Raw genomic sequence first — 57671 nt, 5'->3', positions numbered from 1 at the left:
ATCCGGCTGCACTTTACTTCCGCCATCCATAAAAAAATCTTCCTCTTTGTCCAAGGCTGCATAACCGGTATTGTATGTCAGCACAGAAAAAGAATTTCCTTCAGACAATGACTTCGTACCATTACCAGTCTCCAACAATTCAATGGATTTTGGACGATATTCCCGCACTGTATAAAAAATTAGCACTGCTGCCACAAATAATCCTATACTTAGTAGTATAATCCCAATTCCTTTTAAAATCTTTTTTCCTCTCATAATAATTCTTTTTCCTTTTTAGACTAAACTTTTTCTTTTGACAAAACAAGAAAGTGTGCTACCACACACTTACGCGAATAAAATTATCAATAGCACAGTTTTCTTGCCCGCGCCGAGCACGCCTGCGAAGCAATAATTTCTTCTCGTGCGAGTGCGCATCGTTTGCACGAAGTTCTTTCATTTGATAGGAAATTCATCGTAATTTCCTATCAAAAGAAAAAGGCATCCTTAAAAACGGATGCCTTTTCTTGCTTTATCACCTTGGTTTTATTTCCTATTTTGCTACGATATTGATAATTCTGCCCGGAACATAAATCTCTTTGATCACATTTCCTGTCAGCTTATCACCAAGTGCTGTCTTACCTGCTGCGATGGCATCTTCTTTGCTGACATCAGCCGGAAGTGTAACAACGCATTTTGTCTTTCCATTGATCTGAACGGCAAGTTCTTTCTCGTCATCTTTCATAGCATTCTCATCGTAAGTCGGCCATGTCTCATGGAATACAGAATCCTCGTGACCAAGCTGGTTCCACAGTTCCTCGCTGATATGTGGTGCAAACGGTGCCATCAGAACAACAAATGTCTCTAATGTCTTTTTATCTACGCCGCCTTTTTTCGCCATATCGATGAGTTTGTTATTGTACTCCATGAATCCGGAGATAACGGTATTCAGACTGAAGCTCTCCAGACGTGTGGTAATGTCGTAAACCAGTTTATTGCGAACTTTTGCCAGTTCTTTTGTCTCTTTGACATCAGCATCTTTGTTATCCAGTACAAGCTTCCAGAAACGTGTAATGAAGCGGTATACACCGTCGATTCCTCTATCATCCCACTCAGAATCCAGTTCTGGCGGTCCAACGAACAGTTCGTAAAGTCTCAGAGAATCACAGCCGTAATCACGTACAAGATCATCCGGTGAGATTACGTTTCCTTTGGATTTACTCATCTTGATACCGTTTTTACCGGTGATCATACCCTGATTAAACAGTTTGTGGAACGGCTCGTCAAAGTCGATCACACCGATATCACACAGGAATTTTGTATAGAATCTGGAGTAAAGCAGATGCAGTACTGCATGCTCTACACCACCGATGTACATATCAACCGGCAGATATTTGTCTGCTTTTTCTCTGGAAACCAGTTCTTTATCATTTTTGTTATCTACATAACGAAGGAAATACCAGGAAGATCCTGCCCACTGCGGCATCGTATTTGTCTCACGTTTTGCAGGTTTTCCACAGCATGGGCAGGTTGTGTTTACCCAGTCTGTAATATCTGCCAGCGGAGATTCACCGGTACCTGTCGGCTGATAGGACTCAACCTCCGGTAATAACAGCGGAAGTTCTTCTTCCGGAACCGGAACAGGTCCACAATCCGGGCAATGAACGATCGGAATCGGCTCACCCCAGTAACGCTGACGTGAGAATACCCAGTCTCTCAGTTTGTAGTTTGTGGTAGCTTTACCAATGCCTCTCTCCTCGATGATGTGCGGAGCTTCTTTCTTCAGTACTGAAGATTCCATTCCGTTCCACTCGCCGGAGTTGATCATGGTTCCTTTTGCTTCGGTATAGGCCTCTGTCATATGCTCGATTTCTTTACCATCTTTTGCGATAACCTGAATGATCGGGATATTGAATTTGGTTGCGAACTCAAAGTCACGATCATCATGAGCCGGTACACACATGATCGCACCTGTACCGTAGTCAGCTAATACATAATCAGACAGCCAGATTGGTACTTTTGCACCGTTGATCGGGTTGATCGCATAACTTCCGGTAAATACACCTGTTTTCTCTTTATCCTGCAGACGGTCCACAGAAGATTTCAATGAAGACTGGTAAATATAGTCTTCTACCTCTGTTCTTGTATCATCGTTTGCAAGTTCTTTCGCCATTGCATGCTCCGGAGCCAGAACAAGGAATGTTGCACCATGTAAAGTATCCGGTCTTGTAGTGTATACAGTGATCTCTTTGTCTGTATCCTCAACCTTAAAGTTAACTTCTGCGCCGTGGCTCTTTCCGATCCAATCAGTCTGCATCTTTTTAACTTTCTCCGGCCAGTCAAGTTTGTCAAGATCATCTAACAGACGGTCAGCGTATGCTGTGATCTTTAACATCCACTGATTCAGGTTTTTCTTGGTAACATCAGCGCCACAACGTTCACATTTACCATTTACAACTTCCTCGTTTGCAAGACCTGTCTTACAGGACGGACACCAGTTAATTGGCATCTCTTTCTGATAAGCAAGACCTGCTTTGAACATTTTTACAAAAATCCACTGAGTCCATTTATAGAAGTTCGGATCGGTTGTGTTTACTTCCATATCCCAGTCATAAACAGCCGCGATTTCTTTGATCTGACGTTTGATATTTGCAATATTCTCTGCTGTGGATTTCTCCGGATGTACGCCCATCTTGATCGCGTAGTTCTCAGCCGGAAGTCCGAATGCATCCCATCCCATCGGATGAATCAGATAATATCCATTCAGCATTTTATATCTGCTCCATACATCGGAGATAACGTATCCTCTCCAGTGTCCTACATGCAGACCATTACCTGACGGATATGGAAACATATCCAGACAGTAATATTTCGGTTTCTTACCATCATTTACATTAACCGGGTGCTCTTCCCAGATTTTGCGCCATTTCTGTTCAATCTCTCTGTGATTGTACGGTACAGCCATTTTCATTCCTCCTAACAGATTGTCCCTCTTTCTCATTCGTGGACATAGTCTGTAGAAATTTTAACACAACCACTGCATTTGTCAAGGTTTCGAATACCTTTTTCACTACCGAATTAGAGAAATCGGAAGAGTTTTCCACGACAAGCGATTGTTAGCTGCGTCCGTATAATTTACATTACTGAAATGAAAAAAGGAAACATTCTACTTGGCAGCGATTGTCAGCTGCGTCCCGTAAAATTTACATTACTGGAATGGAAAATCGGAAGATTTTTCCTCGGCAAGCTGCAGAGGCAAAATCTTCCGATTTCCCTTCAAACATTAAATTTTACTCCGCTCTCGCAGCCACCTCTTTCTCCTGCACATCAGACGGAGCCTGCTCATAACGTGCGAACTCATACTCATAAGTTCCGCTGCCGCCGGTCATAGAACGAAGATCGGTATTGTAACCAAACAGTGAGGACATCGGCACATCTGCGATGATCTCCTGTTTGCCACCATCTACCGGATTCATTCCAAGTACACGGCCACGGCGTTTATTTAAATCTCCCATAATATCACCGGTATATTTGTCCGGTACCAATACTTTTACTGAAGCGATTGGCTCTAAAAGAATCGGTGAAGCATCCATAAATCCTTTTTTGAATGCCTGGATTGCTGCTGTCTTGAACGCCATTTCAGAGGAATCTACCGGATGATAAGATCCATCGTATAATACGGCTTTTACCCCCACTACCGGATAACCTGCCAACGGTCCCCGCTCTACGGATTCCTGAATACCTTTTTCTACTGCCGGGAAGTAGTTTTTCGGAACAGCACCGCCAACCACGATCTGATCAAATTCATATGCTTCTTCCAGATTGCCGGATGGTTCAAATGTCATCTTAACGTGACCATACTGTCCATGTCCGCCGGACTGTTTTTTGTATTTGTACTCGACATCTGCTTTCTTGCGGATGGTCTCACGGAATGCAACCTTCGGCTGTTCTAATGTAATCTCTACTTTGTATTTCTCTTTTAATTTGCTTACCACTACATCCAACTGCTGATCACCGATAGCATACAGCAGAGACTGATGATTTTCACTGTCGTTGACAGCTTTCAGTGTCAGGTCTTCCTGCATCATTTTCTGTAATGCCTGAGAAACTTTATCCACATCGGCTTTGTTTACCGGTTTGTAGCTCATATATGTATATGGTTTGGATACTGCTGTCTTGATAAAGGTAAGCGGTGTTGCCTTTGTGGACAGGGTATCAGTTGTCACAACTTTATTTAATTTTGCAAGTGCTCCGATGTCGCCGGCGTGCAGCTCCGGTACTTCTTCCGGTTTGTTTCCGCGCAGTACATATAATTTACCGATTTTGTCATCCATACCGTGCTCTTCGTTGTACATCACATCGTCTGTCTTGATAACACCGGATGTAACCTTGATCAGAGAATATTTTCCAATAAATGGATCTACGATGGTTTTGAAAATATATGCACTCTTTGCTTTTGCGAAGTTAAAGTCTGCATCATATACTTCATTTGTCTTAACATTGATGGCTTTGCACTGTTTTTTCTCCGGGCTTGGTAAATATTTTACAATATCATCCAGTAAGGTGTAGATACCTTTTGCCATTGTGCCGGAAGCCATGGAAATCGGAACCATACTGCCATCGCATACGTTTGTATGTAATACCTGACGAATCTCATTCTCGGAGAAGGTGTCACCGGAGAAATAACGATCCATATATTCTTCGCTTGTCTCCGCAACAGACTCTAATAATGCTTCACGGCAGATCTCAAGGTTTTCAAAAGAATAATCCGGAACATCTGTCTTATCAACAGTTCCATCCTCTTTCCAACGTTTTGCTTTCATCTGAATGACATTGACATAGCCAACAAACTGTCCGTTTTCACGGATTGGTAAATGTAACGGAGCTATCTTCTTTCCGTATAATTCCTGCAGGTCTACGACTACCTGACGGAAACTTGCGTTATCATCGTCCATATTTGTAACCCAGATCATACGTGGAAGATTATATTTCTCACAGATCTCCCATGCTTTCTGTGTACCGACTTCTACACCGGCTTTGCCATTTACCACAATAATTGCCGCATCAGCTGCTGCAGCAGCTTCTTCTACTTCACCGACAAAATCGAAAAATCCCGGAGTATCCAACAGGTTGATCTTTGTTTCTCTCCACTCGATCGGGACTACAGAAGTGCTGATGGAAAAACCACGTTTGATTTCTTCTTTATCGTAATCACTGATGGTATTGCCATCTGCGACATTACCCATACGATTGGTAATTCCGGACAGATAAGCCATTGCTTCAACCATTGTCGTTTTTCCGGAACCCCCGTGTCCCAGTAAAACCACGTTGCGGATCTTGTCAGTAGTATAAACGTTCATGTCATTTCCTCCAATACATAAAAAAATCATGGTTATATTTTACTAAACTTTTCTCTTTTTTGCAACCTTTTTATAAAAAATGCACAAGTTTTATCATAATTATCTCACAATTACTTTCTACGCGAAGAAATTCTCTGAACAGGAGCAGTACTCAGCCAAACTTCCTGCATGACACACTTCCATAAAACAATTCCATCCAGTATTCTGCCATCTTGCATTTCGCTTTTACGCTTTAAAGTGTTGACTTTTTCATGTAAATGCGTTATCATGGCAAAAGATGTCACCATACAAAGTTCCAATTATCTTTCAAAAGGTTCTTTTCCTGTGACATGCGAATCATAAAAATATAAAATAACATTATGAAGGAGGTACATTATGATTCCAGAAAAAATCGGCTTTATCGGCCTTGGACATATCGGCGGTTCTGTAGCAAAGACGGTGCATCGCATCTATCCGGATATTCAGATCGTCGCTTATGATACCTGTCGTGCCACTCTTGATGCCGCATTATCCGAAGGCATTATCTCAGAAGCACTGGATCAGGTTGGCAAAGGATTTTCCGATTGTAATTATATCTATCTGTGTGCCCCTGTTCTCAACAATGCAGACTATGTCCGGGAATTATCCGGCATCCTGCATGATGATATGCTGTTAACGGATGTGGGAAGTGTCAAAACCGGCATCCATGAGCAGATTCAGAAATACCCGGATCTGGAACGACATTTTATCGGTGGTCATCCTATGTGCGGAACGGAACACGTAGGCTACGAATATTCCACTGCTTACATGCTTGAAAATGCGTACTATATTCTTACCCCGACCCATACGGTTTCGCCCAAAAAAATAGAAGAATTCGAACAGTTTGTGGCATCCATCGGTGCAGTTCCACTGATTCTTGATTATAAAAAACATGATTTTTCCGTAGGTTCCATCAGCCATCTGCCGACAGTCATTGCAGCCACACTGGTCAATTTAGTGAAAAATCTGGATGACTCTGACGAAACACTGCGCACGATCGCTGCCGGCGGTTTCAAAGACATCACCCGTGTCGCATCCTCAGATCCTACCATGTGGGAAAATATCTGTGTGGCAAACCGAAGCCAGATTTTAGAACTGATCGATACTTACGTCAGTGCATTGCAGCAGACACGAAATACCATTGCGGAAAGCCATCCGGCGGAAATCAAAGAATTTTTCAGTTCTGCCAAGGAATATCGTGATTCCTTCAACATCTCCTACCGCGGTCCGATCCGTCCGGTTTACCAGCTGTTCTGCGACCTGATCGATGAGGCCGGAGGAATCGCTACCATTGCTACGATCCTGGCTTCCAACAACATCAGCATCAAAAACATCGGCATCATCCACAACCGCGAATTCCAACAGGGTGTTTTACAGGTGGAGTTTTATGAAGCAGATGCTTATGATCATGCAGTAGAACTGTTACGAAAATATCATTACACCGTATATGAGAAATAAAAAGGTGATATCTATTATTTTAGTTTGTCTAATAGTAACATTTGAATAATACAAGAAAGTGTGCTATCACACACTTACGCGTTTAAAATTATCAATAGCACATCTTTCTTGCCCGCGCCGAGCACGCTTGTGAAGCAAGAATTTCTTCTCGTGCGAGTGCGCATCGTTTGCACGAAGTGCTTTTGTTTGATAGGAAATTCATCGTAATTTCCTATCAAAACAAAAAAAGATGAAACAGTCATTTGAATAATCTTTTCAAATAATTGTTCCATCTTTTTCTATTTACTCTGTGGCCTGAATAGAAGCAATGACATTTTCACATTCACTCTGTCCCGTATCGGAAGGTCCTGTGATGATCATAGTGATCATGCATCCGCCGTTTTCCGCAATCGCATAACACTGGTAAATGTTATTGGACTGATAATCCGCAATTCCGTCAAAGGATACGAACTCTGTCTTTCCAATTGTCTTTGTGCTGATTGGATTCAGACTGTATGTGATGCCCTGATCCTGATAGCTCAACAGCTGCTCTGAAAGTGTCTCAGCATACTGCTGCGCTGTCACATCTCCAAATACAGCCAGATTTTCTGTCATCATTGCAATTGCTGATCCGGTATTCGGATTGTAAATATAAAGTTCATAGTTACTTACATCACTGGAAGAATCCGTGTTGCCAGTCACCTGCTGACCCGCATTTTCTACTGCGTCAATCTCTTCCTGCGTACCGATCTGCCATCCTTCCGGCAATGTCAGGCTCATTCCAAGAGATGTGTTTGTGTATACTTCGCCGTTCCACTGTCCCGGCACATAAGCTGCTTCTTCTTTCTCTGCATCTGCTGAAGTACTTCCTGTCTCCTGCAGAGCGGATGCCTCGCCTGCAGCAGATGCATCTGTATTAGCCCCCGTCTGATTCTTTCCTCCACAGGCTGCCAGAGAACAGATCATCGCTGTCATTAATAACCCCACAATAATTTTTTTCATTTTTATTAGTCTGCCTTTCTTTTAAAGTAATCTTTCTACGTTGATCAAAATTTCCACTACATTTTAATGGTAAAAAGAAAAAAAGTCAAGAAATGCTGTTTTCCTGACTTTTTATGCACATTTTTTGTTTCTATCTCAATAATATCTGATGTTATTTGCCCGCGTCTTCCATCTTTGTGATCAGTGCACGCACTTCATCACGCTCTTCCTTGGAAGATCCGCGAATTTCCAGATAATTCTTCATCATTTCAGCCGGTGTCATGCCCCAGAATTCTACGAAATTCTGCACGTCATACTTCATATACTCTGATGCTTCTACGATTGGATGATAGCTGTAAATCTTACCATTACGATCCATCCGTAAAAACTCCTTCTGAACCAGATGGCTCAGATAAGTACTTACTGTCTGAGGTTTCCAGTTTTTGCCATACACTGCATTGCAGGCTTTTACTACTTCACTTAAAACCATATCGTGATCTGCGAGCCAGATAGCACGCATCACGAGCATTTCCGCTGTTGTCAAATAATATCTGTTAGTTCTGTCAATCATGCTTTCGCCCCCTTGCGTTCGATGCCTTTCTTTAAGTTCCTAGTTCCTCTATAATATAAATTTCCTTATCAAAAATGCCATTACATTTTTTTTAATATCGGATGTTTTATATTCTCCGTTAATATTTTCTCTGCATTTTTAAAAAACAGGAAAGTATACACCTTCCTGTTTTCTAATCAAAATGCCGCTGGCCGGACTCGAACCGGCACGGAGTTACCCGCTTGATTTTGAGTCAAGTGCGTCTGCCAATTCCGCCACAGCGGCAAGGTGTTCGGTTTTTACCGAACACGCTTATCATATCATACAGGTATACAAAATGCAAGAAAAAATTTATATTTTACTCCATTTTACACCAGACCTTTGATAATATCAAAACAGTCAAAGGTTGCAAAGTAATCCTTCGGTGTCTCTGCACGACGGATCAGCTGTGCGCTTCCATCCTCTTTCAGCAGTACTTCTGCAGAACGGAGACGTCCATTATAGTTGTATCCCATGGAAAATCCATGTGCACCTGTATCATGGATCACCAAATAATCACCCATGTCAATCTTCGGAAGCATGCGGTCTACGGCAAATTTATCGCAGTTCTCGCAAAGGGAACCAACCACATCATATTTATGATCACAAGGTGCATCCTCTTTGCCGGCAACCGTAATGTGATGATATGCGCCATAGATAGCCGGACGCATCAGGTTCGCTGCGCACGCATCCACGCCGATATACTCTTTGTAAGTGTGTTTCTCATGAATTGCTTTTGTAACGAGGCAGCCATACGGTCCCATCATAAATCTTCCCATCTCAGTATAGATGGCAACATCACCCATATCAGCCGGAACAAGTACTTCCTCGTATACTTTCCGAACGCCCGCACCAATCGCGCGGATATCATTCGGAACCTGATCCGGTTTGTAAGCAATTCCAACACCGCCGGACAAGTTGATAAAGCTGATCTTGATACCAAGTTTTTCTTTGATTTCCACACATAACTCAAATAAAGTACGAGCCAGTGTCGGATAATAATCGTTTGTAACGGTATTACTTACTAAGAATGCATGGATACCGAAACGTTCTACACCTTTTTCTTTCAGAAGTTTGTATCCTTCAAACAGCTGCTCTTTGGTAAAGCCGTATTTTGCATCGCCAGGGTTATCCATGATACCGTTGCTCAGTGTATACACTCCGCCCGGATTGTAACGAAGACTCATTGTTTTCGGGAACTTGCCGATCGCTTTCTCCAGGAAATCAATGTGTGTAAAATCATCCAGGTTGATGGTTGCACCAATCTCATTTGCGTACACAAACTCTTCTACCGGTGTATCGTTAGAGGAAAACATTATCTCCTCGCCGGACATTCCAATCTCATGAGACAGCATCAGCTCTGTCATGGAAGAACAGTCAGCTCCGCATCCATATTCTCTTAAGATATTTAATAAGAACGGGTTCGGCGTAGCTTTTACTGCAAAATACTCGCGGAATCCCGGATTCCATGCAAATGCTTCTTTCACCGCTTTTGCATTTTCGCGGATTCCTTTTTCATCATATAAATGGAAAGGAGTCGGATAGGATTTCACAATCTCCTCAATCTGCTCTTTGGTAACAAATGGTTCTTTTTTCATTTTGTTTTCTCCTTGTCGTATCACTTTTTCTCTCGTTTTCCATCATACACAAAAGGACTAAAAAAAACAACCCATCGTCAGGATTTTTTCCTGACAATGGGTTGTTTTAGCGTCTATTCTCTTTTCGTCACCAAGGAATGCTGACCAGGCAGTATTTCTTAGTTGTCAGCTGCTCCGGTTCTCTTTAATACATAGAAACCATCATCGAAGCAGGTTACATAGATATATCCTCTGTCATCTACGCAGCAATCTTCTGTCATTGCGTTACGTGGACCCGGTAATCCCGGGAAGAAGGAATCTTCCGGTTTTTTATTCGGATTTGGCGGGATAAAGTATGCGAGCTCTTTGATGTAGTAAGGATCAGATACATCATAGATACGCAGACCTGCCGCGAAATAACAGCAGTATACTCTGTCGCCTCTCTGCTCCAGCCATGGCTTGTTGCTCATCGGCTCATGCAGGTTGTGCGGTCCGAACGGTCCCTGGCATCCAAGGTTCATTACATTGAAGTTTGGATACGGGAAGTCTTCCGGTACTTCCGGATATGGGAACTCTGCAACCAGAGTCGGATGTGTCGGATCGCTGACATCAACCATATGAAGATTATTCATAGCCTGTGCCTCTTTGATAGATCCTTCCGGGAAGAACTGGAATCTCTCGCCCTCATTTGTAACTACGCAGAAATCGCGGCCCGGCAGCGGTAATGCTGTATGAGTACGTGCTCCTGCCAGATGGCTTGAGAATGCCGGCATGAATTTCAGCTGTCCTAACAGATGCGGACGTGTCACGTCTTTTGCATCCAGAACATACAGACCATCTCCGCCGTAACCACAGAACATAATTCCATCATCACGTCTGAATGGCGGTCCATGCATCCATCCTTTGTCCATGAAGGACGGAACATGTCCTGCATGATGATCAACAGTTCTGCAAGGATATCCGTCTACAAACTGATGAGGAGCCCACCAGTTACCAACCTCATGCGGATTTGTCGGATCAGAGATATCTACGATACGCATGATCATACCTTCGAAACGCTCGGATTCGCAGGAAAGATATACGTAAGGACCTCCGTTATACATGAAACGATGAACGCCAATGGAGTGCGGTACTCCGCAATCCCAGTATCCTAAATATTTCGGATTCTCCGGATCTTCTTTCAGGCTCCAGATCTGGATACCAGCCTGACATTTCATATTCATAAGTTCGCTCTGCTCTACTAATGCACCCGGTCCTGAACCAGCGGTCATTGCACAGATCAGAAGATCGTCTGCTACCTGAATCTTTGGTGTAGAGGTAGTCGGATATTCTTCCGGATCTAACAACTGCAGATGCTTTACAAATCTGGTATGTTCCGGATCTGTAATGTCAGCAATCAGTACTCCGTTCTGTGAGCCGCCAAAACAGGAACCATACAGATAATATTTACCTTCTGCAGTTTTGTAAACCTGCATCTGGAAAACGCCACTTTTACCATTCCAAGGGTTGAAATCAAGGACTTCCAGGTTTTTGATATAACCGTTGTTTCCCGGTCCCTTGGCATAAAATTTGTCTGCCATAATTCTGCCTCCTTTTTTCTTGATATTTTTATTCTAATCCAATCTTTTTCATACGTCAAATAGAAAAAACAGGCGTCTGGTATAACCATTTTGTTATATCACCAGGTCAGTTATGCATACAGATCACTTTTTTCAGCAGCGATACAAATCGATCAATGGCTGGATCCTGATTTTCATTGATCCATACAACACTAAGCGGATGGGTGGATTCCAGATGCAGATATGCAAATCCAGGATTATCCAATGCACGGCTCCAACTATCTGTAACTGCTACGCCTAGTCCACATTGCACGCCCATGATCATTGCATCTGTACTGTGGACTGGCTGGATCTTCGGCGTGAAACCGTATGGTTTGCATACGCTTCGAATCAAATCCGTCACATAATCATTGTCTTCTCCGGCAACTGCCAGAAATTCTTCCTCACGAAAATCGTAGGGAGTAAGCACACTCTCATATTTGGGTGTATTGGCAGTACTGTAAATCAAAACTCTCGGCAAGTCTGCCACTTTTGCATGCATGATTCCCTGGATATTTAAAATTTTTGGTTCAATAGTAATAATCACATCCTCTTTTCCGCTTTGCAAAGCTTCCTGAGAACTGCGGGGCTCGTAGCTGTTTACTTCAACCTTTACATTTGGATACTCTTTGGAAAAATCTTGTAATACCGGCAAAAGAATTTCAGAAATATCCCAGTTATTTAAAACACCAAAATGCAATACCTGTTTTTTATTTTCCAGAAATAATTTTGCTCTCAGTTTCAGGTCAAATAATTCGCCGCGATACCGTTCAAAAAAATCATAAAACATTTCACCATTTGCCGTCAGTACTATACCTCTGTTTAATCGTTCAAACAATGGGCAGCCAAGTTCCTGTTCCAGTGCCAATATCTGCCGGCTGATGGCAGGCTGTGACACAAACAGCTCCTGGGCCGCCTTTGAAAAACTCATATTCCTGGCCGCAGCCAGAAAATATTCTATCTGCAGATCATTCATGGCTTATCTCAAACGGGTTATATATAAAGCAACAATGATCACAAGAGCTATGCCTGCCGCAATACGTGGAAGAAGCATTTTACTTCCTTTTCCTGCCGTCTCTGTCTGCGGATCTGCCGCTGCTTTTTCCCTCTCCTCTTTTTTATCATTTCTCCACTGCTCGATCACAGCACGAGCTGCTTCCTCATCCTCCGGATTTACATAAATTTCTTCCCCAAAATTATTCATTGCCAGCAAAAAATTACCATGCTTTCCAGAACCGATTTTCTTTCTGGCACACATAATTTTTTGCATACGAAAACGTACTTCTATTTCATCTGCTTCTTCCGTGCTATAAACTACCAGTACTTTCGCCATCTCATCAATATTTACTGCCATTATTTCTCTCTCCTCATCCTATCCTACATTAAGATTCAAGTCGAACGCACGTGAGACTTGGTGCGTGATTCTGGTCAGCGAAAGCTGACATATTCTTCTCAGAATCACTGCACATCCTCGCGGAGCGTTTATCTCAGTCGGAGATTATACTCCCACTGAGAAAGGCTTGTTATTACTCATCACTTTCAGAAGCGGGAGTCTTCCCGACTGAGATAAAAAATGCCGGAAACTGATGAACTCCAGTTTCCGGCTTAAAGCTACCGACGGGAATCGAACCCGTGACCTCCTCACTACCAATGAGGTGCGCTACCTACTGTGCCACGGCAGCCTGCTCAGCAATCGCTGACTTGTATACTATACAATATTTCCTAAATCATGTCAATACTTTTTCTAATGTGTCTTTTTTACCAAAAAACATGAATTATCTGATTATTCAAACATTTTTGTTGTTTTTTTATTTTTTTCAAAAAAGCTATTGACATTTTTGCCATTTATTTTTATACTCAGCCTTGTAATCACATATGGGGAGCTTATGTACTAGGCTGAGAGGAAGTTAAGAACTTCGACCCACGAACCTGATTTGGATAATGCCAACGTAGGAATGTATAAGAAATGAACGATTTGAGAGATACATTACCACGTATCTCTTTTTTGTTTGATAGGAAATTACGATGAATTTCCTATCAAACAAAAGCACTTCGTGCAAACGATGCGCACTCGCACGAAAAGAAATTATTGCTTCGCAAGCGTGCTCGGCGCGGGCAAGAAAGCTGTGCCATTGATGATTTTATTCGCGTAAGTGTGTGATAGCACACTTTCTTGCGTGATAGCACACTTTCTGATTTTTCCAAATTAAGGGACAAAACTAAATAAAGTAAAGTTGAGAGTGAACACACAAGAGTTCATGAAGGGGTGCACCACCACGGGTGTATTTTTTTCATGAACTCTTTTTTTGGCAATATGCGTTTCGCAGAAAATGTGTATTTCACACTTCTCAAACTTGGAAAGGAGCATCTATGACAATCACTGCAAATGGAAAGAAAGTCATTCTGACCACCGAAACAACGATCAGCAGCTATCTGGAAGCAAACCAGTATCGGGAAAACCGCATTGTGGTGGAATTAAACGAAGAAATATTACCAAGAGACCGATATTCCACCACCTGTCTGAAAGATGGCGACTGTATGGAAATTGTTACTTTTATGGGAGGAGGCTGATCATCCATGGAAACAACACACACACTGACGAAAGCACAGATCATGAATGCCTTAGAAGAACGTCACTCCCCGGAAACGCAGGCACTGCTCTCCGCCGGTTCTGTGGCAATCGCCGGACTTGGCGGTCTTGGTTCCAATGTTGCCTGTGCGCTTGCTCGCATCGGGGTAGGGCATCTCCATCTCATTGATTTTGATGTCGTTGATATCTCTAATCTGAATCGTCAGCAATATTTTATCGAACATCTTGGCATGAAGAAAACCGATGCCATGCAGTCTCTTCTGAAAAAGATTAATCCTTATCTGGATATCCGAACTGACTGTGTCAGGGTAACAAAAGATAACCTGACGGAACTTTTTACAGATGATTCTATTATCTGTGAAGCCTTTGACGACCCGCTTGCAAAAGCCATACTTGTCAATGGAATTCTGCAATTATTTCCGGAAAAGAAGCTTGTGTCTGCCTCCGGAATGGCTGGTTTTGGCAGCAGCAATACGATTCTGACCAAACACCCGATGAAAAATTTTTATCTGTGCGGAGATGACGTATCGGAACCGACTTACGGCAACGGTCTGATGGCTCCCAGAGTTGCCATCTGCGCTGCCCATGAAGCAAATATGATCACCCGGCTGATCCTGGGTGAAGAAGATATATGAAAGGATGGTAATTACAATGAATACAACTGAAGATAAATTAATACTGGGAGGACATGAATTTACATCCCGTTTTATTCTCGGATCTGGGAAATTCTCACTGGAACTGGTAAAAGCCTGTGTAGAAAAAGCAGGTGCACAGATCATCACTCTGGCTCTGCGCCGTGCCAATGAAGGCGGTCTGGCAAATATTCTGGACTACATTCCGGAAAATGTCACACTGCTGCCAAATACTTCCGGTGCCAGAAATGCAGAAGAGGCAGTCCGCATCGCCCGCCTTTCCAGAGCTCTTGGCTGCGGTGATTTTGTCAAAATTGAAGTTGTTCATGATTCTAAATATCTGCTTCCAGATAATTACGAAACCATAAAAGCAACAGAAATACTTGCAAAAGAAGGCTTCGTCGTTATGCCTTACATGTATCCGGATCTGAATGCTGCCAGAGCTCTTGCAGATGCAGGTGCTTCCTGTATCATGCCGCTTGGTTCTCCGATTGGTTCAAACAAAGGGCTTTCTACCAGAGATTTCATTCAGATCCTGATTGACGAGATTGATCTCCCAATCATTGTAGATGCAGGTATCGGTCGTCCATCCCAAGCCTGCGATGCCATGGAAATGGGTGCTGCCGCTGTCATGGCAAACACAGCCGTAGCTACTGCCGGAAATGTACCGCTGATGGCAGAAGCTTTTAAAAAAGCAATCGAAGCTGGACGAAGTGCTTATCTGTCCGGTCTTGGCCGCACTATCGAGCGGGGTGCAAGTGCTTCTTCCCCACTGACTGGATTTTTACAGGATTAGGAGGCATTCAGACATGGAAAGTAAACATATCAACGAAAGTATTTTAAGTGAAGAAATTCTGGAAGATCAGAAAAAGAACCGAATTGACCACATGACCTATCTGCCAGATATGCAAAATATCGGCTCCGATATCATGGATCAGGTCATCAATGCTATGGAATCTTATGACTATACAAAATATACCGCAGAAGATGTAAAACGTGCGCTGGCACATTCTGAACGTACCCCGGAGGATTTTCAGGCACTGCTCTCTCCGGCTGCACTGCCATTTCTGGAAGAAATTGCACAGGCAGCTCAGATTGAGACAAAAAAGCATTTCGGCAACAGTGTCTATATGTTCACTCCTATCTACATTGCTAACTATTGTGAGAACTACTGCATTTACTGCGGTTTCAATTGCCACAATAAGATTCACCGTGCCCGCCTGACACCGGAAGAAATAGAAAAAGAAATGGCAGCCATCGCTGCTACCGGTCTCCAGGAAATCCTGATTCTGACCGGTGAAAGTCCGACTATGTCCACAGTGGAATATATCGGAGAAGCATGCAAGATTGCTCAAAAATATTTTAAAGTAATCGGTCTGGAAATTTATCCGGTCAATTCCGATCAATATGCTTACCTGCATGCCTGTGGTGCTGATTATGTCACCGTTTTCCAGGAAACTTACAACTCTGACAAATACGAAACACTGCATCTGGCAGGTCACAAACGCATATTCCCGTACCGCATCAACGCACAAGAACGCGCTTTAATGGGCGGTATGCGCGGGGTTGGCTTTGCCGCACTGCTCGGTCTTGACGATTTTCGTAAAGATGCCTTTGCCACCGGTTATCATGCCTATCTGCTGCAGCGCAAATATCCGCATGCTGAGATTGCATTCTCCTGCCCGCGGCTTCGCCCAATTATCAATAATGACCGTATTAACCCGATGGATGTCCACGAACGCCAGCTTCTTCAGGTAGTCTGTGCTTACCGACTGTTTATGCCATTTGCAAGCATTACCGTTTCCACCAGAGAATGTGAACGCGTCCGTGATCACCTGGTAGATATTGCTGCGACAAAAATCTCTGCCGGTGTAAGCACCGGCATCGGAAGTCACGTAGAAGACATTGAAGATAAGGGAGACGATCAGTTCGAGATTGCAGACGGCCGTTCGGTAGATGAGATTTATGACGCTTTATTACAGCATAAGTTACAACCAGTTATGAGTGATTATATTTATGTGTAAATATTATACTTCTCATTTACATACAGTATTTACCTATCATCAAGGAGAAACAATATGAGCGCTGGAATAAACTTTCCGAATCTGACAAAACAAAATCTGACATTCCCGCTTCTGGCTGTCAGCAACCGGCATCTGGCCGCACATCCCTTCATGGATCAGATTGAGCGGGTGTGCCAGGCTCACCCCGCAGCTCTGATCCTGCGGGAAAAAGATCTGCCGGCAGAGGAATACAAAGCCCTTGCCACAAGAGTTTTGCCTCTCTGCCAGCGTTACAATGTTCCTTGCATCCTTCATACATTCTGGCAGGAAGCACTTGATATTGGATGTTCTTCTGTCCACCTTCCTCTTTTGCAGCTTCGCGATCTTGCAGGTAATGATGGAACAGCCGCAGAAAAACTATCCGGCTTTTCCGTCATTGGCACTTCTGTTCACTCTGTGGATGAGGCACTGGAAGCCGAAAGGCTCGGCGCAACGTATCTTACCTCCGGTCACATTTATGTGACCGACTGCAAAAAAGGACTTGCACCCCGTGGTCTGAAATTTCTTCAGGCGGTATGCAAGTCCGTATCTGTTCCGGTCTATGGAATCGGCGGTATTAAATTTGACCCTTTACAGTGGCAGGAATTAGAGGCCGCTGGTGCAGCGGGCGGATGTATTATGTCCGGCATGATGGAATTATAATCCATCTGCCGGATTTTTCTTGCGTCCATTTTACAACATAGAAATAACAAACAGACCGACACACATCAGGACAAACAATATCATTCCCGGATTTCCAAACATTGCGCAGGCCATCTCATTTCTCGGCATTTCCCGCTCCCCGGATCGCAATTCCATCTTTTTCACCGAATTGAGCAAAAATATAAAACCTGCGATTGCCATACTGATCATACACACTTCCAGAAATACCAGTCCCGCAATAGCACCCATATGGTTAAACATCAAATCAACAACTACGTAAGGATTTCCACTGGCCCAGGACATGTAATCCATGTTTTTTAACAGTACAGAAGATAAAAATCCACCAAGAAAATTTACAGCCATGTGAAGCATGATGTTATATTTCACATTTCCGGTTCTGATATAGACATAAGCCAAAATACATCCAAGTCCGAATGCATAAAAAAACTGATGGAAATTACCATGAAAAAGGCCAAACATCAGTCCTGACAGCACAATTGCTGCCTTATCTCCATAGACAATCGTCCTGTCAATCATAACTTTCCGAAAAATAAATTCTTCCATAACTGGCGCCAAAATCACTGTAAACAGAAACGAAAACCAGGGACTTCCATTAGACATCAGACTATCCAGTCCCAGAGATAGATCCAGTCCCGTACTCCAACTGAGCAACGCACACACCACATTTCCAATGATATTCCCCAAGTACATCACGCAGATACAGATACACAAAATTTTAAACCAGTGCCCTGCATTCATCTTGTTCCGATACAGCTGCATTCCAGGCAGTGAGCGCATCAGGTGCGCACACACCGGAATCCCAAGCAGATATAATGGTACTAATGAAACTATCCAGTTTATAATTGGCTTATTCATCAGCTGCGGTGCAAAAATTCCAATGAGCATTGATATTACTAGCTGTACTATCGTCATCAGAAGTGCCATAGTAAAATAACTGATACCAACTCTTGAAAAAAACGCTTTATCTTTTCTTTTATCTCGCATATTGTATATACCCCATTTTTCTCCTAATGTTCTTGATATACTCTCGGAATATTATAATTCTTTCGTTCCATTTTACACTATTTTTGCTATAATGTATAATAAATAATTCAAACTTAAAACAACAATTATCTCAGAATGTTTTTATCATAAATCTATTAACAAAGCATTTTGAGCAATCAGGGAGGTTTTTACATGAAAATCATTGATATGCACTGCGATACACTGTCCGTCATGCTTGAAAAAAAGCGGCAGAAACAACCTTATGGACTGGAATGTCCACAAAATCAACTCTCGTTGTCTCGCATGCAGGAAAGTAACTATCTGCTGCAGAATTTTGCTGTATATGTCAATCTTGCCCAGGTCGAGCATCCTCTCATGGAAGCACTGGAGCTGATTGACCTTTTCTACACAGAACTCGAAAAACATGCAGATGTGATCCGTCCGGCCCGTTCCTGGAATGACATTCAAAATAATCAGGCGGAAGGTGTGATTTCTGCACTTTTAACCGGAGAAGAAGGTGAGATCACACTTGGAAAACCAGAATATCTCCGTATCTTGTACCAGCTTGGCATGCGCATGATGACACTGACTTGGAATTATGAAAATTCTCTGGGATTTCCAAACCTAAAGTTATCCCGATCCGAAACGGATGCTTCTTCCTGCTCGAACAGTAAAGATTGCGGATTAAAAGAGCAAGGCATCGCCATGCTAGCGGAAATGGAACAACTTGGTATGATCATTGATGTTTCCCATTTATCCGATGCCGGTTTTTACGATGTACTAAATCATACGACAAAGCCATTTGTCGCCAGTCACTCCAACGCCCGCAGCGTCTGTCCTGCTGTGCGCAACCTCACGGATGACATGATCCGCAAACTGGCAGACCGCGGCGGCATCACCGGCATCAACTTCTGCAAAGATTTCCTGGGGAAACCGACAGCTTCTCAGAATTATCTGGATCAGGCTGTGGTCCATATGAAGTATTTGATAAACCTTGGTGGAGAAGATTTTGTTTCCCTGGGTTCCGATTTTGATGGGATCACCCCTTATTACGATTTTGCGGACTGCAGTGTTATGCCAAAACTCATTCAGGCAATGAAAAAAGCCGGTCTGACACCGACTCAGATAGAAAAAATCTGTTACAAAAACGTGTTGCGGGTTTACAGGGAACTGTTATAAACAGATATTTTTCAAAGATTTTGTTCTGAAATTGAATTGTCTGCATATACTGTCTGGAGAGAATACTATTTTCCAGTTCAGTATATGGAGGCAATTTTTTATGGTACAGTTTATCAACGATTTCCTGAAAAAATCAAACAAACTCGGTTTTCTTTTTGTGTCTGTCATCGGGACACTACTGCACTTCACGTTTGCATGGTCCGGACAAACTCCCGTGATCGGTCTGTTTTCCGCCGTAAACGAATCCACCTGGGAGCACATGAAACTGCTTTTTTTCCCAATGCTTATTTTTATTATTATCGAATATAAAAAATACGGTACTTCCTCCCGTGACCTGCTGGCCGCACGCACCCTTGGGCTTTTCTGCGGACTTGCCTTTATCCCGGTCAGTTTCTACACTTACACCGGAATCATCGGGAAAAGTTTCACCGTACTTGATATCGCTATTTTCTTTGTCAGTGTCTTTCTGACTTTTTATATTAGCACAAAACTGCTGCAGAAACCATTAAGAGTCACAAGTCTGTCCGCTGTCATTCTTTTATGTGTTCTGACGGCACTCTTTTTTCTATTTACCTTCAATCCGCCTCACATTCAGCTGTTTTTGGATCCTGTTACTTTTCGATATGGGATCTGAGTTTCTGCACTTTCGTTTTGATTCTCTGCAGCGCATTGTCAATGGACTTTTCTGTTTTTCCCATCTTCTCTGCGATTTGCCGGTAATTCCATCCATCCAGATAGGCATCCAGTACTATATTTTCCATGGGACTTAAGGTGGTATGGATGCTTTCCAGAAATACATCCACACTCTCACGATCGATCAAAATCTGTTCCGGATTTTCCTCCCGCACCGTCATGCTCTCCTCCAGGGACAGATTATCGGAATCTTTGGCTTCCGCCGACAGGGAAACATAAGCATTTAGTGGACCATGTTTTTTTCTGCCTGCCGCCTCAATGGCATGGTAGATCTGTCTGCTGATGCACAGCTCCGCAAAATGAAAAAAGCTGCTTTTGCTGTTATCAAAATCCTGTACCGCCTTAAACAGCCCGATCATTCCCTCCTGCACCAGATCATCTGTATCACCGCCAAGCAAAAAGACAGCATTTGCCTTTTTGCGGACGAGATATTTATATTTTTCCATCAGGAAATCCATCACACCGGAATCTCCCGCGCGTAACTGTTCGATCAGTTCTTCGTCCGTAAAGGCATCATACTGTCTTTTCATTTCTTATAATTCCATTCTTTTTTCTATTTCTGCAGACGCTGACGCACGATCTCGTAAGCCAGAACACCTGCGGCTACCGATGCATTCAGGGAATCAATATCCCCCTTCATCGGAATGGACGCAGTAAAATCACAGTTTTCCCGCACCAGCTTGCTGACACCGTCACCCTCGTTTCCGATCACAAGTCCAATCGGTCCGGTCAGGTTCTGACGGTACATTACTTCGCCATCCATATCGGCACATACAAACCAGAGTCCCTGTTTTTTCAGTTCTTTCATTGTTGTACTTAAGTTTGTTACTTTTGCTACTGGCGTATAATTTAGCGCTCCGGCAGAAGTTTTTGCTACTGTTGCAGTTAAACCAACCGCGCGGTTTTTCGGAATAATGACACCGTGTGCGCCCGCAAGGTTTGCGGTACGGATGATCGCACCCAGATTATGCGGATCTTCGATTCCATCCAGCAGGAAGATAAACGGCGGTTCTCCGGCTTCCTCAGCCTTTGCCAGAATATCCTCTACGGTTGCATAATTATATGCTGCCGCGTAAGCGATCACACCCTGATGTTTTTTTGTTTCAGACATATTGTCGAGACGGTCTTTGGAAACAAATTTTACCATCGTGCCATATTTTTTTGCTTCTCTTAAAATTGTTTTGATCGGACCATCCTGGCAGCCTTCCAACACAAACACCTTATCAATGGTCTTGCCAGAACGAAATGCTTCCAGAACTGCATTTCTGCCCTCGATGGTTAATTCTTCGTATCTCATGTATTTTCTCCCTAATGATGTTGATGTAACTTTTCTTCTTTCTCCAGACCGTCCAGTCCCAGAACCGTAAGTTCCAGAATCCGGTCTAACCGGTCTGCCAGATACAGATATCCCATCAGAGCCTCAAATCCCGTTGCCCGGCGGTAATCACTCATGCTAGCATTTTTTGCCATAGTCGGAGATTTCGCATTCCGTCCCCGTTTGTACACGGCTTCTTCTTCCTCGGAAAGTTCCGGAAGCAGATACTCCATCATCGCAGACTGAGAATGTGCCTTTACCAGATGACTGGTATGCTGATGAAGCTGGCTTGCTTTTGTGTTGCCCTGCGCCACGATCATGGAACGGATCACAAGGTCATAAATGCCATCTCCGATGTACGCCAGCGTCAGCGGCGAATAGGTACGGATATCACCTTTTCGAATATCAAATGTTTCACGGATTGCACTGAAAATCGGCAGTGCTGCTGTATCTACGCTCTTTTCCATGTAACTCCTTCTCTTGTATCTTTCAGAATAATTCCCATTGCTGCGAGCTCATCACGGATCTCATCGGCACGGGCAAAGTTTTTCTCTTTTCTTGCTGCCTGACGCTCCTCGATCAGTTTCTCGATATCCTCATCCAGAATCTCTGCCTCTTTTTCTACAATGATTCCAAGAACATCGCACAGCTCTTTTAATTTTGCATACAATGCATCAATGTATGCTTTGCTGTTCTCACCAGATGCATTGGTGTTACAGAATTTTACATACTCAAAAATTGCGGATACTGCATCAGCAGTATTGAAATCATCATCCATAGCAGCCTCAAATTTTTCCTGGTATACATGAGACTGTGCCAGAAATTCTTTTTCTCCCTCTGTCAGATCACCGCTTGTGCTGCCGGATAATCTCTGCAGGTTCTCTGCTGCTGTCACGATACGCTCCAGTCCACTCTTTGCGGCTTCCATCAAATCCGCACTGAAGTTTAACGGACTTCTGTAATGTGCGGAAAGCATAAAGAAACGCAGAACCTGAAGGTCATATTTCTCACCAATCTCTCTTACGGTAAAGAAATTTCCGAGAGATTTTGACATTTTTTTGTTATCAATATTTAAAAATGCATTGTGCAGCCAGTACTTTGCAAATGGCACACCGTTGGCAGCCTCACTCTGTGCGATCTCATTCTCATGATGCGGGAAAATCAGATCCTCGCCGCCGGCATGAATGTCAATCTCGTCGCCCAGATATTTTTTGGACATCACAGAGCACTCAATATGCCAGCCCGGACGTCCCTGACACCACGGAGACTCCCAGTATGGTTCACCGTCTTTTTTCGGCTTCCAGAGTACGAAATCCAACGGATCTTCTTTCAGATCACCGGTTACCTGTATATTTCTGTGTCCCGCTTCCAGATCATCAATGTTTTTATGGGAAAGTTTTCCGTAATCCTTAAATTTTCTGGTACGGTAGTAAACAGTTCCATCAACTGCCGCATAGGCATATCCTTTTTCGATCAGAGTGCTGATCATATCCAGCATGCCCTGAATTTCCTGTGTTGCCAGCGGATGGGTAGTTGCCGGTTTTACGTTCATGTCGTGCATATCTTTTTTGCACTCTTCAATGTACTGCTGAGAAACTTCCTCTGCGGTACGTCCTTCCTCGATGGCTTTTTTGATGATCTTGTCATCTACATCAGTGAAGTTGGACACATAATTTACTTCATAGCCTTTGTATTCCATGTATCTGCGCACCGTATCAAATACGATCATCGGACGCGCATTTCCGATATGGATAAAATTGTATACGGTTGGTCCGCACACATACATACTTACCTTTCCCTCATGTAAAGGTACAAATTCTTCTTTCTGTTTTGTCAGTGTATTGTAAAGTTTCATTCCATTTAAGCAGGTTTCCCTGCTCTCCTTTCTCATATATATTTCAGTTACTATTTCTTCATCAGCACAGCTGCCACGATCTCACTCATCTGCTCTTTCTTTTCCTCAATATCCAGCACCAGGAAAAACTGATTGACCGCACGATACAGATTCTGGCGTTCATCGGAGAAATTTGTGATATTCCGGTCTCCACTGAGGTAATCCGTCAGGAAATGGATTCCACTCTCCATGGTCATAAGCCATACCGCATAAACCATCAGTTCTTTTTCCTTTGCGGTCAGGATGCGTCCCATCTCATGGCAGTAGCCCTGCACATAACCGCGGAACAGATTAAGATCCAGCTCAATATTCCCAAATTTCTCATCCTCGGTAAAGGTTGCTGCTCCGGCGCGCACTGCATCACCAAAATCCAAAATAGAGGCTCCCGGCATCACCGTATCCAGATCGATCAGGCAGATTGCTTTCTTTGTATCACTGTCGATCAGCACGTTGCTGTATCTGGTATCGTTGTGTGTGACACGTTTTGGGATTTGTTTTGACTCCACCGCATCCTGAATTTCATTCAGTTTTTTGGAACGATCCAGTACAAACTGAATCTGCTCCTGGCAGTCTGAGGTACGGAAACAGATATCTGCCCGGACTGCATCAAGCAGCTGACGCATCACATTTTTCATATCATGCAGCTTCGGCACGGTAGCCCCGAGCTGGCTGCTGTCAAAATCACGCAGTCTCCGATGAAAAACTCCAACGGCTTTGGCCGCCTCATAGGCCTCCTCCGGCGTCGTCGGTTTCTTCATTTCCTCTCCGCAGCAGATCATGCGGTACAGACGGAAATAACTTCCATTCTCTGTCTGTAACAGCTGGTTTCCGGCTTTCGTCCGGATAAAGGTCAGTCCCTCCAGCTGTGGATCCCGACCTTCCTGTTCGATCACATTATGGAGGTACTCTGTCACAAGGAACAGATTGTTCATGACTTCCGTCGGATACTTGAATATAATATGATTCATCTCTTGAAGTACATAATGCTCCCCTCCGCAAATAATCTCATAGGTATGGTTTACGGTACCATGTCCCAGAGGTTTTACATCGGTAATCTCTCCTTCAATCTGGAATTTACTGATAATTTCTTCAAACTTTAACATCTTTCTACCTCCATGGTCAGACCAACTCATTGACAAATATTTTTAATCTGTCAAACATTTGTTGACCAAATATTGCTATGTCCATGGCGCTGGCACTTTCGCATTGTTCTACTTTTTCTGCCGTTCCACCTGTACTATCTATATAAATCCGGTAACAGCCATTATTTTCCGGTAACAGTTCATCCCTGATCTGCAGTGTTTCTTCGTACACATCCACAAAGCGAAGCAGTTTCACAAAAGCAGGCAAATGCAAAATCCGTCCCATCATCAACGGTGTTTCCCGTTCTTTTGGTAAACACAGATTTTCGGATTCACCCGGTAATTTAGCGTCTGCCTTCCATAACGGTTCCCTGATTTCAAATCCGTCCTCCATGGAGTAACAGAAACTTCCGCAGAGCTGTCCGTTCCCGTCATACACAGGAACCACCGCTCCATCTTCACTCTGCTGTTCTTTCTTCATTCGTTCATAATACGATGCATTTCTCGGAATGTAAAGGTCAAATTTTTCATCCAGGATCTGATTTGAGATCTGTGCCAGTTCTTCGTTGTCCGCATCCCCTGCACAGTTCTTCTGATTCATTATATATCCACACAGTTTTTCAGTCTGCGCATCCTCCGTCTCCCAGACACGCTGATTCTCCCAATAACGGTATCCAAAAGGCTCATAATAAGCCGGATCTGCCGGCATCAGGAAGGAAAATGGCTCACCTTTTTTTCGTTCCTTCCGCAGCAATTCCTGCAGCAGACGCCGCATACAGCCCTGACGGCGGTACATTGGATCCGTAGCCACAGCCACCAGATAATGCACATCCGCTCTCTGTCCGCAGTAGCTGACCGAAAAAGGATTTGCATGAATCATGGAACAGATATGATCCTGCTCTTCCAGCACAATAATCTCATTGTCCCGGCATTTTTCTTCATAATAATAATCCACAAATTTTGCGGTATCTTCCGGAAAACAGGTTTCATAAAGCCCACGGCTTTTCCCTTTTTCCTCCTGCCTCAGATATCGCAGGTGCATACTCAATGACAGCCTCCGCATCCCGGGCAGCCGCCTTCACTGTCGCCCACGACCATACTGTTTTCATAAATCGTTGACAGCATGCAGACTGCATTTGCGGAAATCCCTTCCTCTCGGCCGGTAAATCCCAGATGCTCTTCTGTCGTTGCTTTGACATTTACCTGGTTTTTCGCAATATGAAGAGTATCTGCGATATTCTGCTCCATCTGCTCAATATACGGGCGGAGTTTTGGTTTCTGCGCGATCACGGTGGCATCGATATTTTCTATAATATAATGCTCCTGCTCCAGCAGAGCTCCCACATGTTCTAACAGCTTCAGGCTGGAAATACCGCGGTATTTTTCATTCGTATCCGGGAAATGTTTGCCGATATCTCCCAGCGCTGCCGCTCCCAAAAGTGCATCCATAATGGCATGCAGCAATACGTCTGCATCTGAATGTCCCAGAAGTCCCAGACTGTGCGGGATTTCCACACCTCCCAGGATCAGTTTCCGTCCCTCCGTCAGTTTATGCACATCATAACCCATTCCAATTCTCATATGCGTATATGCACCTCTTTTCTTTCCTGATCATTGCTCTGCTGCAACCTTTCTGTCTGCTCAGAATCAGCATGCATACAGCAAGAGCCTATTTGGTTTTTAGTTTACCACACTTCGGCTGAAATTTCCATTGACTTACCGATTTTTTCTTCTTAATATTAATATGAGGTGATTTTTTGAAACTATCAGAAAAACAGAAAAAAATGATACAGGGAGCCATTGCCCCCACCATTGTCGCAACATTGATCTTTTTTGTGACATATTTCTTTTTCGGTATGGAAAATACAATGATCGGGCCTTTTGCGACTCTCTCCTTTCTCCGCTACCGAAATATGTGCAGCCACTATGAGTGTCTGATCCGAAATTTTGCTGTGTACATGATCATGGGCGTGCTTTCTTTTCTGGCGGTCATCAATCTGCCGTTGTGCATTCTGATCAATGCAGTGGCACTGTTCTGGATTGCAGATCTGCTGATTGACGAATACAATCCGAATAATTATTTCCCGGCCGGCATGGCGCTGATTTTTTTCCAGATTGCTCCGGTACATACCGTGGCAGCACTTGGAAACCGTCTGCTTGCCCTGCTCGCATCCTTCGGAATCGTGTTTTTATTTGCATGGATCCTTTCCAGAAAAAACGCCGGACAGAACCGCTTAAAAGCACTGATTGCAGAAGGTTTTTCGGTATGTGAAGATTTGCTGGTGCAAACCGGATACCTGGAGGATGATACTGACAGGAATTCTAATATTCCTCATTCAGGAAACTTGCATGCTTTTTCCGAAAAGAATTCGGCTATTTTCAATGCAAAAAGAAATGCTGCTTCTTCAAAAGACGTTTCCACTCTGCACAAACAGCTTTGTGAAATTAACCAGAAATGCAGTAAAGAAATCTATTCTGCCAACCGTGCAACTCTGCGGATGAAAGGAAAAACAAACTGGTACTGCCGTTTTGTCCTTGTATTTCAGATTTTAAATTATCTGACTGACCATGTCGAGGAAGAGGATAATCGCCTGAATGCGCTGAATATATATATGAAATTTAAGGCTCAGTTTCAGAAAATCGAACCAACTTCTGATTACCGTCGGCTGAATTTTCGTGTTCGCAAACCAGATATTCGAAATATGCGTCTGCGTTTTGCCCTGCGGCAGGTAATTATACTGACTCCCTGCCTGGTTATTTCCTACCTGTGGCAGTCCAATAATATTTACTGGCTGGTCATTTCCGTATTTTTCATGATGATTCCTTTTACGGAACACACGGTTCAACGGGTGCGCCAGAGGGTGTTCGGAACCATGGCAGGCATTGTGCTGTGCTTTATCTTTTTTACGATTTTCCCGGATTTTGGTTCCAGAGTAGTCATTATGACAGTGGCAAATTTTATGATCTATGCGGCGGATGGCTATGGTCCAACGGTTGCTTTTATCACCTGTTCTGCCCTGGCGCTGCAGTCTATTGACAGCAATATTCCGATCGTTCTTGGGCAGCGGCTGATCTACACGCTTCTGGGTGGGGGAATTGCTCTGCTCTCCAACCGATATATTTTTCCGGTGCGCATGGCTAAGCAAATGCAGTATCTCTTTGATATGCTGCGCAGTCTGCGGGAACAGCTGACTGTCCTTGGGGAAAATACGACACCTGGGGATGATTACAGGCGTCATCAGATGGATCAGCTGATCATCAAATCTTATCTGCTGTCCACAAGGGCGGAGGATTTACAGGAATCCCTACCGGAGATGCAGAAAATTTCTGGCTTTGAGGATGCACGGAAACGGCATATGGGATTTTTGGCCGCGTATCTGGCGCGGTATATGGCGTGACTTTTTTATTATGATGGAAAAAGTCGGGGATTTTTGAAATGTTAGAAGAAAAAACTGGAGATTTTCTTGAAATATTAAAAGAAAAAGCCGAAGGATTTTTAAGGTGTTAATAGAGAAAAACCGGAGCATTTTGTCTTGTCCGCTAACAATCGCTTGCCAAGAAAAAATGCTCCGGTTTTTCTATTGTACTTTTTGAGTAATCCTCCTGCTTTTTCCAGGAAACTTTTCGAGAAATCCTCCAGTTTTTTCTATTGTTCTTTTTTGAAAATCCCCCGACTTTTTTCATTTACACATCAATAATCTAAAAATCATCTACAAAATGAACGCAAACGAATCATCCTTCCGCCAATAGTTTTCTATCTTATAACTCATGCTGATATAATTTCTGCTCATCCTGGATGACAACAGTGCCTGCTCCATCGATACTGAAGAATTCGATTGGAAGTACATGCTCGATTCTTCCGTCCAGGATGTGGGCTCTGTTTACCCCCTGATGCACCGCATCCATGCAGTGGTTCAGATAGTCCATGAAGTCTTCCGGGAAGTGTCTTGTTTTTTTCAGTTCTTCGACTTCCTCGGCTGTGATGCGCGGATATACGTCGTTGCGTGTCTCATCCGTATAAATACCCGGATAGCGAGACAGATAGATCAGCTTGTCTGCCTGCATTTTTACCGCAATTTCCAATGCTGTATCCTTCGGGTCAATATATTCCATCTCATTGTCAATATCATTTGGTACAATAACCGGAATATAATCGTTGGCAATGGTCATCTGAAGGGTTTCTACATCTACTCCACAGATACCAAGCGCTTTTGTATCGCAAAGTTCCAGCAGTTTTGCAATTCGTTTGTTCTCACGGAATTTGTCCACGCCCATCGGTGTACGATGTACTACGATCGGAATGACACCAATACTTTTCAGCAATACAATATCTTTCATCAGCTTCTTTTCCTGCATGCCGGAAAGCCACTCTCCACAGTCATACTCTATAACGATCACTTTGTGGACAAAATCGCGAATGTATGGCAGTGCATCACATAAGACTGCCGCTTTATGCTCTATATTTTCTAAATAACGATCCATATTACCTTTACCCCATATTTTTTCATACTGTTCTATTTTATAGAACGCATTTTTTATTATACGCCAGTCGTAAAAAACTGGCAAGTCAGCAGATAACCCTTTTCTTACAAAAAATGCCAGCTTTTCACCGGATGCATCTTACTTATATGTGTCAAATATGCTTACAAAGCAATCATTCTCTTTTCTGACAATCAAAAAAACCTGCAGGCAAAACCTACAGGCACTTAGTAGCGAGAGGGGGATTCGAACCCTCGACACTGCGGGTATGAACCGCATGCTCTAGCCAACTGAGCTATCTCGCCATATTTAATGGGACCTACAGGGCTCGAACCTGTGACCCTCTGCTTGTAAGGCAGATGCTCTCCCAGCTGAGCTAAGATCCCATTTTGTTGACCAGTGAACTGTTCCGTTCCCTGTCGACTTCGTTAGTATACACCTATATCAGACAGAAAGTCAACAAGTTTTTCTTTCTTTTTTGAAGTTCGACATTTTATTTATATTTTATCTACTTTTCACGCAATTCATGCATTTATATCCCCGTAACTGCAATCGCGTTTTTTATTTCTTAAATCAGTTTCAGCAGCCAGAATGTGGTGCGGTTCTCAGAACTGTCCTCGATATTCTCAGCGACCATTTCAAGGTTCCACAGTTTTCCCGCACGGGCACTGCAGATAGCTGCTGTCGTCTCCGGCAGTGTTCCTTTTGCCAGCATTTCTGCTCCGATTGCTGTATCTTCGATCTCATGCTCTGTCAATGTCGGGAATTTTTCCTTACGTGTATTGACCGTTTGACGCAGTGCCTGCGGATGGGATGCCACTTCCTTTAAGGACGTTGTATCTGCTCCTGGCTTTTTGAACAGACAGTGATGAATTGGCAGTACATATACCCCAAGTTTTTCATATGATATATTTTCAAAGGTATGTACAAATTCGCCTACCGGACCCGCAGTAGAATTTTCCACGCCAAGCACACCATACTGAATTTCACCTTTCTGCATTGCTTCCAGAATATTTTTCGCACATACCAGCGGCACCAACTCTGCCTCTGTCATGCCAGCCTCGGCAATCAGTTCATTAGCTGCCACCTCTGAAAAGCTACCCGGAATACCCATATAACCAATTTTATCCATTTTTACAATCCTCATTCTCTCATAAGTTTTACATATGCTGTATTTATTATAGCGTTTTCTGCAAAAAAATCCAGAGAATTCTCTCTTTCCGATTGTTATTATTCTGAAATTGGGGTAAAATAGAGGAAAATACGCTTTTACACATTAAAAAGCTAAACTAACATACTTTCCCGTATTTTGGAGGAATTACATTTATGGAATTTAACAGACTGATCAGCAACGTAGAACCATCAAAATCCGTCACTTTGCTTTCAAAAACAAAAGAATTACAGAAAACTGATCCTGAGATATTAAATCTGACCGGAGGTGAGCCGGATTTTCCGACCCCGAAAGCCATCTGTGACACTGTTGTGGCAGAGCTTGCCGCCGGACATACACACTACTCTGACAGCCGCGGAGACGCTGACCTTCGTGCTCGCATTGCCCGCAAACTGCTGGAAGAAAATAATGCACCATTTCAGCCAGAGAATATTCTGATCACTCCAGGGGCAAAATATGCTGTGTACCTGACGATCCGCGCCCTGCTCAATCCGGGGGATGAAGCGATCTGGCTTACACCGGGCTGGGTATCCTATCCGTCCATCGTGGAAGCCAGTGGTGGGACACCAGTTGCCGTTCATTTGAAATATGAAGAAAACTACCGCATCACAGAGGAAGCTCTCGAGGCAGCGGTATCCGATAAAACAAAACTTCTGATCATCAACTATCCGAACAATCCGACTGGACAGATTCTTACAGAAAGTGATATTCAGGCGCTCACCACCTTTTTGCGCAGACATCCGGATATTTACGTTTTATCTGATGAAATATATGAAAAAATCGTTTATGACCAGAACGAAATTGTGAGTCTGGCTTCCATTCCGGAATTTTTTGAACGTGTTGTCATTGTAAACGGTTTTTCCAAATGCAGTGCCATGACGGGATGGCGTCTTGGCTATCTTGCCTGCAACCCGGCACTTTATCAGGTAGTGTTGAAACTGTTCCAACACTCCATCAGCTGCACCAGCGGATTTTTACAGCGCGGCGCTCTGACTGCACTTAACTGTGTGGAAGAAACCGAACAGATGCGTCAGGCATACGAAAAACGCAAAAATCTTCTGGTTGATGGAATCCGCGAGATTCCGGGTGTGGAGCTTCTGACACCTGCCGGTGCTTTCTATGCATGGATGAAATTCGACACCGACATGGACAGTGAAACACTCTGCAATGACCTGTTAGATAAAGCAAAAATTGCCGGTGTTCCGGGTATTGCTTACGGAGAAGAGGACTGCGTCTGCATCCGTTTCTCTTTCGCCGCATCAGAAGATGTGTTAAGAACAATGCTGGAGCGGTTAAAAGTTTATCAGCAAAGCCATACTAAATAAGATGTAACCACATTGCTGACAAAACATTTTTTAACAAATTTAAAACGTATCATAAAATAATAAAAAGATTACAATTCTTACTTTTATATAAAATCAAAATTATAATCTTGAAAAAAGAACCTCTCTCATAAAATACATAATCGCGTATGGGTCTTACTTTATGCCCTGGCAACTTTGTTATTTTATGAAATGAAGGTTCTTTTTATGTACACTTATTTTTTCACTTATCAGGATGCTCTGCCAAAAAATTGTGGTTTTCCACATTTCGGCAAAATTCATTTTATATGGCTCGCCGGCATTGTTATCAGTATTTTTCTTTTGTGCAAAATGTACCTGCGCCTTACGAAAGCAAGACAACTACAAATATTAAATACCACTGTACTTCTGGCCTTGTGCTGTACCTTTACACAGGATGCCATTTTAATCGTTACCGGACACATGAATGCCAGAATGCTGCCTTTCCACCTCTGCGATCTTGCAGGATTTTTTTATCTGTTTTTACAATTGCGAGCATTGCGCACCGGACACTGGCCTTCCCTTTCAGAAATTGCACTGTGCCTTTTTATGCCCGGCGCTGTCCTTGGCATTTTGTTCCCGGTATGGAGTGTGTACCCGGCTTTTCATTACATGACGATCCATGGCTTTGTATATCATGCACTGATCATCCTTTATCCATGGCTACTTTTTGTCGGTGGGAATATTCAGTCCAAAATACGCCATATCTGGCAGCCGGTACTGTTGCTTTGCGTCATCGTTCCACCCATTTATCTTTTTAACAAAAAATTTGACAGTAATTATATGTTTATCAACGAACCACCAGAAAATACACCTTTGGCATTCCTTGCAGATCAAATGGGAAATCCAGGTTATTTGTTTGGATATGCTGTTTTTATTTTTCTGATGATGCTGACACTGTATCAGATTTTCGGAAAACTTACAGAACTGTTAAAAAAGTAATCTTACTTATCCTCGTTTCTCTCGCAGACAATTTTACCATACAACGCTGCCAAAACCTGCTGAAACAGCGTTCCAATCATGACAGGGAACAACACTTCTCCCGGAAATGACGTTGCCGCAATGACCGCTCCTGCACTGATATTTCGCATACCTGCTCCATACATCATGGAAATCTGTGTTTCCCGGTTCTGATGCATCAGTCGCGCAATAAATAATCCAATGGCATATCCACCTGCTGCCAGCAGCAGAATCACGCCTGCCACTTTCACCCGTTCCAGATTCATGTGACGGATATAAGGTGCCACGCCGGAAGAATTGGATGCCACCACAAAGATCAATGCCAGCTTGGAAAATGGTGCCAGTTTTGATGGCAGCACTTTCTGTGCCTTTCCTTTGCTGCATTGGTTCAAAGTCATGGCCAGAACCGCCGGAAGCGCCACCATAAAAATGAGCTGACGCATCATCTGTGTTACATCAATCTGTACTCTTGAGCCAACCATAACATGTAAAGTCGCCGGAATAAGAAACGGTGCCAGAACGGTATCAATGACTACCAGCGCCAATGACATAGCATTATTACCGCTGTAAATTGTCACCCACATCAGACTGACTACCGCCGTTGGAACCGCAAACTCCAAGACAATTCCAGTGATCAGATTACTGTTGTCCGGAAAGATCAGATTTCCAAGGCCGCAGGCCACTCCCGGAATTACAAGATGCAATAACACCATCACGACCAGAAGCACCCAGGGTGTTTTAAACACGTTTGCCACATCCCGGAACTGGGATTTTAAAGCTCCGGTAAACGTAATAAACGCAAATACAAACGGCACAAAGGGCACACCATGTTTTGCGATCTGCGGGAACAAAACGCCAAACACCAGACACGCCGGTGTAACCAGTGCCATCCATTTTTCTATAAACTTATTAAATCGATTTAATATCTGCATACCTCATACTTCCATTCTATTGCGTATATATCTTCTCGAAATTCTCCCATAAAAATGAATTTTCCAAAATATTATTCTTTTTTCATAACATTTCTACATTTTTTCTTCCCCCGCAAGTATACCGTTCTTTCCTTAAAAAAGCAAATGTGCGATGCAGATTTTTCATTCCACATCGCACATTCTATATTCCTTGCAATTTCACTTATCATATAACAAATAGTTTTCATATATTCCAGGTGAGTATCTGCTTTTCACCTATTGCTTCTTTATCGTCGCATCAATGTTAAGATACCGCCGAAAAATCCATATCCAAGCGTGATCCATCCGCAAACCAGCATCAGAAATGCCAGATGCGTCATTCCCGGAATCGTAACAAACAGATTCAAAATCATCACTGCTGCCAGTGAGATTGCTGCTACAACTACTGTTCGTAAAAACAGATATAAATATTTACCTGAGATTGCCGTATGTCTTCCTGTTTTATTTGAATATGCATAAATCTTTTCCATCATGTCATGCCCTCTTTCTCAATATCAAAAACGCTTTTCTTTTGATATTGGAATCGTAGCATGCCATCGTAAAAATCAAAGCATATTACCGTAAATTGTAGGTAAAACTTTTCTTTTGTTTTTATGCCAATTTACATTTTTCAATAACACAGGTATGTTCTTTTGTTTTTTTATCGTAATTGATTCCTGCAAGCAACAGTTCTCCATGATACTCCTTCAGAGAATCAATATACTGTTTTTGCTTAATCTGATCAATCGCGCCTTCCGCAGTTTTATCCCATTTCAATTCAATGACTACTGCTGGCTTATCCATATGTTTTTTTCTTGGAATAAAGCATATATCTGCAAATCCCTTTCCGCTTGGAAGTTCACGGACGATCGTATAATATTCACGGGCAAAATAGAAAGCAAGGTTTATCGTACAGCTCAGCGAATTTTCATCATTATACTCTAAGATTGAAATCTCTCTGTGTGCCTGATCTATGCCTCTCGCAACTGATTCTTCATCCTGATTCCACAAAGCTTCCAGTAACTTTCTGGATGCCTCAACAGAATGTGTTACCTCCTTCCAGTCCATGGTACTGATTGCATTGACATATTCCTTCGACACTTCTTTATTTGGAATAGATACCGACTCACTTTCACTGTCATACGTCAAATACCCAAGATGCGTCAGCAATGTCAATACATCATCCCTTGTTTCAAACGTTGTCATATCATTGCTGAAAGTTCCTGTATTGATAGGTATCTTTTCTCCTGCCAGCGTTTTGACGATTGCATCTTTCAGACCATCCATATTCATCTGAATATATATTTTCAGTGCCTCATACGTCTCTGTCTGATTCCAGTACGTGCCAAATTTGTGCCGCAGCATTGCTTCCACCACCGATTTCGGACTGTACATAGAATAAAGCGTATCTTTCTCTATTCCATTTGAAATCAGATGATATCCATCATACCATGCCTTTGCCTCTTCAAAATCCATCTGATACTTATCGCAAAGCTGCTTTACTTCTGCTTCTGTAAATCCAAAAAACTCAGCAAGTTTTCCCGGATCCGTCATGGCATACTCTGTAAACATATTTAATGCAGAATGTGTACCATACTTTTTGACTGGTAAAATTCCTGTCATATAAGCCAGTGCAACATAATCTTTATCTTTCATCCAGGTACGCAGGAAATCCAGATATTTTTTCTGCGCTTCCTTGTCCTGTGCATACTCACGAAACAAACAATCCCATTCATCAATCAGAATAACAAATGGATGACCTGTCTTGGAATACACATCTTTCATCGACTGAATCAGATTTTTTTCATCTCTGAAACGTACCGTGGTTTCATATTTATCCAGCAAATCAAAAATCAGATATTTCTGCAACATCTCTAGCATTTCATCCATGCTGCTTGTTGCACTTAAGAAATCCTGCATATTAATCTTCAATACATCATATTGATTTAAATGCTCTCGATAAGATTCTGATTTACTGATCTTCATTTTATCAAAATATTTTGCAGTATCCAGACTTCTGTCGTAATACGCTGCCAGCATATCCATCGCCATTGACTTTCCAAATCTTCTCGGACGGCTGACACACATAAAACGCTGCAACGTGCCCAGACATTCATTTGTAGCGTCAATTAATCCACTTTTGTCTATATAAATCTGAGACCGCAAAGCCATCTCAAAGCAACCACATCCAGGATTCAAATAGCTTCCCATTAAAAATCTCCTTCCATGACATTTTCCAATAGATAGGAATAGTATACCATAAAGAAAAGCGCCCTGCAAAGGACGCTTTTCTTTCGCTCACAAGTATTTATCATTTAAGGAATGGTGTTTTTTATTCGTGGCAATGTGCACAGTCTACAGACTGGAATTTCTCATGATCGTACGCAATGCCGTTTTTATCATAGTAATCTTTTACTGCTGCCTTTACTGCTTCCTCAGCAAGTACGGAACAGTGGATTTTTGCTGGTGGAAGTCCGTCAAGTGCTTCTACTACTGCACGATTGGACAGTTCCAGAGCTTCATCAATCTTTTTACCTTTGATCATCTCTGTAGCCATAGAGCTTGTTGCGATAGCAGAACCACATCCAAATGTGTTGAACTTTACATCTGAAATGGTCTGATCATCCGGATTGACTTTGATATACATTCTCATGATATCACCACATTTTGCGTTTCCTACTTCGCCGACTCCATCAGCATCTTCCATTTTACCTACGTTTCTTGGATTCTGAAAATGATCCATTACTTTTTCACTATATAACATGTTTTTTCTCTCCTTTTTCCAATTCATCCCAAACCGGTGACATATTTCTTAAATAAGTTACAATCTTCGGTAATTCTTCTAATACATAGTCCACTTCTTCCTGTGTGTTGTACTCAGACAGGGATAAACGAAGGGAACCGTGTGCTACTTCGTGCGGCAGTCCAATTGCAAGAAGTACATGGGACGGATCTAAGGAACCGGATGTACATGCAGAACCGGAAGATGCTGCAATGCCTTTCATGTCAAGCATCAGTAACAGTGACTCGCCCTCGATGCCTTCGAAGCAGAAGTTTACGTTACCTGGGAGACGTTTTGTCCGATCTCCATTTAATTTAGAATGCGGAATGGTCAGCAGACCTTCAATCAGACGGTCACGTAATGCTGTCATTTTTTCTGCGTTTTCTTTCTGATGTGCCAGAACATCTTTTAATGCTGCTGCCATACCTACGATAGCAGGGATGTTCTCTGTACCGGCACGTTTGCCACGCTCCTGTGCACCACCTTCGATGATGTTGGAAAGCAGGATTCCTTTTCTTGCATACAGGAAACCAACTCCTTTTGGTCCGTGGAATTTATGTGCAGATGCAGACATCATGTCGATATTCTGCTCTTTTACATTAATTGGAAGGTGTCCAACTGCCTGTACGGCATCTGTGTGGAAATATACACCTTTTTCTTTGCAGATTGCACCAATCTCAGCAATTGGCTGAATGCTTCCGATCTCATTATTTGCATACATAATTGTTACAAGACATGTATCCGGACGGATGGCTGCCTCAACTTCTTCTAAACGAACCATACCATTCTCATGAACATCCAGATATGTTACTTCGTAACCTTCTTTTTCCAGTTTCTGCAATGTATGAAGTACTGCATGATGCTCGAAAGCAGTAGAAATAATATGCTTTTTATTTCTGCGTGCGCCCCATTTTGCTGCAGATACAATGGCCTGATTGTCAGCCTCGCTTCCGCCGGAAGTAAAATAAATCTCATTCGGCTGTGCTCCGATACAGGCTGCAATCTCCTCTCTTGCTTTCTCCAGTACTTCCTTGGACTTCTGCCCCGGAGTATGAAGACTTGATGCGTTTGCATATACATTTTCCAGACATGGGATCATAGCGTCCAATGCAACCTGGCTCATTTTTGTCGTTGCCGCATTATCAAAATATACGTTCATAGTCCCTCACACTTTCTATCTTAATTTGTATTTTTAACTATTGTTTCCTTAATTCTTGGATATATTATCATAGTATTCCCCTAATGTCAATAGGAATTGAGGTGTTTGGTTAAAAGAACAAGATGACATAAAGACTCCAAGGCCGGCACGAATGATTTTCTATCTGCGCTGCGCCGCTTATCTCCGACCGCTCCCGCGAACTCCCCCGCAAAACCAGCGGGCTCAAACACACTCCCGCGGTCGGGCTATGCTCGCTCCGATGACGAAAATCAATCTACCGCCTTGCCTTGGAGTTTTTATCTCACCTTGTTCCATTTACACTATGCCCATCTACATGCCACATAGACATATCGGCTCCTCAAACCAATACGTCCTATACTGTACGCACAAATTACGGTCAATGCCTTTGACTATACGAGAATTTTCACAAGCGATTTGTCAAAGGTATTTAAATAATAGTATTTTTCATAGAGTAAATAGAGAAAACGAAGAATCCTGTCAGGATCAGCGATTCAGTGAGCGACTGAGTTTCACAAGGTTTTGCGCGAACGGGAACCGACCAGCCTTTATCGGAGGTGGAAGTGAGCGCGATGAAACCGCCGTGAAACGATGGTAGCGAACGGTTAGCTATCCTGACAGGATTCTTCGTTTTTTTTGTAATATAAAGCAACTATTAAATTTACATCATGACACCACGATAATGTTCGTGTAACGTTTTAATACCACATCCGGAAGTTTTTCCGTAATGATCTGTGCCGATTCAAATGTCCCAAAACGAATCGGATTCACCTGATGAAATTTCGTACTGTCACACAGTACATATGATTTCAGGCTGTGTGTCATGGCACATTCTTTGATCTTGGCTTCGTTGATCTCCGGTGTGGTAAATCCAACTGCCGGCGAGGCCCCGTTGGTTCCCATAAAGCATTTCGTAAAATTGAATTTCTGCAAACTCATACATGCTTCATTTCCAACAATGGCCTCTGTGGCCGCTTTCAGTTCGCCACCGAGAATAATGACATGAAATCCTTTTCCCGCCAGTTCCAGTGCATGTGATACCGCATTTGTCACAAACGTTGCAGTTTTTTCCGTTATGTACGGTATCATACATGCGGTCGTTGTACCTGCATCCAGATATACAAAATCATGTGGTTCGATCAGAGAAGCGGCATATTCTCCAATCTGCTGCTTCTCATCCTGATATAACCCTTTACGTTGTGACACCTGCTCATCTTTTGTGGCAAGATTTGACTCTGCCAGCATGGCACCACCAAACACCTTGATCAGCGCACCTTTTTCATCCAGTGTATTCAAATCCCGTCGAATGGTAGATTCTGAAGCATCAAAATATTCCTTCAGTTCCTGAACTGTCACACTGCCTTTCAAGGTAAGCAGGCGTAATATTTCCTCCTGCCTCTTTTCTGTTAACATACAACCAAAATCCTCTTTTCCCTTACTAATAAAAATTCATAAACCATTTTTCATTCACTGCTGCGATTTGCTCAGTGAACAGCCGCTGCCCTTAAATGTGCAGCCATTTTTTCAGAATTTCTTCTCTGTTTGCATTGCTGTCTGTCTCACAGATCAAACGGCGGATGGTCAGCAGACGTCCCGGAGATACGGACAGTTCGTCAATCCCCATTGCCAGGAACAGTTCTGTCAGATCACTGTCTGCACCAAGCTCGCCACAAATACCACACCAGATGCCCGCTTTGTGCGCATTCTGAATGGTCTGATTGATCATACGAAGCACGGCGATATGATGTGCATCAAAGAATGAATCCAGTGACTGGTTCTGACGGTCAATTGCCAGTGTATACTGTGTCAGATCGTTGGTTCCGATACTGAAGAAATCTACTTCTTCTGCCAGCAGATCACTGATGGTTGCTGCTGCCGGAGTTTCGATCATAATACCCTGTTCCGGTGCGCCATATGGAACACTGTCCGCATCCAGTTCTCCCTTTACTTCTTCTACGATTTTCTTGATCTGTGCAATCTCGGATAAAGAAGTGATCATCGGATACATGATTGCAATATTTCCAAATGCGCTTGCACGGAACAGTGCGCGTAACTGTGTCTTGAAAATTTCCGGTCTGGTCAGGCAGATACGGATTGCACGTACACCCATAGCCGGGTTTTCTTCTTTTGCCAGTTCAAAATAATCTGCCTGCTTATCTGCACCAATATCAAGAGTACGGATAATGACACGTTTACCTGCCAATGTTTCTGCAACTTTTTTGTATACCTCAAACTGCTCTTCTTCGGTCGGATAAGTCTCGGATTCCAGATATAAAAACTCACTTCTGAAAAGTCCGATACCTTCTGCACCGTTCTGCAAAACAAGAGCCAGATCTTTGACATTTCCGATATTTGCATAAGTTAAAACTTTTTTACCATCAAGTGTAACACTTTCTTTATTTTTAAAGGTCTGAAGAAGTTCTTTTTTCTCCTCTTCCTCTTTTTTCAGAGTTTCCATTTTTTCCATGGTTTCTGCATCCGGCTCCACGTAGATCACACCGTGATTTCCATCTACAACAGCCAGTTTTCCATCCAGATCCTCGGTCAGTTCCATCTCTGTGCTTACCAGCGCCGGGATTCCCATGGTGCGGGCAAGGATTGCAGTATGAGAGTTTACAGAACCATGCACAGTTACGAAGGAAAGTACTTTGTCTTTGTCAAGCTGAACAGTCTCACTCGGAGCCAGATCGTCTGCCAGAATGATCACCGGCTCATCAGTAACAACTTTGCTCTTGTTCTCACCATTTAAATTTGCGATCACGCGCTCTGAAATATCGCGGATATCTGCTGCACGCTCTTTCATATAATCATCATCCATCTCCGCAAACATGGAAGAAAAATGATCACTTGTCACTGCTGTCGCATACTCTGCATTCACCTGCTGAGTGCGGATGATATTTTCTACAGAATCCTGATAATCCTCATCTTCCAGAAGCATCTGATGCATTTCAAAAATAGCCGCATTTGCCTCGCCAACTTCTCTGACAGCCTTGTCATACAGTTCACCTAACTGTGTCTGCGCAGCTTCCTTCGCATCCTGGAAACGTTTTACTTCTGCTTCCACATCCTCAATTTTCTGACGTGTTACCTGCTGCTCTCCTTTTTTGTATACGCATAAATGTCCAATGGCAATACCGCCAAACACACTTTTTCCCTGATATACGTTCATACCAAACATTTCCTTTCCAAACTTATATATTTGTCCGCTTCATTTTACAATAAATCGAATAAGTCCTCACATCTGATCTGTCTATATAACTATCCGGGACTTTATTCGATTTCGCGTCAGATGCAATCTGCGTCAGCAGATATCTTCCTTATGCATCTGGTCGCATATATCAGAGCTTTTTTGCTTCAATTTGAAGCAAAAAAGCTGTGTACGCCAGATGTTTTCCACCGTACACAGCCTCTCTGGCTCAAAATACCGATCACTTTGCAAATAATCATAGGTTATTCAGAGCATTATTTTGCAAAATCATCTTTTTTATCTTACAGATTTGTTTTGAAGAAGTTCTCCAGTTTCTCAGCTACAGCATCTTCATCTTCACCTTCTACTGTTACAGTAACTTCCTGTCCACATTTAATACCAAGACTCATAACAGCCATTAATTTTTTTGCCTCAACAGTTTTACCCTCTTTTGTAAGTTTAACAACGGAAGAAACTCCTTTGAGTTCTTTTACCAGTTCAGAAGCTGGACGAGCGTGAATTCCCTGTGCATCTGTGATTACGTACTTAAATTCTTTCATGGTTAGTTCTCCTTTTTCCTCAATTTATTCATTTACTTTTTTCTTCAAAAGTCCCAGTAAAACGGCGGAAATAACGGTTCCGACTGCAAGTGCTACCAGATACATGCCTGCATTTCCCATAACCGGTACGACAAAGATTCCACCATGCGGTGCCATCAGTGTACATCCAAATGCCATGGATAACGCACCTGCTACAGCTGAACCAGCCACGCAAGACGGCAGAACACGGATTGGATCTGATGCTGCATATGGAATTGCACCTTCCGTGATAAATGCAAGTCCCATTACAAAATTGACAGGTCCGGATTTGCGCTCTTCTTTTGTAAATTTATTTTTGAAAAGTAAAGTTGCAAGCGCAATCGCACACGGCGGTACCATACCACCAATCATAACGGCTGCCATAATATCATAATTTCCGGCAACAATTGCTGCAGTTCCAAATACGTATGCAGCTTTATTGAATGGACCACCCATATCGATCGCCATCATTCCGGCACATACAATTCCAAGTAATATTTTACTAGAAGCCCCCATATTCGTCAAGGCTGTATTTAATGCTGTATTTAATGCTCCAACCGGTGGCTCGATAACAAACATCATGACCAATCCAATTAATAGAATTCCGCATACGGGGTAGAGCAATACCGGCGTGATTTTTTCCAATGCATCCGGTAATTTTGCAAATACCTTTTTCAGTAATAAGATGATGAGACCTGCCAGGAAACCTGCTGCCAAAGCACCTAAAAAGCCTGATTTTCCATTTGCGGCTATCATACCACCGACGAAACCAACTGCAAGTGCAGGCCTGTCACCGATACTCATGGCAATAAATCCTGCCAGAACCGGAAGCATCAGTCCAAAGGCAATTCCACCAATCTGCTTGAACGCTGCAGCCACTGGCGTAATGGTACCAAAGTTTGCTCTCATATCTGCAGACAGTGAATTGATATCTACGTTCATTCCGTCAATAAGAAATGCAATTGCAATCAGGATACCACCGCCAACAACGAATGGAAGCATATGAGATACACCATTCATTAAGTGTACATATAATCTGTGTCCGATTCCTCCGGAAGCTTTCTGTGAACCTGCGCTCTTGCTTCCCGCATTACTGCTGTGGTAGATCGGTGCGTCTCCGTTGATTGCACGTTCTACCAGCTGATCTGCTTTACTGATTCCGTCTGAAACCGGAACCTCGATCAGTTTTTTACCATCAAAACGATCCATTGGAACCTGCGCATCGGCTGCTACGATCACGCAGTCGGCATTTGCGATTTCCTCATCAGTCAGCACATTTTTGGCACCGCCGGATCCTCTTGTTTCTACTTTAATGGAACAATTATGAGATTTTGCTGCTTTTTCCAGACCTTCAGCTGCCATATAAGTATGTGCGATACCGGTTGGACAGGATGTAACTGCAATAATCTTGCAGACAGCACCTTCTGTCTCAGTCTGCGCCGCCAACTGATCATTCAGGTCCGGTTTTTCCTCATCTGCCGCATCCACGATTTTCATAAATTCGTCTACAGAAGATGCATTTTTCAGATTTTCTACGAAATTCTCATCCATCAACAGCATGGAGAGTTTACTGAGCACATCCAAATGTACGTTGTCCTCTGTGTTCGGTGCTGCAATCAGGAAAAGCAGATGAACCGGTTCATCATCCAGTGAATCAAAATCTACACCGTCTTTGATTACCATCGCTGCAAGTCCCGGTTTGGTAACTGCATCACATTTTCCATGCGGAATTGCAATTCCTTCACCAATACCAGTGGTACTCTCCTCTTCTCTTAGGTAAACCTGTTTGCGATACGCTTCTTCATCATTGATCTTGCCACTTTTTACCATCAAGGCAACCGCCTGGTTGAGTGCATCAGCTTTTGATGCACAAACCGCATCAAGAGAAATACTTCTTTTGTCAAGTAAATCTGTAATTCTCATACTCTCATTTCCTCCCTCTTTACTTTGTTCGTTTTCTTCTTTTTTGTTTAATCTCTTCTAAATTACAAATATAAATGTTATTTCTTCTCTTCTTATTGTTTACGCTTCGATGGAAGCATATACCTGTCGGATCTCAGCTTCAGTTGCAAGCAGTTCGGAAAATGCACTTGCGCTTCCTGCAGAAATTCCCATACGGAATGCATGTTCATAATCTTCTTTTTCAATCCATCCTGCCACAAACCCTGCTACCATGGAGTCACCTGCGCCAACGGCATTAACCAGTGTTCCCTTTGGTGCCGGAAGCTGGTGGAATTCACCTTTTTCATCTAAAAGAACTGCGCCCTGTCCGGCCATGGATACCAATACGTTTCTGGCTCCCATCTCCTGCAGCTTCTTTGCATACGGCTGTACATCATCTCTTGTCTTTAACTCTACGCCGAAAATCTCGCCAAGTTCGTGATTGTTTGGTTTGATCAGGAACGGATGATACTCCAATACGTTCATCAGAAGTTCACCGGTTGCATCTACCACAAAATGAACACCTTTAGATGCCAGACGTGCCATAATGTCACGATAGATCATTTTCGGCATACTTCCCGGAATGCTTCCTGCAAGTACCAGATAATCTTCGGCTGTGAGTTCATCCAGTTTTTTCATTAATTCTTCTACGTTCTCCGGACTGATATCCGGTCCCATACCGTTGATCTCAGTTCCGTCAAAATCCTTCAATTTTACATTGATTCTTGAGCAGCCATTTGGTAAAGAAATAAAGTCATGCGCAAATCCGATCTCCGCCATTCTGCATTCAATTTCTTTTCCGGTAAACCCTGCGGAAAAACCAAGTGCTTTTGTTTCGATTCCCAGATTGTAAAGTACAGTAGAAACATTGATTCCCTTACCTCCCGGAAGCATTTGCTCCGCACATGTCCGGTTTGTCATACCCATCTGAAAGTTATTTACTGATACGATATAATCCAGTGACGGATTAAAAGTTACTGTGTAAACCATCTTCGCACCTCCCGTGTTTTTATGCCTGTATTATAGCGTCATAATCAATCATAATCAATCATTATAATTCACAAAAAAACTTTTTATTTTTATGAAATATTCACAATCATTCATTTTCATTCATTTTAGGACAAAAAAGAAGCGGGATTTTGACTGATTTTCCCGCTTCTTTTCTGATTTAATCACAATATTTTCCTATTGTTGCCACCACCAGATTCATCTGTAACGGTTTTGCCAGATGTGCATTCATGCCTGCCTCCAGGCACTGTCTGATATCCTCATCATAAGCATTCGCCGTCATAGCAATAATTGGCATCGTTTTTGCATCTTCGCGACTCATTTCACGGATCCTGCGGGTTGCCGTCAGTCCATCCATGACAGGCATCATCACATCCATCAGTATCGCATCAAAGGTTCCCGGTGGTTCACTGACAAACCGTTCAACTGCCTGTTGTCCGTCTGCCACAACTGTTACCAGCATCCCCTGATCCTGTAACAGTGTTTCCGCTATTTCCGCATTTAATGCATTGTCTTCCACTAAAAGTAAATGACAGCCATCAATACTTGCACGTTCTGTGGGATTCTCGCTCTCCTGCTGCTGTTTTTCCGCTGACTGTTCCGGTGCCAGCCGAAATGGAAGTGTGATCACAAAAGTAGAACCAACACCTTCTTCGCTTTTTACTTCAATGGCTCCATTCATTTTATCCACCAGATTTTTTACGATTGCCATCCCTAGACCAGTACCATGATAAACACTCCGGGCATCGGAGCACTCCTGAGCAAAAGGATCAAAAATATGGTGGATAAATGCCTGACTCATCCCCACACCGGTGTCTTTTATCGTCCACTGATACGTCACAATGTCCTCTTTTATGCTCAGGCATTTGCAATTTGTCTGCACTTTTCCACCCATGTGGTTGTACTTGATACAGTTGCTGTATACATTCAGGAAAATCTGACGGATATGTAACGGACTACCATAAACATTCTGCCAGGTCACCCGTTCCCCGCCTTTGTCGTATTCCAGTGTAACACTGGCCTCCGCCGCACGTTGCTCCACGATGGTAAGTACATCATCTGACAATGCTTTTAAATCCATCGGTTCCTCGGACAGCACAACTTCTCCACTTTCCAGCTTGCTCATCTGCAAAATATCATTGATCAGGGACAACAGATGATTGGCTGAAATCTTCATTTTTTTCTGATTTTCCCGTAACAGTTTTATATTATCCGGGTGTGCTTCTCCGATCTCCAGCAGACCGATAATGCCGTTTAACGGAGTTCGGATATCATGACTCATCCGCGAGAGGAACCCTGTTTTTGCAGCATTGGCGCGATCTGCCTGCTCCACAGCGACCTTCAACTGCTCATTTTTACTCTGCAGGCGCTCATTATACTGACGCTGGATACTCAGTTGCTTCTCCCTGTAGTTCTGCGCCATTTTCCAACGCACCATATGAATAATAGCCAAAATGATCACATACAAGATCAGTGAAAACATGACACTTTGAATCGTACTGTCATACACATCACTCTCCGGCATATAAGCATAAACGTAATAATCACGCCCATGTTCCATCAACCCATAGTCATGAGACAACGTGCCATTTTCCCTTCTTGCATGAATGATTTTGTCACTTGCCGTAGCATCTTTAATCTTGCGCAGGATTTCTACATCATCAGTACTTTTTCCAATCAGATTTTCATTATTCGACGCTATGATCTGCTTTCCACGGCTCACCACGATGGTTCCATCCTGCTCCAGATTGTAACCGCACAACAGTGTGTCCACAGACAGATGAAACGCCCGGGTATACTCCAGCGTTGTATGATAATAAGCTATAATGATCCCGTTTCCATCCGTTCTTCCTGTGGCAGCCACATCCGCATAGGAACCGTCCTCACAGGTAAAACGCATACCGTAGGTTTTTTCTGGAAATACAATGGCATTCTGCATCGCATCAGATTTCATATGCTTCACCAATTGTTCTGTCGGTAATTCATCCGCAGAATCGTGATACTGCGCCTTTATGTTTCCATTCTCATCCAGAAGCAAAACACCTGTAACATAGCTTTCCCGCGCCCATTGCTCCAGCATTTCTCCGGTAATTTCGTCTGTATTATCGTATTTGATACTATCCGTCAGTGCATGATCGATCTGATGCACACTTTCTATCATGCGCATCATACTTTTTGTCTCTGCCGCCAGATTCAGTCTCTCATACTGATTGCACTGCTCTTTGATGTAGCTGACCGTACTGCTCAATGTCCGCTGCGCCCCCCGCAGATCTACATGTATTGCGATCAAAAACACGCCACCCATCAATACAATACCAAGCAGCACTTCCAATGTATACAGCAAACAATTACTTTTCATAAGCGTCCACCTCCAGATACTCCCCCGGGTTCTCCAGATATTTCCCCAGAATCTGCTCCATGGTTCCATCTGCCCGCATTTCGTCAAACACCTGTGACAGTTCTTTTTCGATTCCTCTGTCATCATATTTTGAAAATGCAACACCAAGTCCCACGGTGAGCAGTGGTTCATCCAGAATCCGATATTCCAGATCATAATCTGTCATACACTGAATGATAGCCGTTTTATGTGCTGCTACAGCATCCGCGTAACCCTTACTCAGGAATGGATAGATCAGTTCTCTGTTTTGCAGGGAAAATACTTCTGCCAGTTCCGGGATCCGCGGATCCGCATGGGACGCAAAAAGTTCCTCCGGTTTCGTTGTCGACTGTACCGCCACACGTTTTCCTTCCAGATCTGCAAGGGTATAAATATCGCTGTCCTTGCTGACTGCCACTACCTGAGTGCTGACCATATACGGAACAGTCCAGTGATACTGTTCTTCTCTGCCATCAATGGAAAAACTGCCCCAGATACAGTCAATTTCTCCGTTTTCCACCAGCTGCTTTTTCCTCTCCCAATCAATATATGTAAATACCGCTTCATAGCCCAGCCGGTCAAAGGCCTCTGTTGCCAGATCAACGTCAATTCCTGCCGGTTTTCCATCCGCATCTTCATAGTTAAAGGGAGGATAATTGTCACTTCCAATGATGATCTTCGTCCGATTCTCTTTCTTCGTTGCGGAAAGACCTTCCGTCTGTCCACAGCCAATACAGGCTGATGTCAGGCTGATGCAGGTTCCAAGTACAGCAATTCGCTTCAGTTTTTTTGCTATTTTCATTTGTCAACACACCTCGTTTTGTCAAAAAATCTGCTTTTTTGTCTGTTTTCCCCGACATTGTAGCAGGTTTGAGGTGCGGATTGTGTCGAAAGGTGTCGACATCATTTAACGGCATATAAGGAAAAATCAAAGACTCCTTCTGCAACCGCTAGTCGTTCGTTACCCTCGTTTTGCTTCGGTTTTATCGCGCTCGTTCTCAACTCAAATAAAAGCTGGTCGTTTCCCACTCGCGCAAAACTCGCAAAACTCAGTCACTCGCTGAATCGCTTGTTGCAGAAGGAGTCTTTGATTTTTCTATTTATGTTATGACTCGCATGAATTGTTCACAAAATAGTAAACACAACGTAAATAGGGTCCAGATTCATTTTTCCTTGGCAAGCGATTGTCAGCTGCAAAGGCAAAATGAATTCAGACCCTTTCTCTAATCTAACATTCTATGAAATCCGTCCATTTTCCATTTCGTATACCACATCTGCCACGTTCATGGTTGAGGTTCGATGTGATACCAGTACCACTGTCTGATTTTTGCTGGATTCTTTCAGGGATTTTAAAATAATACCTTCATTTAAGGAATCCAGATTTGATGTCGGTTCATCCATGAGCAGAAGCGGTGCATCATGTAAAAATGCTCTCGCGATACCAATTCGCTGTTTTTCACCACCGGATAAGGTATCACCAAGTTCGCCTACTTCGGTATCGTAGCCCTTTGGCAAGGTCATGATGAAATCGTGAATGGATGCTTTTTTCGCAGCTTCCATGATTTCTTCTCTGGCTGCTCCCGGCTTTGCGATAGCAATGTTGTTTGCAATCGAGTCGTGGAACAGATGTGTTTCCTGTGTCACATAGCTTTCCATATCACGTAAGTGTCTGGTCGGAATTTCACGCACATCGGTACCATCTACCGATACGCTTCCCGCGTTGACATCCCAGAAGCGCATCAGTAATTTTAAGAGCGTTGATTTTCCAGAACCACTTGCACCATGGATACCAGTGATCTTGCCTGGTTCCAGTTTCAGTGAATAGTCATCTAAAATCGTCTCTGACTCATATGAAAAGGTTACATGCTCTGCACCTACTCCGGAAAAATCAGATTCTGATACAACACGTTTTTCTGTCTCCAGAATTTCTTCTACCAGAGGTGTTTCTTCTAATAAAGAAAGTACTCGTTCACCGCTTGCCAGTGTCTGGTTCAGATTGTTTGACAGACTGGATAACGCAACTACCGGCCCAAAGGAGCCCATCATTGCAACCGTACAGGTTAAGATTCCTTCAAATCCCATACTTCCTTTTTCATACAGCCAAATGGTCAGCGCCAACATTCCGAATGATGCCAGTAAGATCACCATGTTTGTAAAGGAACGCTGTGCTCCTTCCATGTGACTTAAGTCTTTCTGCATTCCGGAAAGTTTTTTGGAACGTTCTGTCATCTGCGCTTTCCGTTTTTCACCCTGCCCATACTGGATGGTTTCGTCAAGTCCTCTGAGAGAATCCAATACAAAACTGTTCAGCTCTCCAAATTCTGTCCGAAACTCCATACCTTTCTGGCTGCCGCATTTTCCATTCCACATTGGAATCACAACGCCTACTATCAGATATGCCGCCAGTGCAAGAAGACCTGCAAAAACATGATATCTTCCGATAAAAATCACCATGATTACAGAAGTCAATGTAGCAATCGCAATTGGAGAAATCGTGTGTGCATAAAATACTTCCAGTAATTCAATATCCGTTGTGATAATGGAGATCAAGTTTCCTTTGTCTCTGCCTTCCAATTTTGCCGGGCAGAGTTTTCGCAATGCTGCAAATACTTTGTGGCGGATAATTGCCAGCAATTTAAAAGCAATAAAATGGTTACAATACTGCTCCACATAATGAAGCAGACCACGTAATACTGCGATCACTACCATCACGATCAGGATTGTTTTCACTGGTGTATTCATGAGCCACATGTTTTTAATCGGAATAATGAGTTCAGTACCCGCTGCCCCGGGCAGTACACCTCGTATAATGACCTGGCTTGCAAGGATTGTCAGGAAAATGGCACATAAGTAACCCAATGTCCCAAGGATAATTGCTGCCAGCATGATGTGAATCAGAGGTTTTACCAGACCGATCAGACTTTCCATAATTGAAATTGCACTTCTACGTCTTTTCACTTTTGCAGAATCATGTTGTTTTATTTTCACAGCACCGTTAATTTGGGTTGTCTGCTCACTCTGCATCTCTTTTCTTTCTTCTGCCATCACAGACTCCCCTCCTCTCCATAATGCTCCAGCGCCATCTGACTCTCATACAGGTGTTTATATGATCCATTCAAGTTCATTAATTCTACATGTGTTCCACGTTCTTTGATCTCGCCATCTTTCAAGAAATAGATCTGATCTGATTTCACCACATTTGCCAGTCGGTGTGAAATCAAAAGCACGGTTCTGGTCTTTGCCAGTTCATGGATCACCTGCATGATCAGTTCTTCACTTTCAATGTCGATGTTACTTGTTGCTTCATCAAAAATGTAAACTTCTGCATCTTTCAGCAGTGCTCTTGCAATTACCAGACGCTGACATTGTCCACCGGATAAGTTTCCTGCTTTTTCCAGAAGTTTGGTCTGCAATCCATCCTGCGTCTGCAAAAAGCCAAGCAGGTTGACTTTCTGAAGTACCTCATTCATCTCAGCTTTCGTTGCATCCGGTTTTGCCATCCGTAAACTTTCTTCTACGGTTCCTTTAAATAAATAGCTGTTGTGACGAACTAATACAACATGCTCCATTAAATTCATTTCGTTTACTTCTGATAACGGAATTCCTCCAATGGTGATTTCACCAGAAAAACCTCTATTCTTGGCAGATAATAAACCTGCAATGGTACTCTTTCCACAACCGGATTCACCAACTAATGATACAAAACTTCCCGCCGGAAGATTCAGGTTAATTCCTTTTAAGATTTCTCTGTCTTCTTCATAAGAAAAATGAACATCTTTCAGCGAAATATCCAATGCTCCATCCGGTAATGTCTTTGCTCCTGCCTCCGGCTCCGGCAGATCCAGAATTTTAAAAATCTTATCACTTGCCGCCATACCATTCATTGCGATATGGAAAAATGAACCAAGCAAACGCAACGGCAGGAAAAACTCACTGGCCAGCAGCACGATACATAATGTCCCGGAAATCGACAGGTTTCCTTTTAAAAACTCTGTAACAGCAACTACCATACCAATCGCCGCACCACCATACGCTACGATATCCATCACGCTGGTGGAATTAAGCTGCATGGTCAACACTTTCATAGTGATCCGGCGAAAGTTCTGAGACTCCACATCCATCTCATCCGCTTTCTGCTGATCTGCCTGATAGATTTTCAGAGTAGTCAGTCCCTGCAGATTTTCCAGAAAAGAATCACCCAGTCCGGTATAAATGCTCCAATATTTATTCAGCAGCTTCTTTGCAATCTTCTGCACCACCACGATAGAAATCGGGATCAGCGGCACACAGATCAGCAGGATCACACTTGCTTTCAAGCTCACCCTGCACAAAATAATAAATAGCGTCACCGGGGCGATCAGACTGTAAAACAGCTGTGGCAGATATTTTCCAAAATACGTCTCCAACTGCTCCACACCTTCCGTTGAAACCTGCACCACCTCAGAAGATGACACCTGCTCACTGTAGGAAGCCCCCAGTTTCAGCATTTTTTCATAAATTTTTTCCCTTAAAATACGTTTTACATCCACGCAGGCCAGATAGGAAGATTTTGCTCCCATCCGCTCGCAGCTGAACCGCAGCACGATCACGATCGCCAGCGTGATAACCGTGCGTTCAACACTCTGTACCGTCACTGCCCGGTAAACGACACGCTCCAGTAAATCAGCAATCGAAAAAACAGCGAAAACCTGTGACAGCAACGCAAGCCACTGCCACAGAATCGTGTATACGATATACTTTTTTGCATGGGACAGAAGTCCCACAAGTCTTGTTTTTATCATACCTTTTTCCTTTTCTCTCTCATGCTGCATACCAGGTGCCAGATTGCCAGCCCTGGATGATACAGCAGCATTCTCGGTCCTGAAAACCGCATCACCTGACGGATCTGCTCTCTCATTTCCGGCTTATAGCAGTGAATCTTGCAGTTTGCACAAAATGTCTTGTGCTCCATAAACGGACATTTTTCACTGCGCAGTTTCGCATAATCTGCCAGCTTCTGACAGACCGGACACATCTGTCCGGATTTTCTGTCATACTCCGCATGCTGTTTTCTGCAGTATAACCGAATCATTTCCTCCACGACATACTGCTCTTTCTGTCGCTTCTTCTCTATTTTGTTCATCTAACAAATTTCCTCTCCATCTGCCTCTACGTTTTTTTCTGTTTTTACCCGCAAGAAGAAATATAATAAATGACACACCCAAACGATAGTAATACAAATCCGTCCGATCGGTACATTTTTCATACAGATAAATCCGATTGCCATAACAACTGTCACCATACCAATGATCTTCAGTTTCGTTCCCATTGTCATTGCACGCTTCTGTACAAAACTCTCCAGATGTTTTTTATACAAGCTGCTTCCGGTGAACCAGTCATGCAGCCGTTTGGAACTTTTTGCAAAGCAAAACAAGGTTGCCATATAAAACGGAACCGTTGGTAAAATCGGAAGTACGATTCCGACCGTTCCAAGCCCCAGACAAAGGCAGCCTAAGACTAACCATACAATTCTCATAAAATTCCTCCTATCATTTTCCACAAGTTTTTTGGTAATCAGTGTTCCTTACTCCACTTTACATACTTTCTCTTTAGTTAGTGTTTTTAACCATCAGTTAGTTATTTTCACATAACCTTATTTCTACCATACCGCATCTGTCATTGTCAATTAAATTTAACGTTTAAGAACAAATTTCTTTTTAATAGTAAATCTGCACGCACAACAAAAAATACTTTCCATAAATATATAAATGTGCATGTGACACGCAGCGCCGTCTTGAATGAAAATTTAATATATTGAATTACGTAAATAGGGTCTGAGTTCATTTTTTCTCAGCGAGCGATAATTAGCCACTAGACCAAAATAATCCAGCCAAAACGTAAATGCGCCCCAAATTGATTTTTTCTTGACGAGCGATTGTTAGCCGGAAAGACAAAATCAATTTGGGGCGCTTCATTATATTAATTTTTTTAAATTTTTCAAAAAGACAAGCAAGACCTAGTCACGGAAGAACGCCACACCGGACTCAAAGATCTTCAGATCCTGCTCACCGTAAATGTTGATGGCCACACCATCACCACGACGCTCAGAGTGAGCCATCTTACCAAGTACACGTCCATCTGGGCTTGTGATACCCTCGATGGCCATGTAGGAACCGTTGACATTCCACTCTTCATCCATAGTCGGATTTCCTGCTTCGTTGACATAGCATGTTGCCACCTGACCATTTGCAAAAAGTTTCTGCAACCACTCATCGTTTGCTACGAAACGTCCCTCACCATGGGAAGCCGGGTTGGTGTAGATCTTGCCAACTTCTGCCTGTGCCAGCCACGGGGATTTATTGGACATTACTTTTGTATAAACCATCTTGGAAATATGACGTCCGATAGTATTGTAGGTCAGTGTCGGAGAATCTGCTTTCTGCTCACAGATTTCACCGTAAGGAACCAGACCAAGTTTGATCAGTGCCTGGAATCCGTTACAGATACCAAGGCAGAGTCCGTCACGCTCATTTAAGAGTTTTTCTACGGATTCTTTGATCTTTGCATTACGGAATGCAGTTGCAAAGAATTTTGCACTTCCCTCCGGCTCATCACCGGCAGAGAATCCACCTGGGAACATAATGATCTGTGCCTGGTCGATAGCTTTTGCAAATATATCGACAGAATCACGGATATCCTGTGCATTCAGGTTCTTAAATACTTTGGTCACTACATTTGCGCCTGCACGCTCAAACGCTTTTGCAGAATCGTACTCGCAGTTTGTACCTGGGAATACCGGAATAAATACGGTTGGTTTTGCAATTTTATTTTTGCATACATAAATCTCTTTTGTTGTATAAAGTTTTGCATCCAGCTCTTTTTTGTCTGTGGTTGCTCTGGTCGGATATACTTTCTCCAGTGTATTTGTCCATGCGGATAATGCGTCATCCATAGCGATTTCCACATCGCCATAACGGAATACCGGCTCTTCTAAAACAGAACCAACAATGGATACGTTTGCACGAAGCCCAACGGCCTCTAATACTGCTTTTACTGCATCGGTATCTTCCGGTGCAACCTCTGCAACCAGATTACCAAATCCCGGTGCGAATGCTTCTCCCGGTTTCAGGCATGACCGGATGGAAGCTCCGAGTTTGTTACCAAATGCCATCTTGCTGACTGCAGCTACCAGACCTTTTGCATCCAGTGCATAAACAGCTTTCAGCTTCTTATCCTGGATCAGGCTGTATACGGCATCGTACAGTTTCATAACCTGCTCATAATCCGGCAGATCATATGCATCATGATCGATGGTAAAGTACATCAGTTTGTCACCTGCTGTCTTTAACTCCGGTGTCACAATGTCCTGCTCTTTTGCCACGTCTACAGCAAAGGAAACCAGTGTCGGCGGTACATCAATATCATTGAAAGTTCCAGACATGGAATCTTTTCCACCGATGGACGGCAGTCCGAAACTCATCTGTGCCTGATATGCACCAAGTAATGCTGCAAATGGCTGACTCCAGCGTTTCGGATCTTCGCTCATTCTGCGGAAATACTCCTGGAAGGTAAAACGTATCTTCTTGTAATCACCACCAGCTGCCACAATCTTGGAAATAGACTCCAGTACCGCGTAAACAGAACCATGATATGGGCTCCAGCTGGACAGATACGGATCAAAACCATAACTCATCATTGTTACGGCATCACATTTTCCAGTCATAACCGGAATTTTTGCAACCATACTCTGTGTCTCGGTCAACTGATATTTTCCACCATATGGCATGTACACACTTCCAGCACCGATGGAGCCGTCAAACATTTCCACCAGACCTTTCTGGGAGCATACGTTTAAGTCTTTTAATGTATCTACCCATGCAGCTTTTACGTCGTTGCTTGCCAGATCTTTTGCAACACTCTCAAGAGCGATTTTATGCAGATAATTATCCTTTTTGCTCGGGATTTCCACCTGAACACCCGTCTCCTGATGTGCACCGTTTGTGTTCAGGAATGCACGGGAAATATTTACGATTTCTTTTCCTCTCCAGATCAGAACCAAACGCGGATCCTCGGTAACAACAGCTACCGGAACAGCCTCTAAGTTTTCCTCTGCGGCATAAGCAAGGAACTGATCTACATTTTCCGGTGCAATGACAACAGCCATACGCTCCTGGGACTCAGAAATAGAGATTTCTGTGCCATCCAGACCGGCATATTTTTTCGGAACTTTATCTAATTCTACACGCAGACCGTCTGCCAGTTCTCCGATGGCAACAGAAACACCGCCAGCACCAAAGTCGTTACATTTTTTAATAATATGGCTGACTTCCTCTCTGCGGAACAATCTCTGTACTTTACGCTCTGTCGGCGGGTTACCTTTCTGAACCTCAGCACCACATGTATCGATGGAAGATGTGTTATGTGCTTTGGAAGAACCAGTTGCCCCACCACAGCCGTCACGTCCGGTACGACCGCCAAGCAGGATGATAATATCACCCGGATCAGAAGTCAGACGCTGTACGGCACGTCTCGGAGCTGCACCCAGAACTGCACCGATCTCCATACGTTTTGCCACATAGTTCGGATGATATACTTCCTTGACAAAACCGGTTGCCAGACCAATCTGGTTACCGTAGGAACTGTAACCTGCTGCTGCGGAACGGACAATCTTCTTCTGTGGAAGTTTTCCTTCCAGAGTGTCTTTTACGGAAACGGTCGGATCAGCCGCACCTGTGATACGCATAGCCTGGTAAACATAAGTACGTCCGGACAACGGGTCACGGATGGCTCCACCCAGACAGGTTGCAGCACCACCAAACGGCTCGATCTCTGTCGGATGGTTATGTGTCTCATTTTTGAAGTTTACCAGCCACTCTTCCGTCTTGCCATCCACTTCCAGCGGAACAACAATACTGCAGGCATTAATCTCATCAGATTCTTCCTGATCTGCCAGTTTTCCTTCTTTTTTCAGCTTTTTCATAGCCATCAGTGCAAGATCCATCAGGCATACAAATTTATCGTCACGATCTTTGTAAAGTTCTGCGTAAGTCTCCTTATAATTATCATAGGAAGCTTTGATTGGTTCCAGATAATCGCCATCCTCAAATACAATATCTTTTAACTCAGTTGAAAATGTGGTATGACGGCAGTGATCAGACCAGTATGTATCAAGTACGCGAATCTCTGTCATCGTCGGATCGCGGTGCTCATCTTTCACAAAATAGTTCTGAATGTGCTGGAAATCCTTGAATGTCATTGCAAGGTTCAGGGATTCATATAATGCTTTCAGTTCTGCCTCCGGCATCTCGCAGAAACCATCAAATACAATAACATCCGCCGGCTCATCAAAATTCTGAACCAGTGTCTCCGGTTTCTCAAAACCAGTCTCTCTGGAATCTACCGGGTTGATGCAGTGATGTTTGATGGCGTCTAACTGCTCATCTGTCACTTCACCTTCAATTACATAAGTTGTTGCGGTACGGATGACCGGTTCCTCATTCTCATTCAGAAGTTTTACACACTGAACAGCGGAATCTGCACGCTGATCGAACTGACCAGGTAAAAATTCCACGCTGAATGCTTTTGCTCCCTTCAGATCAAAAGTCTCTTCATAAATATCATCAACAGGCGGCTCTGAGAAAACACTGACCAGTGCTCTCTGATAAGTTGCCTCAGAAATGTTTTCCACATCATACCGGATCAGAACACGTACTCCTGTGACGGAAGTAATTCCAAGATAGCTCTTGATTTCTTCCTGCAGTTCTTTTGCTTTTACTGCATACGCTTCTTTTTTCTCTACATAGACTCTGCGTACATTACTCATATCGGATCCTCCATCTTAATTAATGTAAAGCGGACATTCACAATCCGCTTTCGCTACTTGCTCATGAACGCAGTCGCTTTGCGACCTGTTCCGTGCTATCATGATATCCTAAGTATAACGTACTCATTTCAATTAGGAAAATTAATATATTTAATTCTATATATAAGTTTCACTAATTTATATTTGACATACGCTCTCACACTTTATATACTAATATAAAAAGAGATTTCTGTAAATCAAAACATATGAAGGAGAGATTTCTATGGATATTAATTACGAACTTTACAAAGTATTTTTTTATGTAGCACAATCCCTAAGCTTTTCAGAGGCCAGCAAACACCTGTACATCTCACAGTCTGCAGTCAGCCAGTCCATCAAAACGCTGGAGCGCAAACTTGGACAGCCACTTTTTATCCGCAGCACAAAAAAAGTACAGCTCACTCCGGCCGGACAGCTGCTGTTAAAACATATTGAACCGGCAATGAATCTGATCCGCCGCGGTGAAAACCAGCTTTTCGACAGTCAGGGACTTGGCCTGGGCCAGCTTCATATTGGCGCCAGCGACACCATCTGCCGCTATTTCCTTGTTCCATATTTCCGAAAATTCCATCAGCAATATCCGAATGTGCCGATCAAGGTTACAAATGCCACTTCTTTGAACTGTGTGGATCTTCTGGAACAGGGAAAAGTGGATCTGATCATTACAAATGCGCCAAATACTCGGTTGAATCAGTCCTATATCCGAAAAACAGTCTGTGAATTCCATGATGTATTTGTGGCAAATCCGGCTTATTACCCATTAAAATCCCGGGTACTGCGCCTGACGGAGCTTTCCGGCTACCCACTAATCACCCTGGAACGTCACTGCACCACCTGCGAATTTCTGCACAATCTGTTTTTGCAGCATCAATTGGAGCTGGTACCGGAGATTGAACTGTCCAGTAACGATCTGCTAATTGATTTTGCAAGAATTGGACTGGGAATTGCCTGCGTACCGGACTACTGCGTCCGGGAAGGCAATGAGGATCTCGATATCATTGAAACAAAAGAAACCATGCCTGCACGACAGATCGTAGCTTCTGTGAATCCGACACTTCCGATCAATGCACCGACAGAGGCATTTCTGGACTTGTTACCATCTCTGTAACTTCTTGTTTGTCTTGTTGTTGGCTGAAATTTATTTTTTAATACGAAAACGAAGCATCCTGTCGGGACGCTAGACGCTCACTACCCTCGTTTCACGTCGTTTTCATCGCGCTCGTTCCCACGCCTGAAAAAGAGGTCGTTC

General features: G+C 43.2%; 48 protein-coding genes, 4 tRNA genes and 1 riboswitch (1 of these 53 running past the window's edge). Of the genes, 12 read left to right on the top strand and 40 right to left on the bottom strand.

Annotated features, from left to right (window positions below; translation table 11 throughout):
• The 3 genes from Q0I54_RS04235 to Q0I54_RS04225 form a co-directional block, all read right to left on the bottom strand.
• Positions 1–255, bottom strand: partial view of an endonuclease gene (locus tag Q0I54_RS04235; protein ID WP_296116712.1) — the 5' end (the start) only. 801 nt of this gene lie to the left of the window's left edge; 255 of the gene's 1056 nt are visible here — the first part of the coding sequence; its start codon is at positions 253–255; its stop codon lies off the left edge, out of view.
• Positions 256–529: 274 nt separating this feature from the next.
• Positions 530–2941 carry a leucine--tRNA ligase gene (leuS, locus tag Q0I54_RS04230; protein ID WP_296116711.1) on the bottom strand — a complete coding sequence of 804 codons (2412 nt, stop codon included), beginning with the start codon at positions 2939–2941 and terminating at the stop codon, positions 530–532.
• Between the two features lie 325 nt (positions 2942–3266).
• Positions 3267–5336: a translation factor GTPase family protein gene (locus tag Q0I54_RS04225; RefSeq protein ID WP_296116710.1), complete on the bottom strand. Its 2070-nt coding sequence runs from the start codon at positions 5334–5336 to the stop codon at positions 3267–3269.
• Positions 5337–5711: 375 nt separating this feature from the next.
• Here Q0I54_RS04225 and Q0I54_RS04220 point away from each other — a divergent pair, with 375 nt between their 5' ends.
• A complete protein-coding gene (locus Q0I54_RS04220) occupies positions 5712–6812 on the top strand; it encodes a prephenate dehydrogenase (RefSeq protein ID WP_296116708.1) in 1101 nt (366 codons plus the stop codon).
• A 282-nt stretch (positions 6813–7094) separates the two neighbouring features.
• Here the strand turns inward: Q0I54_RS04220 and Q0I54_RS04215 are convergent, their stop codons facing one another.
• The 8 genes from Q0I54_RS04215 to Q0I54_RS04180 form a co-directional block, all read right to left on the bottom strand.
• Positions 7095–7793 (bottom strand): hypothetical protein, encoded by a 699-nt coding sequence (locus tag Q0I54_RS04215; RefSeq protein ID WP_296116706.1) that lies wholly within the window; start codon positions 7791–7793, stop codon positions 7095–7097.
• A 151-nt stretch (positions 7794–7944) separates the two neighbouring features.
• A complete protein-coding gene (locus Q0I54_RS04210) occupies positions 7945–8343 on the bottom strand; it encodes a BlaI/MecI/CopY family transcriptional regulator (protein WP_296116704.1) in 399 nt (132 codons plus the stop codon).
• Between the two features lie 182 nt (positions 8344–8525).
• Positions 8526–8607: transfer RNA gene (locus Q0I54_RS04205), tRNA-Leu, on the bottom strand.
• 83 nt (positions 8608–8690) lie between these two features.
• The gene (locus Q0I54_RS04200; protein WP_296116703.1) at positions 8691–9959 is read right to left on the bottom strand and encodes a diaminopimelate decarboxylase; all 1269 of its coding nucleotides are present in this window, start codon (positions 9957–9959) and stop codon (positions 8691–8693) included.
• 158 nt (positions 9960–10117) lie between these two features.
• Entirely contained in the window at positions 10118–11518 is a 1401-nt protein-coding gene (locus tag Q0I54_RS04195; protein ID WP_288773841.1) for an LVIVD repeat-containing protein, read from the bottom strand.
• Positions 11519–11624: 106 nt separating this feature from the next.
• Entirely contained in the window at positions 11625–12512 is an 888-nt protein-coding gene (locus tag Q0I54_RS04190) for a LysR family transcriptional regulator (RefSeq protein WP_296116698.1), read from the bottom strand.
• A 3-nt stretch (positions 12513–12515) separates the two neighbouring features.
• Positions 12516–12890 carry a hypothetical protein gene (locus Q0I54_RS04185; RefSeq protein ID WP_296116696.1) on the bottom strand — a complete coding sequence of 125 codons (375 nt, stop codon included), beginning with the start codon at positions 12888–12890 and terminating at the stop codon, positions 12516–12518.
• 255 nt (positions 12891–13145) lie between these two features.
• Positions 13146–13218 (bottom strand) — tRNA-Thr (locus Q0I54_RS04180).
• A 184-nt stretch (positions 13219–13402) separates the two neighbouring features.
• Positions 13403–13509, top strand: a riboswitch (TPP riboswitch).
• A 397-nt stretch (positions 13510–13906) separates the two neighbouring features.
• On the opposite strand from Q0I54_RS04180, the gene thiS reads away from it, so the two are divergent.
• Genes thiS through Q0I54_RS04155 form a run of 5 tightly spaced genes read left to right on the top strand, consistent with a single transcriptional unit; the run spans position 13907 to position 17463 of the window.
• A complete protein-coding gene (gene thiS / locus Q0I54_RS04175; protein ID WP_296116695.1) occupies positions 13907–14107 on the top strand; it encodes a sulfur carrier protein ThiS in 201 nt (66 codons plus the stop codon).
• A gap of 6 nt (positions 14108–14113) precedes the next feature.
• Entirely contained in the window at positions 14114–14761 is a 648-nt protein-coding gene (gene thiF / locus Q0I54_RS04170) for a sulfur carrier protein ThiS adenylyltransferase ThiF (protein WP_296116693.1), read from the top strand.
• A gap of 16 nt (positions 14762–14777) precedes the next feature.
• Positions 14778–15554: a thiazole synthase gene (locus Q0I54_RS04165; protein ID WP_296116691.1), complete on the top strand. Its 777-nt coding sequence runs from the start codon at positions 14778–14780 to the stop codon at positions 15552–15554.
• Positions 15555–15567: 13 nt separating this feature from the next.
• Positions 15568–16782 (top strand): 2-iminoacetate synthase ThiH, encoded by a 1215-nt coding sequence (thiH, locus tag Q0I54_RS04160; protein ID WP_296116689.1) that lies wholly within the window; start codon positions 15568–15570, stop codon positions 16780–16782.
• 54 nt (positions 16783–16836) lie between these two features.
• Entirely contained in the window at positions 16837–17463 is a 627-nt protein-coding gene (locus Q0I54_RS04155; RefSeq protein ID WP_296116687.1) for a thiamine phosphate synthase, read from the top strand.
• Positions 17464–17493: 30 nt separating this feature from the next.
• Here the strand turns inward: Q0I54_RS04155 and Q0I54_RS04150 are convergent, their stop codons facing one another.
• Complete coding sequence (locus Q0I54_RS04150; RefSeq protein WP_296116685.1) at positions 17494–18468, bottom strand: CPBP family intramembrane glutamic endopeptidase; 975 nt, start codon at positions 18466–18468, stop codon at positions 17494–17496.
• 192 nt (positions 18469–18660) lie between these two features.
• On the opposite strand from Q0I54_RS04150, the gene Q0I54_RS04145 reads away from it, so the two are divergent.
• Together Q0I54_RS04145 and Q0I54_RS04140 are read left to right on the top strand one after the other, a co-directional pair.
• Positions 18661–19647, top strand: coding sequence for a dipeptidase (locus tag Q0I54_RS04145; RefSeq protein WP_296116684.1), 987 nt, complete (start codon positions 18661–18663; stop codon positions 19645–19647).
• A gap of 100 nt (positions 19648–19747) precedes the next feature.
• Positions 19748–20281: a DUF6512 family protein gene (locus Q0I54_RS04140; protein WP_296116682.1), complete on the top strand. Its 534-nt coding sequence runs from the start codon at positions 19748–19750 to the stop codon at positions 20279–20281.
• On the opposite strand, the gene Q0I54_RS04135 is transcribed toward Q0I54_RS04140, so the two are convergent.
• The 7 genes from Q0I54_RS04135 to ispF are packed head-to-tail and all read right to left on the bottom strand — an operon-like array spanning position 20259 to position 26212.
• Complete coding sequence (locus Q0I54_RS04135; RefSeq protein WP_296116680.1) at positions 20259–20870, bottom strand: sigma-70 family RNA polymerase sigma factor; 612 nt, start codon at positions 20868–20870, stop codon at positions 20259–20261. The two genes, Q0I54_RS04140 and Q0I54_RS04135, sit on opposite strands and share 23 nt — an antisense overlap.
• A gap of 23 nt (positions 20871–20893) precedes the next feature.
• The gene (gene rlmB, locus Q0I54_RS04130; RefSeq protein WP_296116679.1) at positions 20894–21637 is read right to left on the bottom strand and encodes a 23S rRNA (guanosine(2251)-2'-O)-methyltransferase RlmB; all 744 of its coding nucleotides are present in this window, start codon (positions 21635–21637) and stop codon (positions 20894–20896) included.
• Between the two features lie 11 nt (positions 21638–21648).
• Entirely contained in the window at positions 21649–22122 is a 474-nt protein-coding gene (locus tag Q0I54_RS04125) for a Mini-ribonuclease 3 (protein ID WP_296116677.1), read from the bottom strand.
• The gene (gene cysS, locus Q0I54_RS04120) at positions 22107–23510 is read right to left on the bottom strand and encodes a cysteine--tRNA ligase (protein ID WP_296116676.1); all 1404 of its coding nucleotides are present in this window, start codon (positions 23508–23510) and stop codon (positions 22107–22109) included. Before cysS ends, Q0I54_RS04125 begins: the two co-directional genes overlap by 16 nt.
• Positions 23511–23560: 50 nt before the next feature.
• The gene (locus tag Q0I54_RS04115) at positions 23561–24652 is read right to left on the bottom strand and encodes a phosphotransferase enzyme family protein (RefSeq protein WP_296116674.1); all 1092 of its coding nucleotides are present in this window, start codon (positions 24650–24652) and stop codon (positions 23561–23563) included.
• 16 nt (positions 24653–24668) lie between these two features.
• Positions 24669–25673 carry an enhanced intracellular survival protein Eis gene (gene eis / locus Q0I54_RS04110; RefSeq protein ID WP_296116673.1) on the bottom strand — a complete coding sequence of 335 codons (1005 nt, stop codon included), beginning with the start codon at positions 25671–25673 and terminating at the stop codon, positions 24669–24671.
• Between the two features lie 2 nt (positions 25674–25675).
• A complete protein-coding gene (ispF, locus tag Q0I54_RS04105) occupies positions 25676–26212 on the bottom strand; it encodes a 2-C-methyl-D-erythritol 2,4-cyclodiphosphate synthase (RefSeq protein ID WP_296116671.1) in 537 nt (178 codons plus the stop codon).
• A 176-nt stretch (positions 26213–26388) separates the two neighbouring features.
• Here ispF and Q0I54_RS04100 point away from each other — a divergent pair, with 176 nt between their 5' ends.
• Positions 26389–28029: an FUSC family protein gene (locus Q0I54_RS04100; RefSeq protein WP_296116670.1), complete on the top strand. Its 1641-nt coding sequence runs from the start codon at positions 26389–26391 to the stop codon at positions 28027–28029.
• A 361-nt stretch (positions 28030–28390) separates the two neighbouring features.
• On the opposite strand, the gene Q0I54_RS04095 is transcribed toward Q0I54_RS04100, so the two are convergent.
• The 4 genes from Q0I54_RS04095 to Q0I54_RS04080 all read right to left on the bottom strand — a co-directional run bounded on the left by Q0I54_RS04095 (position 28391) and on the right by Q0I54_RS04080 (position 30242).
• Positions 28391–29113: an acetylglutamate kinase gene (locus Q0I54_RS04095; RefSeq protein ID WP_296116669.1), complete on the bottom strand. Its 723-nt coding sequence runs from the start codon at positions 29111–29113 to the stop codon at positions 28391–28393.
• Between the two features lie 228 nt (positions 29114–29341).
• Positions 29342–29415: transfer RNA gene (locus Q0I54_RS04090), tRNA-Met, on the bottom strand.
• 8 nt (positions 29416–29423) lie between these two features.
• Positions 29424–29496 (bottom strand) — tRNA-Val (locus Q0I54_RS04085).
• Between the two features lie 182 nt (positions 29497–29678).
• Positions 29679–30242 (bottom strand): prephenate dehydratase domain-containing protein, encoded by a 564-nt coding sequence (locus tag Q0I54_RS04080; RefSeq protein WP_296116668.1) that lies wholly within the window; start codon positions 30240–30242, stop codon positions 29679–29681.
• Positions 30243–30436: 194 nt separating this feature from the next.
• Between Q0I54_RS04080 and Q0I54_RS04075 the strand changes: the two genes are divergently transcribed.
• Together Q0I54_RS04075 and Q0I54_RS04070 are read left to right on the top strand one after the other, a co-directional pair.
• Positions 30437–31606 carry a pyridoxal phosphate-dependent aminotransferase gene (locus Q0I54_RS04075; protein WP_296116666.1) on the top strand — a complete coding sequence of 390 codons (1170 nt, stop codon included), beginning with the start codon at positions 30437–30439 and terminating at the stop codon, positions 31604–31606.
• Positions 31607–31810: 204 nt separating this feature from the next.
• A complete protein-coding gene (locus tag Q0I54_RS04070) occupies positions 31811–32563 on the top strand; it encodes a YwaF family protein (RefSeq protein WP_296116665.1) in 753 nt (250 codons plus the stop codon).
• Positions 32564–32565: 2 nt separating this feature from the next.
• Here Q0I54_RS04070 and Q0I54_RS04065 read toward each other — a convergent pair whose 3' ends face one another.
• From Q0I54_RS04065 to Q0I54_RS03985, 17 genes are all read right to left on the bottom strand, one after another.
• Complete coding sequence (locus tag Q0I54_RS04065; protein ID WP_296116664.1) at positions 32566–33513, bottom strand: bile acid:sodium symporter family protein; 948 nt, start codon at positions 33511–33513, stop codon at positions 32566–32568.
• Positions 33514–33779: 266 nt separating this feature from the next.
• On the bottom strand, positions 33780–34025 hold the full coding sequence (locus Q0I54_RS04060) for a hypothetical protein (protein ID WP_296116662.1): 246 nt from the start codon (positions 34023–34025) through the stop codon (positions 33780–33782).
• 118 nt (positions 34026–34143) lie between these two features.
• Positions 34144–35742, bottom strand: coding sequence for an AAA family ATPase (locus Q0I54_RS04055; RefSeq protein ID WP_296116660.1), 1599 nt, complete (start codon positions 35740–35742; stop codon positions 34144–34146).
• 121 nt (positions 35743–35863) lie between these two features.
• Positions 35864–36295: a Fe-S cluster assembly scaffold protein NifU gene (nifU, locus tag Q0I54_RS04050; RefSeq protein ID WP_177974998.1), complete on the bottom strand. Its 432-nt coding sequence runs from the start codon at positions 36293–36295 to the stop codon at positions 35864–35866.
• Positions 36285–37472 carry a cysteine desulfurase NifS gene (gene nifS / locus Q0I54_RS04045; RefSeq protein WP_294785615.1) on the bottom strand — a complete coding sequence of 396 codons (1188 nt, stop codon included), beginning with the start codon at positions 37470–37472 and terminating at the stop codon, positions 36285–36287. Before nifS ends, nifU begins: the two co-directional genes overlap by 11 nt.
• 684 nt (positions 37473–38156) lie before the next feature.
• On the bottom strand, positions 38157–38903 hold the full coding sequence (locus Q0I54_RS04040; protein ID WP_296116658.1) for a DeoR/GlpR family DNA-binding transcription regulator: 747 nt from the start codon (positions 38901–38903) through the stop codon (positions 38157–38159).
• Positions 38904–38994: 91 nt separating this feature from the next.
• Positions 38995–40659 carry a phosphoenolpyruvate--protein phosphotransferase gene (gene ptsP, locus Q0I54_RS04035; RefSeq protein WP_296116656.1) on the bottom strand — a complete coding sequence of 555 codons (1665 nt, stop codon included), beginning with the start codon at positions 40657–40659 and terminating at the stop codon, positions 38995–38997.
• 320 nt (positions 40660–40979) lie between these two features.
• Complete coding sequence (locus tag Q0I54_RS04030; RefSeq protein WP_294785610.1) at positions 40980–41237, bottom strand: HPr family phosphocarrier protein; 258 nt, start codon at positions 41235–41237, stop codon at positions 40980–40982.
• Positions 41238–41261: 24 nt separating this feature from the next.
• A complete protein-coding gene (locus tag Q0I54_RS04025; protein ID WP_296116654.1) occupies positions 41262–43178 on the bottom strand; it encodes a fructose-specific PTS transporter subunit EIIC in 1917 nt (638 codons plus the stop codon).
• A 99-nt stretch (positions 43179–43277) separates the two neighbouring features.
• Positions 43278–44186 (bottom strand): 1-phosphofructokinase, encoded by a 909-nt coding sequence (pfkB, locus tag Q0I54_RS04020; RefSeq protein ID WP_296116652.1) that lies wholly within the window; start codon positions 44184–44186, stop codon positions 43278–43280.
• A gap of 178 nt (positions 44187–44364) precedes the next feature.
• Positions 44365–46563: a response regulator gene (locus Q0I54_RS04015; protein ID WP_296116650.1), complete on the bottom strand. Its 2199-nt coding sequence runs from the start codon at positions 46561–46563 to the stop codon at positions 44365–44367.
• The gene (locus Q0I54_RS04010; RefSeq protein WP_296116649.1) at positions 46553–47383 is read right to left on the bottom strand and encodes an ABC transporter substrate-binding protein; all 831 of its coding nucleotides are present in this window, start codon (positions 47381–47383) and stop codon (positions 46553–46555) included. The genes Q0I54_RS04015 and Q0I54_RS04010 overlap by 11 nt, the downstream gene beginning before the upstream one ends.
• Positions 47384–47817: 434 nt before the next feature.
• Positions 47818–49509 carry an amino acid ABC transporter ATP-binding/permease protein gene (locus tag Q0I54_RS04005; protein ID WP_296116713.1) on the bottom strand — a complete coding sequence of 564 codons (1692 nt, stop codon included), beginning with the start codon at positions 49507–49509 and terminating at the stop codon, positions 47818–47820.
• A 116-nt stretch (positions 49510–49625) separates the two neighbouring features.
• A complete protein-coding gene (locus Q0I54_RS04000; RefSeq protein ID WP_296116647.1) occupies positions 49626–51362 on the bottom strand; it encodes an ABC transporter ATP-binding protein/permease in 1737 nt (578 codons plus the stop codon).
• The gene (locus tag Q0I54_RS03995; protein ID WP_296116644.1) at positions 51359–51703 is read right to left on the bottom strand and encodes a nitrous oxide-stimulated promoter family protein; all 345 of its coding nucleotides are present in this window, start codon (positions 51701–51703) and stop codon (positions 51359–51361) included. The genes Q0I54_RS04000 and Q0I54_RS03995 overlap by 4 nt, the downstream gene beginning before the upstream one ends.
• On the bottom strand, positions 51704–52096 hold the full coding sequence (locus Q0I54_RS03990; RefSeq protein WP_296116642.1) for a YbaN family protein: 393 nt from the start codon (positions 52094–52096) through the stop codon (positions 51704–51706). It lies immediately after the preceding gene.
• Positions 52097–52576: 480 nt separating this feature from the next.
• Positions 52577–56383: a phosphoribosylformylglycinamidine synthase gene (locus Q0I54_RS03985; protein ID WP_296116640.1), complete on the bottom strand. Its 3807-nt coding sequence runs from the start codon at positions 56381–56383 to the stop codon at positions 52577–52579.
• Between the two features lie 262 nt (positions 56384–56645).
• Here Q0I54_RS03985 and Q0I54_RS03980 point away from each other — a divergent pair, with 262 nt between their 5' ends.
• Positions 56646–57530, top strand: coding sequence for a LysR family transcriptional regulator (locus tag Q0I54_RS03980; RefSeq protein WP_296116639.1), 885 nt, complete (start codon positions 56646–56648; stop codon positions 57528–57530).
• Positions 57531–57671: the final 141 nt, after the last annotated feature.

This window comes from uncultured Eubacterium sp., assembly GCF_934295145.1.
Classification (GTDB): Bacteria; Bacillota; Clostridia; order Lachnospirales; family Lachnospiraceae; genus Eubacterium_I.
Note: the sequence above shows the minus strand (reverse complement) of the source record. Positions and strands in the feature narration are given on the sequence as shown.

Bases quoted from the DNA above. Each gene is read 5' to 3' on its own strand.
- thiF (WP_296116693.1), top strand. From the start codon at position 14,114: ATGGAAACAACACACACACTGACGAAAGCACAGATCATGAATGCCTTA.
- Q0I54_RS04065 (WP_296116664.1), bottom strand. From the start codon at position 33,513: ATGCAGATATTAAATCGATTTAATAAGTTTATAGAAAAATGGATGGCA.
- Q0I54_RS03980 (WP_296116639.1), top strand. From the start codon at position 56,646: ATGGATATTAATTACGAACTTTACAAAGTATTTTTTTATGTAGCACAA.
- Q0I54_RS04080 (WP_296116668.1), bottom strand. From the start codon at position 30,242: ATGGATAAAATTGGTTATATGGGTATTCCGGGTAGCTTTTCAGAGGTG.
- Q0I54_RS04055 (WP_296116660.1), bottom strand. From the start codon at position 35,742: ATGGGAAGCTATTTGAATCCTGGATGTGGTTGCTTTGAGATGGCTTTG.
- Q0I54_RS04000 (WP_296116647.1), bottom strand. From the start codon at position 51,362: ATGATAAAAACAAGACTTGTGGGACTTCTGTCCCATGCAAAAAAGTAT.
- thiS (WP_296116695.1), top strand. From the start codon at position 13,907: ATGACAATCACTGCAAATGGAAAGAAAGTCATTCTGACCACCGAAACA.
- Q0I54_RS04155 (WP_296116687.1), top strand. From the start codon at position 16,837: ATGAGCGCTGGAATAAACTTTCCGAATCTGACAAAACAAAATCTGACA.
- Q0I54_RS04220 (WP_296116708.1), top strand. From the start codon at position 5,712: ATGATTCCAGAAAAAATCGGCTTTATCGGCCTTGGACATATCGGCGGT.
- Q0I54_RS04190 (WP_296116698.1), bottom strand. From the start codon at position 12,512: ATGAATGATCTGCAGATAGAATATTTTCTGGCTGCGGCCAGGAATATG.
- leuS (WP_296116711.1), bottom strand. From the start codon at position 2,941: ATGGCTGTACCGTACAATCACAGAGAGATTGAACAGAAATGGCGCAAA.
- rlmB (WP_296116679.1), bottom strand. From the start codon at position 21,637: ATGAGATACGAAGAATTAACCATCGAGGGCAGAAATGCAGTTCTGGAA.
- Q0I54_RS04075 (WP_296116666.1), top strand. From the start codon at position 30,437: ATGGAATTTAACAGACTGATCAGCAACGTAGAACCATCAAAATCCGTC.
- Q0I54_RS04165 (WP_296116691.1), top strand. From the start codon at position 14,778: ATGAATACAACTGAAGATAAATTAATACTGGGAGGACATGAATTTACA.
- Q0I54_RS04135 (WP_296116680.1), bottom strand. From the start codon at position 20,870: ATGAAAAGACAGTATGATGCCTTTACGGACGAAGAACTGATCGAACAG.
- Q0I54_RS04140 (WP_296116682.1), top strand. From the start codon at position 19,748: ATGGTACAGTTTATCAACGATTTCCTGAAAAAATCAAACAAACTCGGT.
- Q0I54_RS04125 (WP_296116677.1), bottom strand. From the start codon at position 22,122: ATGGAAAAGAGCGTAGATACAGCAGCACTGCCGATTTTCAGTGCAATC.
- Q0I54_RS04210 (WP_296116704.1), bottom strand. From the start codon at position 8,343: ATGATTGACAGAACTAACAGATATTATTTGACAACAGCGGAAATGCTC.
- Q0I54_RS03985 (WP_296116640.1), bottom strand. From the start codon at position 56,383: ATGAGTAATGTACGCAGAGTCTATGTAGAGAAAAAAGAAGCGTATGCA.
- eis (WP_296116673.1), bottom strand. From the start codon at position 25,673: ATGCACCTGCGATATCTGAGGCAGGAGGAAAAAGGGAAAAGCCGTGGG.
- Q0I54_RS04185 (WP_296116696.1), bottom strand. From the start codon at position 12,890: ATGGCAGTAAATATTGATGAGATGGCGAAAGTACTGGTAGTTTATAGC.
- Q0I54_RS04010 (WP_296116649.1), bottom strand. From the start codon at position 47,383: ATGAAAATAGCAAAAAAACTGAAGCGAATTGCTGTACTTGGAACCTGC.
- nifS (WP_294785615.1), bottom strand. From the start codon at position 37,472: ATGAACGTATATTTTGATAATGCGGCAACGACAAAAATGAGCCAGGTT.
- Q0I54_RS04195 (WP_288773841.1), bottom strand. From the start codon at position 11,518: ATGGCAGACAAATTTTATGCCAAGGGACCGGGAAACAACGGTTATATC.
- Q0I54_RS04200 (WP_296116703.1), bottom strand. From the start codon at position 9,959: ATGAAAAAAGAACCATTTGTTACCAAAGAGCAGATTGAGGAGATTGTG.
- Q0I54_RS04215 (WP_296116706.1), bottom strand. From the start codon at position 7,793: ATGAAAAAAATTATTGTGGGGTTATTAATGACAGCGATGATCTGTTCT.
- Q0I54_RS04030 (WP_294785610.1), bottom strand. From the start codon at position 41,237: ATGAAAGAATTTAAGTACGTAATCACAGATGCACAGGGAATTCACGCT.
- Q0I54_RS04225 (WP_296116710.1), bottom strand. From the start codon at position 5,336: ATGAACGTTTATACTACTGACAAGATCCGCAACGTGGTTTTACTGGGA.
- Q0I54_RS04095 (WP_296116669.1), bottom strand. From the start codon at position 29,113: ATGGATCGTTATTTAGAAAATATAGAGCATAAAGCGGCAGTCTTATGT.
- Q0I54_RS04145 (WP_296116684.1), top strand. From the start codon at position 18,661: ATGAAAATCATTGATATGCACTGCGATACACTGTCCGTCATGCTTGAA.
- nifU (WP_177974998.1), bottom strand. From the start codon at position 36,295: ATGTTATATAGTGAAAAAGTAATGGATCATTTTCAGAATCCAAGAAAC.
- ispF (WP_296116671.1), bottom strand. From the start codon at position 26,212: ATGAGAATTGGAATGGGTTATGATGTGCATAAACTGACGGAGGGACGG.
- Q0I54_RS04150 (WP_296116685.1), bottom strand. From the start codon at position 18,468: ATGCGAGATAAAAGAAAAGATAAAGCGTTTTTTTCAAGAGTTGGTATC.
- thiH (WP_296116689.1), top strand. From the start codon at position 15,568: ATGGAAAGTAAACATATCAACGAAAGTATTTTAAGTGAAGAAATTCTG.
- Q0I54_RS04040 (WP_296116658.1), bottom strand. From the start codon at position 38,903: ATGTTAACAGAAAAGAGGCAGGAGGAAATATTACGCCTGCTTACCTTG.
- Q0I54_RS04070 (WP_296116665.1), top strand. From the start codon at position 31,811: ATGTACACTTATTTTTTCACTTATCAGGATGCTCTGCCAAAAAATTGT.
- Q0I54_RS04060 (WP_296116662.1), bottom strand. From the start codon at position 34,025: ATGATGGAAAAGATTTATGCATATTCAAATAAAACAGGAAGACATACG.
- cysS (WP_296116676.1), bottom strand. From the start codon at position 23,510: ATGAAACTTTACAATACACTGACAAAACAGAAAGAAGAATTTGTACCT.
- Q0I54_RS04005 (WP_296116713.1), bottom strand. From the start codon at position 49,509: ATGGAAAGTCTGATCGGTCTGGTAAAACCTCTGATTCACATCATGCTG.
- Q0I54_RS04115 (WP_296116674.1), bottom strand. From the start codon at position 24,652: ATGTTAAAGTTTGAAGAAATTATCAGTAAATTCCAGATTGAAGGAGAG.
- ptsP (WP_296116656.1), bottom strand. From the start codon at position 40,659: ATGAACGTATATCAGGGAAAAAGTGTGTTTGGCGGTATTGCCATTGGA.
- Q0I54_RS03995 (WP_296116644.1), bottom strand. From the start codon at position 51,703: ATGAACAAAATAGAGAAGAAGCGACAGAAAGAGCAGTATGTCGTGGAG.
- Q0I54_RS04025 (WP_296116654.1), bottom strand. From the start codon at position 43,178: ATGAGAATTACAGATTTACTTGACAAAAGAAGTATTTCTCTTGATGCG.
- Q0I54_RS04015 (WP_296116650.1), bottom strand. From the start codon at position 46,563: ATGAAAAGTAATTGTTTGCTGTATACATTGGAAGTGCTGCTTGGTATT.
- pfkB (WP_296116652.1), bottom strand. From the start codon at position 44,186: ATGGTTTACACAGTAACTTTTAATCCGTCACTGGATTATATCGTATCA.
- Q0I54_RS03990 (WP_296116642.1), bottom strand. From the start codon at position 52,096: ATGAGAATTGTATGGTTAGTCTTAGGCTGCCTTTGTCTGGGGCTTGGA.